The organism is Embleya sp. NPDC005971 (genome assembly GCF_040629175.1).
GTDB lineage: Bacteria > Actinomycetota > Actinomycetes > Streptomycetales > Streptomycetaceae > Embleya.
Map to the genome: position 1 here is coordinate 1 of NZ_JBEXUX010000018.1, position 57,155 is coordinate 57,155.

At 71.2% G+C, this 57,155-nt stretch carries 49 protein-coding genes, 1 tRNA gene, 1 pseudogene and 1 riboswitch; of the genes and pseudogenes, 26 read left to right on the forward strand and 25 right to left on the reverse strand.

Annotated elements, in window-relative coordinates:
- The first annotated feature begins 493 nt into the window (after positions 1-493).
- Positions 494-715, forward strand: a riboswitch (cyclic di-AMP (ydaO/yuaA leader).
- A gap of 4 nt (positions 716-719) precedes the next feature.
- Positions 720-2,048 carry a transglycosylase family protein gene (locus ABZ374_RS17795; RefSeq protein ID WP_360311933.1) on the forward strand — a complete coding sequence of 443 codons (1,329 nt, stop codon included), beginning with the start codon at positions 720-722 and terminating at the stop codon, positions 2,046-2,048.
- 112 nt (positions 2,049-2,160) lie between these two features.
- Here ABZ374_RS17795 and ABZ374_RS17800 read toward each other — a convergent pair whose 3' ends face one another.
- Complete coding sequence (locus ABZ374_RS17800; protein WP_360311935.1) at positions 2,161-4,194, reverse strand: PIG-L family deacetylase; 2,034 nt, start codon at positions 4,192-4,194, stop codon at positions 2,161-2,163.
- 138 nt (positions 4,195-4,332) lie between these two features.
- Positions 4,333-5,490, reverse strand: a complete 1,158-nt coding sequence (locus ABZ374_RS17805) for a bifunctional lytic transglycosylase/C40 family peptidase (protein WP_360311937.1) — start codon at positions 5,488-5,490, stop codon at positions 4,333-4,335.
- 225 nt (positions 5,491-5,715) lie between these two features.
- Between ABZ374_RS17805 and ABZ374_RS17810 the strand changes: the two genes are divergently transcribed.
- The 6 genes from ABZ374_RS17810 to ABZ374_RS17835 all read left to right on the forward strand — a co-directional run bounded on the left by ABZ374_RS17810 (position 5,716) and on the right by ABZ374_RS17835 (position 11,849).
- Entirely contained in the window at positions 5,716-6,042 is a 327-nt protein-coding gene (locus ABZ374_RS17810) for a hypothetical protein (RefSeq protein ID WP_360311939.1), read from the forward strand.
- 316 nt (positions 6,043-6,358) lie between these two features.
- Entirely contained in the window at positions 6,359-7,168 is an 810-nt protein-coding gene (locus ABZ374_RS17815; RefSeq protein ID WP_360311941.1) for a hypothetical protein, read from the forward strand.
- Positions 7,158-8,477, forward strand: a complete 1,320-nt coding sequence (locus ABZ374_RS17820) for a hypothetical protein (protein WP_360311943.1) — start codon at positions 7,158-7,160, stop codon at positions 8,475-8,477. The genes ABZ374_RS17815 and ABZ374_RS17820 overlap by 11 nt, the downstream gene beginning before the upstream one ends.
- Entirely contained in the window at positions 8,477-9,988 is a 1,512-nt protein-coding gene (locus ABZ374_RS17825; RefSeq protein ID WP_360311945.1) for an SCO6880 family protein, read from the forward strand. Before ABZ374_RS17820 ends, ABZ374_RS17825 begins: the two co-directional genes overlap by 1 nt.
- A gap of 43 nt (positions 9,989-10,031) precedes the next feature.
- Entirely contained in the window at positions 10,032-11,387 is a 1,356-nt protein-coding gene (locus ABZ374_RS17830) for an ATP-binding protein (RefSeq protein WP_360311947.1), read from the forward strand.
- Positions 11,388-11,849 (forward strand): hypothetical protein, encoded by a 462-nt coding sequence (locus tag ABZ374_RS17835; RefSeq protein ID WP_360311949.1) that lies wholly within the window; start codon positions 11,388-11,390, stop codon positions 11,847-11,849.
- Between the two features lie 404 nt (positions 11,850-12,253).
- On the opposite strand, the gene ABZ374_RS17840 is transcribed toward ABZ374_RS17835, so the two are convergent.
- The 4 genes from ABZ374_RS17840 to ABZ374_RS17855 form a co-directional block, all read right to left on the reverse strand.
- The gene (locus tag ABZ374_RS17840; RefSeq protein ID WP_360311951.1) at positions 12,254-12,520 is read right to left on the reverse strand and encodes a hypothetical protein; all 267 of its coding nucleotides are present in this window, start codon (positions 12,518-12,520) and stop codon (positions 12,254-12,256) included.
- Positions 12,521-12,639: 119 nt separating this feature from the next.
- The gene (locus ABZ374_RS17845; protein WP_360311953.1) at positions 12,640-13,560 is read right to left on the reverse strand and encodes a DMT family transporter; all 921 of its coding nucleotides are present in this window, start codon (positions 13,558-13,560) and stop codon (positions 12,640-12,642) included.
- Positions 13,561-13,793: 233 nt separating this feature from the next.
- The gene (locus ABZ374_RS17850) at positions 13,794-14,063 is read right to left on the reverse strand and encodes a hypothetical protein (RefSeq protein WP_360311955.1); all 270 of its coding nucleotides are present in this window, start codon (positions 14,061-14,063) and stop codon (positions 13,794-13,796) included.
- A gap of 73 nt (positions 14,064-14,136) precedes the next feature.
- Positions 14,137-14,691 (reverse strand): MarR family transcriptional regulator, encoded by a 555-nt coding sequence (locus ABZ374_RS17855; RefSeq protein WP_360311957.1) that lies wholly within the window; start codon positions 14,689-14,691, stop codon positions 14,137-14,139.
- Positions 14,692-15,062: 371 nt separating this feature from the next.
- Between ABZ374_RS17855 and ABZ374_RS17860 the strand changes: the two genes are divergently transcribed.
- Positions 15,063-16,331 carry an MFS transporter gene (locus tag ABZ374_RS17860; RefSeq protein WP_360311959.1) on the forward strand — a complete coding sequence of 423 codons (1,269 nt, stop codon included), beginning with the start codon at positions 15,063-15,065 and terminating at the stop codon, positions 16,329-16,331.
- A gap of 350 nt (positions 16,332-16,681) precedes the next feature.
- On the opposite strand, the gene ABZ374_RS17865 is transcribed toward ABZ374_RS17860, so the two are convergent.
- Together ABZ374_RS17865 and ABZ374_RS17870 are read right to left on the reverse strand one after the other, a co-directional pair.
- Positions 16,682-18,298 carry a SpoIIE family protein phosphatase gene (locus ABZ374_RS17865; protein ID WP_360311961.1) on the reverse strand — a complete coding sequence of 539 codons (1,617 nt, stop codon included), beginning with the start codon at positions 18,296-18,298 and terminating at the stop codon, positions 16,682-16,684.
- Positions 18,299-18,521: 223 nt separating this feature from the next.
- Entirely contained in the window at positions 18,522-19,853 is a 1,332-nt protein-coding gene (locus tag ABZ374_RS17870) for an NAD(P)/FAD-dependent oxidoreductase (protein WP_360311963.1), read from the reverse strand.
- Between the two features lie 219 nt (positions 19,854-20,072).
- On the opposite strand from ABZ374_RS17870, the gene ABZ374_RS17875 reads away from it, so the two are divergent.
- A complete protein-coding gene (locus tag ABZ374_RS17875) occupies positions 20,073-20,816 on the forward strand; it encodes a helix-turn-helix domain-containing protein (RefSeq protein WP_360311965.1) in 744 nt (247 codons plus the stop codon).
- A gap of 75 nt (positions 20,817-20,891) precedes the next feature.
- Here ABZ374_RS17875 and ABZ374_RS17880 read toward each other — a convergent pair whose 3' ends face one another.
- The 4 genes from ABZ374_RS17880 to ABZ374_RS17895 all read right to left on the reverse strand — a co-directional run bounded on the left by ABZ374_RS17880 (position 20,892) and on the right by ABZ374_RS17895 (position 26,020).
- A complete protein-coding gene (locus ABZ374_RS17880) occupies positions 20,892-21,344 on the reverse strand; it encodes a universal stress protein (RefSeq protein WP_360311967.1) in 453 nt (150 codons plus the stop codon).
- A gap of 95 nt (positions 21,345-21,439) precedes the next feature.
- Entirely contained in the window at positions 21,440-22,480 is a 1,041-nt protein-coding gene (locus ABZ374_RS17885; protein ID WP_360311969.1) for a phosphotransferase family protein, read from the reverse strand.
- 14 nt (positions 22,481-22,494) lie between these two features.
- Positions 22,495-23,640 carry an acyl-CoA dehydrogenase family protein gene (locus tag ABZ374_RS17890; RefSeq protein WP_360311971.1) on the reverse strand — a complete coding sequence of 382 codons (1,146 nt, stop codon included), beginning with the start codon at positions 23,638-23,640 and terminating at the stop codon, positions 22,495-22,497.
- Positions 23,641-24,088: 448 nt separating this feature from the next.
- Positions 24,089-26,020, reverse strand: coding sequence for an asparagine synthase-related protein (locus ABZ374_RS17895; RefSeq protein WP_360311973.1), 1,932 nt, complete (start codon positions 26,018-26,020; stop codon positions 24,089-24,091).
- Positions 26,021-26,657: 637 nt separating this feature from the next.
- Between ABZ374_RS17895 and ABZ374_RS17900 the strand changes: the two genes are divergently transcribed.
- Positions 26,658-28,004 (forward strand): MFS transporter, encoded by a 1,347-nt coding sequence (locus tag ABZ374_RS17900; protein ID WP_360312193.1) that lies wholly within the window; start codon positions 26,658-26,660, stop codon positions 28,002-28,004.
- A 110-nt stretch (positions 28,005-28,114) separates the two neighbouring features.
- Here the strand turns inward: ABZ374_RS17900 and ABZ374_RS17905 are convergent.
- Positions 28,115-28,188: transfer RNA gene (locus ABZ374_RS17905), tRNA-Met, on the reverse strand.
- A gap of 273 nt (positions 28,189-28,461) precedes the next feature.
- Here ABZ374_RS17905 and ABZ374_RS17910 point away from each other — a divergent pair.
- The 6 genes from ABZ374_RS17910 (at position 28,462) to ABZ374_RS17935 (ending at position 36,407) form a co-directional block, all read left to right on the forward strand.
- Entirely contained in the window at positions 28,462-29,877 is a 1,416-nt protein-coding gene (locus tag ABZ374_RS17910; RefSeq protein WP_360311975.1) for a cytochrome P450, read from the forward strand.
- Positions 29,878-29,953: 76 nt separating this feature from the next.
- Entirely contained in the window at positions 29,954-31,171 is a 1,218-nt protein-coding gene (gene lhgO / locus ABZ374_RS17915) for an L-2-hydroxyglutarate oxidase (RefSeq protein WP_360311977.1), read from the forward strand.
- A 47-nt stretch (positions 31,172-31,218) separates the two neighbouring features.
- The gene (locus ABZ374_RS17920) at positions 31,219-33,450 is read left to right on the forward strand and encodes an FGLLP motif-containing membrane protein (RefSeq protein ID WP_360311979.1); all 2,232 of its coding nucleotides are present in this window, start codon (positions 31,219-31,221) and stop codon (positions 33,448-33,450) included.
- Positions 33,451-33,462: 12 nt separating this feature from the next.
- Positions 33,463-34,191, forward strand: a complete 729-nt coding sequence (trmB, locus tag ABZ374_RS17925) for a tRNA (guanosine(46)-N7)-methyltransferase TrmB (RefSeq protein ID WP_360311981.1) — start codon at positions 33,463-33,465, stop codon at positions 34,189-34,191.
- 60 nt (positions 34,192-34,251) lie between these two features.
- Entirely contained in the window at positions 34,252-35,877 is a 1,626-nt protein-coding gene (locus ABZ374_RS17930) for a PrsW family intramembrane metalloprotease (RefSeq protein ID WP_360311983.1), read from the forward strand.
- Positions 35,878-35,918: 41 nt separating this feature from the next.
- Positions 35,919-36,407, forward strand: a complete 489-nt coding sequence (locus tag ABZ374_RS17935) for a YcxB family protein (protein WP_360311985.1) — start codon at positions 35,919-35,921, stop codon at positions 36,405-36,407.
- A gap of 252 nt (positions 36,408-36,659) precedes the next feature.
- On the opposite strand, the gene ABZ374_RS17940 is transcribed toward ABZ374_RS17935, so the two are convergent.
- Positions 36,660-38,276: an MFS transporter gene (locus ABZ374_RS17940; RefSeq protein WP_360311987.1), complete on the reverse strand. Its 1,617-nt coding sequence runs from the start codon at positions 38,274-38,276 to the stop codon at positions 36,660-36,662.
- A 166-nt stretch (positions 38,277-38,442) separates the two neighbouring features.
- Between ABZ374_RS17940 and ABZ374_RS17945 the strand changes: the two genes are divergently transcribed.
- Positions 38,443-38,646, forward strand: a complete 204-nt coding sequence (locus ABZ374_RS17945) for a hypothetical protein (RefSeq protein ID WP_360311989.1) — start codon at positions 38,443-38,445, stop codon at positions 38,644-38,646.
- 97 nt (positions 38,647-38,743) lie between these two features.
- Here ABZ374_RS17945 and ABZ374_RS17950 read toward each other — a convergent pair whose 3' ends face one another.
- The 3 genes from ABZ374_RS17950 to ABZ374_RS17960 form a co-directional block, all read right to left on the reverse strand.
- Entirely contained in the window at positions 38,744-39,034 is a 291-nt protein-coding gene (locus tag ABZ374_RS17950) for a hypothetical protein (protein WP_360311990.1), read from the reverse strand.
- Between the two features lie 67 nt (positions 39,035-39,101).
- Positions 39,102-39,641, reverse strand: a complete 540-nt coding sequence (locus ABZ374_RS17955; protein ID WP_360311992.1) for a nuclear transport factor 2 family protein — start codon at positions 39,639-39,641, stop codon at positions 39,102-39,104.
- Positions 39,642-39,655: 14 nt separating this feature from the next.
- The gene (locus ABZ374_RS17960; protein WP_360311994.1) at positions 39,656-40,399 is read right to left on the reverse strand and encodes a nuclear transport factor 2 family protein; all 744 of its coding nucleotides are present in this window, start codon (positions 40,397-40,399) and stop codon (positions 39,656-39,658) included.
- Between the two features lie 225 nt (positions 40,400-40,624).
- Here ABZ374_RS17960 and ABZ374_RS17965 point away from each other — a divergent pair, with 225 nt between their 5' ends.
- Complete coding sequence (locus tag ABZ374_RS17965; RefSeq protein WP_360311996.1) at positions 40,625-41,047, forward strand: hypothetical protein; 423 nt, start codon at positions 40,625-40,627, stop codon at positions 41,045-41,047.
- A 42-nt stretch (positions 41,048-41,089) separates the two neighbouring features.
- On the opposite strand, the gene ABZ374_RS17970 is transcribed toward ABZ374_RS17965, so the two are convergent.
- Positions 41,090-43,177, reverse strand: coding sequence for a protein kinase (locus tag ABZ374_RS17970; RefSeq protein WP_360311998.1), 2,088 nt, complete (start codon positions 43,175-43,177; stop codon positions 41,090-41,092).
- Positions 43,178-43,485: 308 nt separating this feature from the next.
- On the opposite strand from ABZ374_RS17970, the gene ABZ374_RS17975 reads away from it, so the two are divergent.
- Positions 43,486-43,677, forward strand: a complete 192-nt coding sequence (locus tag ABZ374_RS17975; protein ID WP_360312000.1) for a ferredoxin — start codon at positions 43,486-43,488, stop codon at positions 43,675-43,677.
- A gap of 25 nt (positions 43,678-43,702) precedes the next feature.
- Here ABZ374_RS17975 and ABZ374_RS17980 read toward each other — a convergent pair whose 3' ends face one another.
- Positions 43,703-44,713, reverse strand: a complete 1,011-nt coding sequence (locus ABZ374_RS17980) for an RDD family protein (protein WP_360312002.1) — start codon at positions 44,711-44,713, stop codon at positions 43,703-43,705.
- A gap of 78 nt (positions 44,714-44,791) precedes the next feature.
- Positions 44,792-45,889 carry a trypsin-like peptidase domain-containing protein gene (locus ABZ374_RS17985; RefSeq protein ID WP_360312004.1) on the reverse strand — a complete coding sequence of 366 codons (1,098 nt, stop codon included), beginning with the start codon at positions 45,887-45,889 and terminating at the stop codon, positions 44,792-44,794.
- A gap of 232 nt (positions 45,890-46,121) precedes the next feature.
- Here ABZ374_RS17985 and ABZ374_RS17990 point away from each other — a divergent pair, with 232 nt between their 5' ends.
- The 6 genes and pseudogenes from ABZ374_RS17990 (at position 46,122) to ABZ374_RS18015 (ending at position 50,178) form a co-directional block, all read left to right on the forward strand.
- A complete protein-coding gene (locus tag ABZ374_RS17990; RefSeq protein WP_360312006.1) occupies positions 46,122-46,562 on the forward strand; it encodes a nuclear transport factor 2 family protein in 441 nt (146 codons plus the stop codon).
- Between the two features lie 22 nt (positions 46,563-46,584).
- Positions 46,585-47,061: a GNAT family N-acetyltransferase gene (locus tag ABZ374_RS17995; protein WP_360312008.1), complete on the forward strand. Its 477-nt coding sequence runs from the start codon at positions 46,585-46,587 to the stop codon at positions 47,059-47,061.
- A gap of 164 nt (positions 47,062-47,225) precedes the next feature.
- Complete coding sequence (locus ABZ374_RS18000; RefSeq protein ID WP_360312010.1) at positions 47,226-47,420, forward strand: hypothetical protein; 195 nt, start codon at positions 47,226-47,228, stop codon at positions 47,418-47,420.
- Positions 47,404-47,916 (forward strand): DUF6879 family protein, encoded by a 513-nt coding sequence (locus ABZ374_RS18005; RefSeq protein ID WP_360312012.1) that lies wholly within the window; start codon positions 47,404-47,406, stop codon positions 47,914-47,916. Before ABZ374_RS18000 ends, ABZ374_RS18005 begins: the two co-directional genes overlap by 17 nt.
- Positions 47,913-48,671, forward strand: a pseudogene (locus ABZ374_RS18010) (helix-turn-helix transcriptional regulator); the annotation flags it as partial. The gene ABZ374_RS18005 and the pseudogene ABZ374_RS18010, both read left to right, overlap by 4 nt.
- 295 nt (positions 48,672-48,966) lie before the next feature.
- Positions 48,967-50,178 (forward strand): methyltransferase domain-containing protein, encoded by a 1,212-nt coding sequence (locus tag ABZ374_RS18015; protein WP_360312014.1) that lies wholly within the window; start codon positions 48,967-48,969, stop codon positions 50,176-50,178.
- Positions 50,179-50,286: 108 nt separating this feature from the next.
- On the opposite strand, the gene ABZ374_RS18020 is transcribed toward ABZ374_RS18015, so the two are convergent.
- The 3 genes from ABZ374_RS18020 to ABZ374_RS18030 form a co-directional block, all read right to left on the reverse strand.
- Positions 50,287-51,498 (reverse strand): MFS transporter, encoded by a 1,212-nt coding sequence (locus ABZ374_RS18020; RefSeq protein ID WP_360312016.1) that lies wholly within the window; start codon positions 51,496-51,498, stop codon positions 50,287-50,289.
- A 275-nt stretch (positions 51,499-51,773) separates the two neighbouring features.
- Complete coding sequence (locus tag ABZ374_RS18025) at positions 51,774-52,922, reverse strand: CapA family protein (RefSeq protein ID WP_360312018.1); 1,149 nt, start codon at positions 52,920-52,922, stop codon at positions 51,774-51,776.
- Positions 52,923-53,003: 81 nt separating this feature from the next.
- Positions 53,004-53,540, reverse strand: a complete 537-nt coding sequence (locus tag ABZ374_RS18030) for a hypothetical protein (protein WP_360312020.1) — start codon at positions 53,538-53,540, stop codon at positions 53,004-53,006.
- A 210-nt stretch (positions 53,541-53,750) separates the two neighbouring features.
- Here ABZ374_RS18030 and ABZ374_RS18035 point away from each other — a divergent pair, with 210 nt between their 5' ends.
- Positions 53,751-54,431, forward strand: a complete 681-nt coding sequence (locus ABZ374_RS18035; RefSeq protein WP_360312022.1) for a DedA family protein — start codon at positions 53,751-53,753, stop codon at positions 54,429-54,431.
- Positions 54,432-54,542: 111 nt separating this feature from the next.
- On the opposite strand, the gene ABZ374_RS18040 is transcribed toward ABZ374_RS18035, so the two are convergent.
- Together ABZ374_RS18040 and ABZ374_RS18045 are read right to left on the reverse strand one after the other, a co-directional pair.
- Positions 54,543-55,769, reverse strand: coding sequence for an LLM class flavin-dependent oxidoreductase (locus ABZ374_RS18040; protein ID WP_360312024.1), 1,227 nt, complete (start codon positions 55,767-55,769; stop codon positions 54,543-54,545).
- Positions 55,770-56,122: 353 nt separating this feature from the next.
- Positions 56,123-57,115, reverse strand: coding sequence for a PP2C family protein-serine/threonine phosphatase (locus tag ABZ374_RS18045; RefSeq protein WP_360312026.1), 993 nt, complete (start codon positions 57,113-57,115; stop codon positions 56,123-56,125).
- Between the last annotated feature and the right edge of the window lie 40 nt (positions 57,116-57,155).

Sequence of the window (57,155 nt, forward strand, 5' to 3'; positions counted from 1 at the left end):
TGCGCCCGGGTTGTTCGAGACGCCGTTGCTCGGGGGGTTGCCGGAGGCGGCGCGGCCGGGGCCGTCGGCCGCCGGCGCGACGCACCTCGGTCGCCGGTGAGGATCGCCCGGGACCGTGCGGTGGGCGGGAAGTGGCCCGGGACGAATCGGATATGCGGCATTTGACCTGTGGGGCGAATCACGCCCGCCGCGGGTGCGGGCGTTCGCAGCGGTGGGCAAAGGCGCGTTCGCGCGACGCTACCCGCGATGCCGATGTGACGAGCGGGGCGTAGGTGATCGATTCCGGGCGTTCGGTATGGACGGCGACCCGGGGCCACTGTCACGCATTTCCATCGGATCCGGCACGGAACGCCAACTACGGTCCTTTCCGTAAGGGATCATCTACATTGCGCTCAACCGCAAATCGGATATTCGACGTCTATCCGACACGGACTTGTGATCTACGTCCGGGCCTGCTTAGCGTTCGATCCGTCCGTATCCCACACGGACCCCGATCGCCGGTACGCCGAATCCTGTCGCCGGCCGTTCGGGAGGCTGACGAGCACCACACGACAGGAGCGGGGGAACCACAGGTGAACCGCCGCGAACGGCCCCGATCGAAACGATCGGACGCCGCGAACGGCTTGGGGTGAAGCCACGTCCTTCGGGATGTGGCCGGGCTATCGATCTCCGGCCCGAATCCGACAGCTCACCTCGTAGGCGTGGGAGAGGATCCAGCCATGCTGTCCGGAACCGGGCGTCATCGCCGTCGCAGCACCAGTAGGACCACGCGTCTGATCGCCGCGGCGGGTGTCGCCGGAGTCGGCGTCGCCATGCCGATCATCGGCGCGGGCACGGCCCAGGCCGCCTCCGTGAGCACCTGGGACAAGGTCGCCCAGTGCGAGAGCACGGGCAACTGGCAGATCAACACCGGCAACGGCTTCTACGGCGGCCTGCAGTTCACCCAGAGCACCTGGAACGAGTTCGGCGGCACGCAGTACGCCGCGCGGGCCGACCAGGCGACCAAGGGCCAGCAGATCGCGATCGCCGAGAAGGTGCTCAAGAGCCAGGGCCCCGGTGCCTGGCCGGTGTGCTCGGTCAAGGCGGGCCTGACCCGAGGCGGCGCGACCCCCGACGTGGACACCGGCTCCTCGGCCGGCAAGACCGCGCCGAAGTCGACGCCCAAGACCGAGACTCCCAAGGCCGAGACGCCGAAGAAGACGGTCGCCGCGCCCAAGATCGAGGTCAAGACCGAGGCGCCCAAGACCGAGACGCCGAAGACCGAGACGCCCAAGACCGAACCGGTCGCCAAGGCGGACTCCGCCGCCACGTCGTCCTACGTCGTGGTCGCCGGCGACACGCTCTCCAAGATCGCCGGCGCCGCGCATGTGCCCGGCGGTTGGCCGAAGTTGTACGAGGCCAACAAGAGCGTCGTGGGCGACAACCCCGACCTGATCTTCCCGGGCCAAAAGCTCGCGGTCGACGGCAAGGCCGCGCCGAAGATCGAGGTGCAGAAGCCGGAGACCCCGAAGACCGAGGCCCCGAAGGCGGAGACGCCGAAGACGGAGACCGCCAAGCCGGCCACGCCGAAGACCTCGGTCAAGACCGAGGCCGCCAAGACCGACTCCAAGCCCGCCTCGGCGAGCACCGAGAAGGCTTCCGGCTCGTACGTCTCCCCGGTCTCCGGCGCCACGCTCACCGCGAGCTTCGGCACCGGTGGCTCGCGTTGGTCCAGCGGCAGCCACACCGGCCAGGACTTCGCGGTCTCGACCGGCACCACGGTGCGCGCGGTCACCTCGGGCACCGTCGTGTCGGCCGGTTGGGGCGGCGCGTACGGCAACGAGGTCGTCATCCGGCACGCGGACGGCAAGTACACCCAGTACGCGCACCTTTCCTCGATCTCGGTCAAGGCCGGGATGAAGGTGCAGACCGGCCAGAAGATCGCGCTCTCCGGCGCGACCGGCAACGTGACCGGCCCGCACCTGCACTTCGAGGTCCGCACCACGCCGAACTACGGCTCCGCGGTCAACCCGATGACGTGGCTTCGCAGCCACGGCGTCAACGTCTGATCCACCGCTCTCCCGCGCCGAACGGCGGGCGTTCCCCTCGGGGAGCGCCCGCCGTTCGCGTGTCGGGGCGGGCGGCGTCCCGGTCGGCCCGGCCGGGTGCCGGGGGGCGCGGTCAGGACGGCCGGGCGGTGCGCAACGTGCCGTCCGGCCCGAGCCACAGGGCGACCGGCGCTCCGGCGCCATCCGACGCGAGGGTGGGACCGACCGCGACCGCCGGCTCGTCGAGCACGAGCGCCGCGCCGGCCGGCCCGACCAGGACCGGGCGGCCGCGGTCGTCCCGGGTGCCCAGGTCCGTGGTGCCGTCCGGCCGGGGCAGCGGGTACAGCGCCTCGTAGCCCGCGCCCGCGCCGCGCGAGGCACCCGGCGACCAGGTGCCGGGCCCGACTTCGAGCACACTCGCGATCTCCGCGGTGCCGGCCCGCCGGTAGGCGACGCCGATCCGACCGTCGGCGCCCACCGACGCCGCGGGCGGGCCCACCGGCCGCTCGGCCGCGATCGTGCCGGGCGGGCCCGACCGGTCGCCGATCACGTCCCAGTGGCGGATGCCCTCGCGGGCCGTGCCGAAGACGCTCACCCCACCGTCCGGGCGGGTCACCGCACTCAACCCCTCGACGATCTCGCCGCCGCCCAGGTCCCGCCAGGGGGACCACGCCTCGCTGCCGGCCGGCCGGAAACGGGTGCTGATCCCCTTGTCCCGATTGCGCACGAACACGTGCAGCCCACCCGTGCCGTCGGCCTGGACCACCGGTGCGCCCGAGCCGCGTTCGCCGTCGTCGGGGCTGCCCAGGGCCCGCCATGGGCCCAATGTGCCGCCGGGCGTCGCCTCGGTCGCGGTGACGATCTCGAACCGGTCCCGATCGGCACGCCGGGCGCCGCCGATCCGCAGCGCGAACACCGCGATCCGACCGTCCGCCGTGCGTACCGCGGCCGGCCCCGGGGCGAGTTCGCCGTCGCCGGGACCGGGCATCGACCGCGCCGGGGACCAGGTCGCGGCGCCGACGCCGTCCTGGGTCCAGCGGGTGACCCGGCCGCCGAGCACCGCCCACGCGGTCAGCCGGCCGTCCGCGCCGAGCACCGGCCGGGGACCGGCGTCCGGGAAGCGATACGTGGTGCTCTGCGGCCAGTTGCTGCGCGCGGCGGTGTCGCGCACCTTGAGATCGCCGCAGTCCACCCGTCCCGGGCAGTACCGCACCCGGTCGGTCCAGCCGTACACCCGGGTGATCCCGTCCTTGCGCTCGCGGGCCTCGGGCGCGAGATTGTGCGGCCAGCGCTCGTTGTAGTAGCCCCGGTAGGCGATCGCCGCCGCGTTCGCGGCCGGCCGCGTGTCGTTGTACCGGCGCAGCGCCTCCCAGGTGAACCGCGCGGCGGCGGTGTGGTCCTGGTGGTCCGAGACGCCGCCGTTGTCCGCGTGCGCCGGGTGTGCCCGGTCGTGCCGTTGTCGATCGGGGTCCGGGTCGAGCGTGCGCACCACGGTCGGCGTCTGGGCCCGCATCAGATCCGCGAGCGAGTCGATCAGACCGTCCCGGGTGTACGCGTACGGCCCGCCGGCCGGTTCGTCCCGGGCGGCCAGCGTGTCGAGTTCGCGTTCCGTGCCGTTCCACAACGTGCGCAGCCGCCCGTGCGCGCCGATGCCCTCCTCCTTGCGGGTGTTGAGGAACACCAGCTTGATGTTCGGGGCGTCCACCAGGTGGTCGAGTTCGGCGTGCGCGCCGTCGCGCAGCCGCACGCTGTGCCGCTCCCAGCGCGCCGCACGATCCCCCAGCGCCATGAACGCGTACGCGGCGCGCGAGCCGTTGTTGCGCGCGGCCGCGTACGCCGACGAATCCGGGCGTCCACCCGGCCCATTGCGTCCGTCCGCCTCGCCGGCGGTGAGAAAGACCGTCACGCTGTCCGTGCCGGCGCGCACCGCCCGATCGACGTCGGGGTTCATGAAGTAGAGGTCGTCGTCCTGATGCGCGACCACCTGCATCACCGCGCCGGTCGGGCCGGACCGCGGCGCCAGGGTCTCGATCCCGATCGGCGAGGTCGGCGCGTGATACGGGGGCGACCCGTAGGGCCCGGTCACCTTCACCACCGCGAGCGCGAAGCCGAGCGCCAGCACGCCGACCACCGCGGTGAACCTGCCGGTGCCGGGGATCATCGCCATCTCGGCCGGGGCCTTTCTGCTGTGCCGTCGCGGGCGGACCGCCTCATCATCGCCGGTCGGCGACCGCGACCCGCACCCGGCACATCCGGCGCACGGCCGGCGTGGCCGCGCGACCCGTGCGCCGGATCGCCCCCGCGCTCAGCGCGCCCGTGCGCCGCCCGACCCCGCGGTGCGCGGCTCGGCCGCGGCGGGCAGGCGGGCCGGCACCTTCCCGCCTGCGGCCCCGGACCCACCGGACCCACCGGGGTCGGCGGCCGGACTGCCCGCGCCCGAGTCGTTGTTCGTCGAACCGGGGCGGCGGTCCGGCAGCGACTTGGCGCCCTCGGGAGTGACCCGGGTGGCGCCGATGTAGTCCGGCTTGTCGATCGGGCCGAACTTGATCACCGTGCCGGTGTAGGGCGCGTGGATCATCTGGCCGTTGCCGACGTACATCCCGACGTGGTGGATGCTGCGCGGGTCGCCCAGGTCGGTGGCGAAGAACACCAGGTCGCCCGGGAGCAGTTGGTCGCGGGAGGGATGCCGGCCGGCGTTCCACTGGTCGTTGGCCACCCGGGGCAGCTTGATGCCCACGGTGTCGTAGGCGGCCTGGGTCAGCCCCGAGCAGTCGAACCGGCCGCCGTCGGCCGCGGTGCCCTCGCCGCCCCACAGGTAGGGCGTACCGAGCTTGGTCTGCGCCCAGTTGACCGCACCGGCCGCGAGCGCCATCGGCTGCAGCGGGGTCTGCACCACGCCGAAGCTCTGCTCCAGCGAGCGGATGGACTTCACGTAGTCCTGGGTCTGGGTGTACGGCGGGATGCCCTTGTACTGCATCACCCGGTACGCCCCCGCGTTGTACGCGGCGAGCATGTTGTTGGTCCGGTCCCCGGGCACCGAGGCGACATATTTGGCCAACGAGCAGTCGTAGCGCGCGGCGGCCGGGATCGCGTCGGCGGGATCCCACGGACTGGACTTGCCGTCCCCGTTGCCGTCGGTGGCCCATTCCGGCCACGTGGTGGGCATGAACTGGGCGATGCCCTGGGCCCCCACGTTGCTCACCGCGTTCGGGTCGAAGCCGCTCTCCTGGTAGAGCTGCGCGGCCAGCAGCGGCGGCGAGATCTCCGGGCACAGCCGGCCCCACTTGTCGATCGCCGCCGCGTACGCGGCGGGCACCGTGCCGGGCGCGAGCGTCATCGAGCCGCCGGCCCCGGTCTGGCTGCCGGACGCGGATTGCATCGCACCGACGCCTACAGTGAGAAGACCGACGAGACCGAAGGGGACCGCGAATGCGATGCCACCGGCCACCCAGGCTTTGCGCATCGCAGGCACCCCCGATTCTCCGCGGCCGGGACGGGCCGCGACGGACACTCCGAGCACATTGTGCGCGCCGAGATTGCTCAGCGCAATCACCCGTGATACACACAGTGAGCAGACACACTTGCCGAGGTGGTAGCCCGATCGGCTTCCCCACAGCACAATAAACGAACGACCCACTCCTCCGGTCGAATGCGACCGGAGGCAACCAAAAGCCCGACCTCGGGGGCGGTGAACAACGTGTTTCTTGGCGAAGGCAACGGCGGCAACGGCGACATCAATACGATCATCGGCGGCATAGCTCCGAACTGGGGCCCGTTCGCAAGGCTGGGCGGCGAAGCCCGGATCATGGTCGAGGTGATCATGGCCGTGGCCCTGCTGCTATGCCTGGCCATTGCGATCTGGGGCGCTGCGAAGCAACGCATAGGAGCCACCGCGATGCGCGACACGTTCAGCGCGGAGCAGGGCAAGGGCCTCATCATCGCCGGTCTGACCGGCGTCTTCATCATCGGATCGCTCGGGACGCTGTTCACGATTGTGTACGGAATGGCGATCTAGACCGATTCGCACCCTGCCGTCCTCAAGGTGGCGAATCCCGTGGTGTTTTGTCCCGGGCGCGGCGCACTTCGGTGCGCCGTGCGCCCCGAAAACGGAATGCCCCATTCCGCATTCGAGGCAAAGCAGCAATTCGGGTCCCTTTACCGGACAATCGAGCCTGTGTTCACACATCGGTACGGCGCCACCGGAATGAGTTCCCGTCTGGGAAGATCGTTCCGGCTGCAACCGAACCCGGCGGTACTCCGCCCCCGGGGACTGTGTTGTGCGCGCAGGTCGTCCGTATCTTCCGGCCTGCCGCGGTGAGGGGGGACAGGCCATGAACGACGAGGAACCCGCCACGCGTACCCGGCTGCCCAGACCCACCTCCTCACCGGAGAGTCCGCAGCCCAGGCGCAACCCCATACTGTCCGGGATCGGCGTCGTCGTGGTGATCGCCGTGGTCATCGTGTCCCTGCTGTTCGCCGCGAACCGCTCCGACCAGGACGGCGGCTCGACCGCCAAGGACACCGGGCAGACCTCCCCGGCCGACTCGTCGAACCCCGGCGGACCGCCGCTGTCCGCCGCGCAGTTGCCCGACCGCACCGAGTCCGGCGTGCCGGTCGGTTACCCGCAGACCGCGGAGGGCGCCCAGTCGGCGGCGGCCAACTTCGTCGTCGCGTACGGCTCGGACCGGATGTTCCGGGCCCAGCCCCGGGCCGCGATCATCGCCGCGATCACCGACCCGGCGATCCGCGACGGTCTGCTCGCGCGCGTCGACCAGGTGTTCCGCGCGCAGACCGCGACATTCGGCCTTCAGCCCGACGGAAACCCGCCCAAGGGCCTGACCTTCGTTTGTCGGGCCGTGCCGATGGGCACCAAGTCCGTTGTCTTCACCCCTGCTTCGGCGACGGTGGAGGTCTGGAGCGTGGGCGTGGTGGGCCTCGCCGGGCCCGACTCCACCAAGCCGGTGGCCGAGGCGTGGAACACCACCACGATGAAGATGTCGTGGGTGTCCGGCGACTGGAAGCTGGTCGAGTTCAGCCAGAAGGAGGGCCCGACTCCGGTCTCCGGATTGCAGGATCCGTCCAGCGCCAACGACATCGCCAAGGCCGACGGGGAGTTCGGGGAATTGCGCCATGCACGCTGACCGGGGACGCCGCAGCCTTCGCAACCGATTCCCGACCCTGGGCGGGACGCTGACCGCAACCGCGGCCGTCGTCGTGCTCGGCGCCACGCGCGCCTGGGCCGAGCCCACACCCGGCGCCACACCGGGCGCCACACCCGGGGCGACGCCCGGCGCGACCGCACCCGCCAACAAGCCGGAGTGCGAACTGCTCACCGGCCCGGCCAAGGACATCTGCAACAACGGCGGTCCCGGCGCCCCGGGCGGCGGCACGCTGGGCACGGTCACCGACCCGCTCGGCTCGATCGCCAAGGGCTGCGCCGACGCCGCGACCTGGATCATCGACAAGCTGGCCGGCGCGGTCAACGACACCACCCAGGTGGACTTCACCAACCCCGGATTCCTGCGCCAGTACGCCGTGGTGTTCGCCGCGTCCACCTTCCTGACCCTGATCCTGTGGATCCTGGCCGTCGCCAAGCGCGCCGTGCGCGGGGTCCCGATCGGCACCGCGATCAGCGAGGCGATCGGCTATCTGTGGCTCGCGGTGATCGCGTCCGCGTTCACCCCGTTGATCCTCTACTTGGCAGTCTCGATGACCGATGCGATCACCGCGGCCATCGCGACCGGCACCCAACAGGACACCAACAAGTTCCTCGGCGGCTTCTCCAAGGCGCTCGATCCCGCGAGCGATCTCGGCGGCGGGCCGGTGATGCTGATCTTCGTGTCGCTGCTCTCGATGGCCGCCGCGGCCGTCCTGTGGGTCGAACTCCTGGTCCGCGCGGCGATGTTGTACGTCGGCGCGATCCTGGGCACCGCGGTGTACTCGGGGCTGGTGGACAAGGCGATGTGGCACCACGTGCGCCGCTGGGCCGGGATCATGATCGCGGTGCTGCTCGCCAAGCCCGTGGTCGTGATCGTGCTCGGGCTGGCCACGGCGGTCACCTCCGGCGGCAAGGACGACGCGTTCTCCTCGGTGCTCTCCGGCCTGGCGATCCTGTTCCTGTCCATCTTCGCCAGCGTGCTCATCTACCGATTCGTGCCCAGCATCGGCGACGACATGGCCGCGCTGCACAGCAGTCGCAAGGCGATGCAGTCGGCCGGTCCCGCCTCGATGGTCAACGGTCCGGCCACGTACATGAAGCAGGGCATCCAGGCACACGCCTCACGGGGATCGACCGGTTCCGGATCTGCCCCGGTGACCGCGAACGCCGTATCGTCGGGCATTGCGGCCCATGGCACCAGGGGCGGAGGATCGGGCGGCGCCCCGACACCGGCACCACCGCCTCCGGCCAATCCCGCGGCAACGCCTCACGCGAGGAACGGTAAAGAGTAATGACTACGCAACCGGTCGCCCGACGCCGCACCTTCTTGATCGGCAAGGCCAAACCCTCGGCGGTGATCGGCAAGAACCGCGAGCCCGGCGAGATCTTCCTGATCATCGCCGCCGGTGGACTCGCGCTGCTCTGGGGCCTGTTGGTACCGATCCTGCCACTGCGCATCGCCGGTCTGGTCGGCTTCCCGGTGCTCGCGTTCGCCGCCGTGTACATGCCGTACAAGAAGCGCACGTTCTACCGCTGGTGGGAGATCAACCGCACCTACAAGCGCACCCTCAAGCGCGGCGCCACGTATCGGTCGGCCGTCACCGAGGCGGGCACCAAGCTGACCGGGCAGGGCGTCGCGGTCGGCGCACCACCCGGGGTCGGTCGGGTGGCCTGGGCGAGCGTGCCGTTCGGTCCGGACGATCTGACCGTGCTGATGCACCTGGAACGGCGTACGGTCACCGCCGCGATCGAGATCGAGGGCCCCGGCGTGGGGCTGCGCGACTCGGAGGACCAGGAGGCGCTGGTCGAGCGGTTCGGCACGCTGCTCAAGCACGTGGCCAACGGCGACGGCTTCGTCACCCGGCTCCAGGTGCTGGCCCGCACGCTGCCGGCCGACCCGGACGCGCACGCCAAGGACGTGGCCCGACGCGGCGACCACCAGGCGCCGATGTGGGTGCAGGACTCGTACGAGCAGCTCCAGTCGATGGTGTCCACGTCGTCCGAGCAGCACCGCGCCTACCTGATCGCGTGCATGCACTACACCCGCGAACTGGCCGCCGAGGCCAATGTGATGGGCAAGGGCGACAAGGGCATCGGCGTGGTGATGGCGCGTGAACTCACCGATGTGTGTGCCCGGTTGACCGAGGCGGACATCCGGGTCCGGCAGCCGCTGAACGAGGCGCGGCTGGCCTCGCTGATCCACTCGATGTACGACCCCGAGCACCAGATCGACGCGTTCGAGGGCATGCAGGCGCGTTACGCGTGGCCCGCCGAGTTGGACGCGACGCACCCGAACTACCTGGAGGCCAAGACCCGCGAGTCGGACTCGGCCGAACCGTGGTGCCACGCCACCGCGTGGATCAAGGAGTGGCCGCTGACCCCGGTCGGCGTCAACTTCCTGGCCCCGCTCCTGGTGCACACCCCGGACGTGATCCGCACCGTCGCGGTCACCATGGACCTGGAGCCCACCGATATCGCGATCGAGCGCATGCTCACCGAGAAGACCAACGACGACGCGGACGCGGCCCGCGCGGCCAAGATGAACCGGGTGGTCGACCCGCGCGACATGGCCCACACCGGCCGGGTCGACCAGCGCGGCGAGGACCTGGCGGGCGGCGCGGCCGGGGTGAACATCGTCGGCTACATCACGGTGTCCTCGCGCAATCCCGACCAACTCTCCCGGGACAAGCGCACCATCCGCGCGTCGGCGGGCAAGTGTTTCCTCAAACTGGAGTGGTGCGACCGCGAGCAGCACCGCGCGTTCGTCAACACGCTGCCGTTCGCGACGGGGATTCGAAAGTGAGCGTCGGCGGTGTCGCCGCGGACGGGACTGATGGGGTGATCACGTGTCGGGTGTGATGTCCGCGTTGACCCAAGGATTCTCCGGCATCATCTTCGGCCGGGGCGAGACCCAGCGGTTGCCGGTGCGCACGTCCACCGGCCAGGCCCAGGCGGTCTACCTGCCCACGGCCGCACCCGGGCTGGGCGACTCGGGCGTGATCATCGGCCGCGAGGTCTACTCCGGCAAGGGCTACATCTACGACCCGTTCCAACTCTACGGTCAGCAACTGCCCGCGCCGCACTGGCTGGTCCTGGGCGAGTCCGGGAACGGCAAGTCGGCGCTGGAGAAGACGTACGTACTGCGCCAATTGCGCTTTCGCGACCGCCAGGTGGTGGTCCTGGACGCACAGGGCGAGGACGGCGTCGGCGAGTGGAACCTGATCGCCGAGGCGCTGGGGGTCAAGCCGGTCCGGCTGGACCCCAACGACTTCTCCGGGGAGGCGGTGCGGCTCAACCCGCTCGACCCGGCGATCGCGGTCACCGGGCAACTGGCGCTGCTGCGCACCATCATCGAGGTGGCGATGGGCCACACGTTGCAGGAGCGGGCCGGATACGCGCTCAAGGCCGCGCACACGCACGTGATGCGCACCGTGCACGGGCGGCAGCCGATCCTTCCGGACATCGTCGAGGCACTGCGCAATCCGACCCCGGAGTCGTGTGAACTGCTCAGCCTGGACGTCAAGGACGTGCGGGTCTGGGGCCTGGACGTCGCGCTGGTCCTGGACCGCCTCACCGACGGCGACCTCAAGGGCATGTTCGAGGGGCCGACCACGGACGGCATCGACCTGGACTCGCCGCTGATCATCTTCGACCTGTCGCACATCGACCGGAACTCGATCGCGATGCCGATCCTGATGGCGATCGTCGGCGTGTGGCTGGAGCACACCTGGATCCGGCCGGACCGGGTCAAGCGCATCTTCCTGGTCGAAGAGGCGTGGCACATCATCAACAGCCCGTTCGTGGCCCAGTTGTTCCAGCGCCTGCTCAAGTTCGGCCGGCGACTGGGTCTGTCCTTCGTCGCGGTGGTGCACCACCTCTCCGACGTGGTGGACGGTGCGGCGGCCAAGGAGGCGTCCGCGATCCTGAAGATGGCCTCGACCAGAACCGTGTACATGCAGAAGGCGGACGAGGCGCGCGCGACCGGGAAGGTGCTCGGTCTGCCCAGGTGGGCGGTGGAGATCATCCCGACCCTGACCCCGGGCATCGCGGTCTGGGACGTCAACGGCAACGTGCAGGTGGTCAAGCATCTGATCACCGACACCGAACGGCCGATGGTCTACACCGACCGCGCGATGACCGAGGACGCGGTGGAGGAACGAGTGCGTGCCGAGGCGGCGTTGGCCGACGATCCGGCGGCCTAGATGGGGTCCTACGGACACCCGCCGCACCCGCGTGAGCCGACGCCGGGTCGGGCGCCCGCGCAGGGCGTCCCGGACGGCCTGCTGATCGCGGGCCTGCTGCTGTTGGTCGCCGGCACCGCGGTGATCTGGCTGTCCACGGGGCTGGCCGCGCTGGCGAGCGGCAAGGACTGGCCGGACGAGGTCGGTTACAAGAACTCGGCGCTGGCGATGCGCTCGCTGCTGGGCGATCCCGACGATCTGCCGCACGCGTGGCCGGACACCCCGCCGGGGCAGTTGCCCTCCCCCACCGCGTTCTGGTGGTCGTTCGGCGTCGTGGTGCTGCTCGTGCTGGTCGCGGTGGGTTGGGTGTTCTGGTGGTGGTTGCGCCGGGCGAGCGCGAAGGCCGCGGCGCGGGCGGCCGGCGCGGAATCGGCGAATTCAGTTGCCCCGAAACGGAATCAGCGGCTCCCGGACGGGGAATGATGCGCATGCGTGTCTCTGCCGAGGGCGCCCCTTGATCGTGGCCGGGCCTGGTCGCCGCGTGGCCGTACGGTGACCCGGCGATCGGCCCGACCCACCATGTTCGTGGCCGCATGGCCCTGTGGGGGGTTTGGCTTGCGGGGGCGTTCGGTTCCGTGGGGTGGCCTCGAACGCCGGCCGGGCTGAAGGTGCTTGCGGAGGTCTCGGATGCCGGGCGGACCGAAGGCGGGTAGGCGTTCGGTTGCTTACGGTGGCCTCGGGTGCCGGACGGGCCGGCGTTTGGTGGCGTGAGGTGGCCTCGGGCGCCGGACGGGCCGAAGGCGGGGCTGCGTTCGTCGGTGGCCTCGGGTGCCGGGTGGGGTCGAGGCGGGGCGGCGTTGGGTTGCTTGGGGGTGGGCGGGGTGGGGTCAGTCCGTCCAGGTCATGCATTCTTCGCAGCGGTAGGCGCGGGGGCCGGACTTGTATTCGACCTTGTCGGATTTGCGGTAGTACTTGCAGGCACGGTTCTTGCAGACGATCGGGTGGCCGTCGACCGCCTCGGTCGGTAAGGGGACCGTGTCGTAAGTGCACGGCGTGGGTGGGAGCTTCTTGTAGTAACCCCCGGTGGCGGGCAACGCGGTCGGGTCGAACGGTGCGTACGCGGCCCCGTCGGAGATCCCCTCGGACACGCTCATGCGCAACTCCTTCGTCTCCCGGCCGTGTGCCGCATGTCGCCGCACGTTAGCCGAGAATCGGGGACGGGACGGGTGATTCGGGACGGTTTCCGCCCGAAGGGTCGACGGGGCCGCAGGATTCAGCCGCGCGTGGTCGGGCCGACCGCGCGGTGTTGCACGGCGATCGCGGCGAGCACCAGGGCGCCGCCGAACAGCCGCTCCGGGCCCAGTCGTTCGCCCTGGAGGAAGGCGGCGAGCACGGTCGCGGTCAGCGGTTCGAGCAGCACCGCGACGATGCCGCCGCCCACGTGCGTCCGGCCGAGCGCGGTGAAGTAGGCGACGTACGCCCCCGCGGTGGGCACCACGCCGAGGAAGAGCACCGCGCCCAGGGTGTCGGCGCGCATCGGCACGGCCATCCCGACCACCAGCCCCGCCGGCAGCAACAGGCCGCCGCCGAACAGGAATCCGAGCCCGGTGGCGGTGACCCGGTCGAGCCCGGGCAGGTCCGGCCGGGTGTCCAGCGTCAACACCGCGAACCCGCCGGCGGCCACCAGCGCGAATCCGATGCCGACGAGTGCGCCGCGGTCGCCGCCGACGGGTGAGCCGAGCAGCAGGGCCAGGCCCAGGGCGGCCGCGGTCAGGCTCGCGATCGCGATCCGTCCGGGTCGGCGGCGCTCCAGCACGGCGGAGCCGATGGTGACCATGATGTGCACCGCGACCATGGTGGTGAGCGTGGCCAGGCTCACCGACGTGGCGAACACGGCCGCGAAGTAGGCGGCCTGGAACACCGTGAACAGCGCGCCGAGGCCCGCGATCCGGCCGAGTTCGGCCCGGCTCGGGCGACGTACCCGAAGCCGCCCCGAGGCGAGTGCGTAGGCGGTGATGAACACACCGCCGAGAAGCAGCCGATAGGCCGCGACGGCCACCGGATGCAGCCCGGCTCGGGTGGCCAACAGCGAACCGGCGATGCCGCCGGTCCCCCACAGGACTCCGGCGAGGACGAACAGATCGAGCCCGGATCGGGTATCCCGGGCAGCGTGCAGGAAGGTACGAACAGACATGGGAATGCTCCGACTTCGACGCCTACAGGGCAACGTCGGAGCGGGGCGGCACCGGTTCGGGCCAGGCCGAGCAGGGGCCGCGACCCGGGACTACCGGATCGGACCCGGGGACGCCCCGCTCAGTGGCGGGGCGGCGGGCAGATGGACCAGGCGTGGTGCATGGGCTACACCCTAGGGCGTGTCTTCGATCCCGGCGGGGGATCGAGGACACGTCCCGGGCCCGGCCGGAGCGGTCAGACCCATTCCAGCAGGCGGGCCGCGTGTGCCCGCACGGGGCACGGTGCGGGCACGCCGCAGTCGCACCCGCCGGAGGCGACCGGTCGGTGACGGATCAGCGTGCGGGTGACCACCATGCGGTACTCGAGCAGCGGATCCTCGGCCGGGCGCGGGGACCTCGGTCGCGGCGCGCGCAGGACGCGCGGAGCCGGCCTGGACAGGCCCGCGGGCAGCGGTCGGTCCAGCCGCTCGATGTCGGTCCGTTGCCTCGGAATGCGCAGTCGCATGTATCCGGTCTCTTTTCTTCAGGTGTCCCGCCGTGGCGTGCACCCGAACGTGGCAGCGCTCGGGCCCGCCGGATCACTCCGTGTCCAGGCGCCCGCCCGCGTCCGGCTGGGATTCCTCGACCCGTGCCAGCATGCCGCGCAGACCGGCCGCGAGCGCGTGCCGCTCGGCCGGACCCAGGTCCTGGAGCAGGGCGGCCTCGAAGACCGCGGCCTCGCGGACCACCCGCAGCCAGACATCGCGACCGGTGCCGGTCAACTCGACGATCACCCGCACCCGGTTCTGCTCGTCCCGGGTCCGGGTGACCAGGTCCTCGGCGACCATGCGGTCCAGCCGGTGCGTCATCGCGGCGGGCGTCAGGCCCAGTCGGCGGGCCAGGTCACCGGGGCTGAGCCGGTAGGGGCGCCCGACCAGCACCAGGGCCTTGAGCACCTCCCACTCGGCGTTGGTGATGCCCAGAGCGGTGAGTTGGCGGCTGTACGCGACGCTCATCCGGCGGTTGAGTTTGGACAGCGCCGCGACGATCGTCTCGACCTGCGGATCCACCTCGGGGAATTCGCGCTGGAAGACGGCGAGGTATTCCTCGATGTCGCCTTCGTCCGCCGTTGGCGGCTCGGCCCCCTCTGTCATGCCGGGCAGTATCCCATCTCCGACCCGCTCGATCGTCGCCTTGCGCGCCGACGCCGGATAAGCATTGGACGGCAACGCTATAGATCCGTATAGTTTAGCTCTGAAGTCTTCAGGCTTGAGGACTCGGACTCATCGGATCAGGCACGGCAGCGACGCCGGCGTGGGCCCGGGCATGCGCCCGGCCGCCCCCGGCCCGCCCGCCTCGACGCGGATACAGGCGACCCCCTCGCCGGACTCGGGCATGCCCCGAGGCCGCCCCGGGGCGGGGCGGCCGCTTTCGCGCGCCCTCGGATGCCCGAGCCGGGCCTGTCGACCGATCCCCCGCGAGTCGGAGCAGCCGGCCCGCGCGACCGGTAGTCGGGAGGTGTGTGATGGCGACCCAAGGCGCTTTGCGTCGGATCCAACTCGGGAACGCGCTCAGTGCGTTCGGCAGCGGATTCACGGTGCCGTTCCTGTTCGTGTACGTGACGCGGGTGCGACACCTGTCGGCCGGTCAGGCCGGCCTGATGTTCAGCGTGCTCGCGATCGCCGCGCTGTGTGCCCTCCCGATGATCGGTCCGGCGATCGACCGGCGCGGCCCTCGCCCGGTGGTCGCGATCGGTTCGGTGGTGGCCGCACTCGGCGCGCTGACCCTGGGCCTGGCCCGCGGCGAGGCGCTGGTCATGCTGGGCGCGGCGCTGCTCGGCGCCGGTGTGGCCGCGATCCAGCCCGCGCTGGCGACGATGATCGTGCGGTGTACGACGTCGCTCACCCGCGCTCGCGCGTTCGCGCTCCAGTTCACCTTCAACAACCTGGGCCTGGGCATCGGCGGGTTGATCGGCGGCATGATCGTCGACCCGTCGCGGCCGGCCAGCTTCACCCTGCTGTTCGCCGTCGAGACCGTGATGTTCCTGGTGCTCGGCGCGGTGTGCGGCACGGTCCGACTGCCTGCGCTGCCGGCCGCGCCGGCCGGGACGGTGCGCGGCATGGGCTTTCGGCATCTGCTGAAGAACCGTGCGATGGTCCGGCTGTGTGTGGTCAGCGCGGTCATTTTCTTCACCTGCTACGGCCAGTTCGAGTCGGGCCTGGCCGCGTTCGCGACCGAGGTCAGCCGGATCTCGCCGAGCATGCTGGGTGTCGCCCTCGCGGCCAACACCGCGGTGATCGTGCTGGGTCAGCTCACCGTCCTGCGGATCACCCAGCGCCGCCGGCGCAGCACGGTGATCGCGGCGACCGGCCTGGTCTGGCTGCTCGCCTGGATCGTGACGGCGATCTCCGGCCTGGTACACGACGACAAGGTCGCGGCGGCGGTCACCATCATCGCCACGTTCGCGCTCCTCGGCGTGGGCGAGTCGTTGCTCGCACCGACCCTGGGCCCAATGGTCGCGGACCTGGCCCCCGCACACCTGCTCGGCCAGTACAACGCGGCCCAGTCCCTGGTGAAGCAACTCGCCATGGCCGCGGGCCCGGCCTTCGCCGGCGTCATGGTCGGCGCCGGCCTCTACGGCCCCTACCTGGCCGCCCTGATGGCCTGCTCCCTCCTGATCACCCTCCTGGCCCTACGCATGCGCCACACCCTCAACCCCACCCAAAACGGCCTCCTCATAGCCGAATCCACCCCCCACCCCATCCCCAAGCCCCTCACCCCAGCCGGCGCATAAACCCAACCCGGCCCGGCCGGCACCCCCCTCAGCCCGGCCGGGCACTCGGGCCCCTCAGCCCGGCCGGCACCTGATCCCCCTCAGCCCGGCCGGCGCTTGAGGCCACCCAGCCCCGCCGGCGTTTGAGGCGAATCAGCCCGGCCGGCACATGAGGCCAAACCAGCCCCGCCGGCGCTTGAGGCGAAACAGCCCGGCCGGCGTTTGAGGCGAATCAGCCCGGCTGGCGCTTGAGGCCACCCAGCCCCGCCGGCGTTTGAGGCGAACCAGCCCGGCCGGCGTTTGAGGCCACCCAGCCCCGCCGGCGCTTGAGGCGAACCAGCCAGGCCGGCGCATGAGGCCAAAACCCCCGGTCAACCCAACGGGAACTCGCACCAGACCGTCTTGCCTTCATCCGTGAGCCGACTCCCCCACGACTTCGCGATCGTCGCCACGATCGCCACCCCCCGCCCACTCTCGTCGTCCGCCGCAGCCCGCCGCCGCCGAGGCACGTGATCGTCCGCGTCGGAAACCTCGACGATCAACCGCCGATCGGTGCGCCGAAGGCGCAACCGCATCGGCGCCGCCCCATGCGTGAGCGCGTTCGCCACGAACTCGCTCACCGCGAGCACGCCCATCTCGCGCAGTTCCTCGCCGACCTGCCAACTCGCCAGCACCCCCGACGTGAACGCCCGCCCGCGCGCGGCCACCTCGCTGCCGCCCAGCAGGTCCAGCGACGCGGTCCGGAACAGCCGCGCCTGGGCCCCCTCGCGGCGCGGCAGTTGCAGCACCAGCATCGCCATGTCGTCGTCGTGTTCCTCGGGCAACTGCATGTGCGCGATCAGGTGGTCGCGAACCGCCTCGGGTTCGCCCACCGACGACAACAACGCGGCGCCCAGCGTGTCGATGCCCTCGTCCAGGTCCTCGCCGCGGCGCTCGACCAGGCCGTCCGTGTACAGCACCACGGTCGAGCCCGGATCGAGGGTGATCCGCCCGGAGGTGTGCGGCCAGCTCGCACCGGTGCCCAGCGGCGGCCCGTTCGCGTCGTCCAGCTTGTGGATCACGTCCTCGCCGTCGCGAACCAACGGCGGCAGATGGCCCGCCGTCGAGTAGGTCAGCACGCCCTCGCCCGGGTCGTAGACCGCATAGGCGCAGGTGGCGATCTGGGTCGCGTCGATCTCCATCGCGGTCTCGTCGAGCAGTTGCAGGATCTCGTGCGGTGGCAGGTCCAGCCGCGCGTACGCCCGCACCGCCGTACGCAGTTGGCCCATCACCGCGGCGGCGCGCACCCCCCGGCCCATCACGTCGCCGATCACCAGCGCGGTGCGGCCCGCGCCCAGGGTGATCACGTCGTACCAGTCGCCGCCGACCGCCGCGTCGGTGCCGCCGGGCAGATACTTGGCGGCCACGATCAGGTCGTCGGGGTTCTCCAAGCGCTGTGGCAGCAGGCTGCGTTGCAGGGTGACCGCGGCCTGCCGGTGCCGCCGCTCGCTCTCCCGCAGTCGGTCGGTGGCCTGGACCTGGTCGGTGACGTCGACCGCGAAGACCAGCACGCCCCGGGTGTCGCCGCCGCGGCCGGCCGCCTCGGGACGGACCGGCGTGCAGACGAACGTGTAGTAGCCGTGCCTGCGCTCGCTCTCCGGCATGCCCGGGTACGTCTCGCCGCGATGGTCGACCCGCCGGGCCCGCACGGTCCGCCCGCGCCCGGTCCGATAGACCTGATCCATCAGCGTCAGCAGCCCGTGCTCGGCGAGTTCGGGCAGCGCGTCCCGGGCCGGCACACCCGCTCTGCGCGCGCCGAAGACCGCCCGGTAGGCGTCGTTGACGTAACACAGCTCGTGGTTCGACCCTCGGGTGACCGCGATCAACGCGGGCGCGTGGGCCAGCACGTCGCGCAACGGGAAGGTGTCGTTCGATTCCTGGCTGCGTGCCGCCGGCACCGAGCGGCGCCGGTCACCGGCCAGCCGGGCGCCCCACCGAGTGATGTTCAACCGCTCGCTTCCTAGAGAGTTCGTTCACGCAAAGCGCATGGAGGTTTACCGCAGGTGACATCACCAGTGTGGGCGAAAGTCGGCCGTGAGGGAATCACACCCCGAGGCCGGGCCCCCGTTCGGGGTACCACAGGAGTGCGCTGTGGCAATGTACGGGACCCGGTCGCGAGTCGCTCGACCCTCGGGCGACGCTTCAGCCTACGAGCCCGCCGGTCGATCGTCCCTACCTGGTGGGCTTGCGGTCGCCTCGGGTGGCGTACTCGAACTCGGCACGCGGGTGTTCGATCGAACCCAGCGAGACGATCTCGCGCCGGAACATCAGGGCCAGTGTCCATTCCGCCATGATGCGCATCTTGCGGTTCAGCGTGGGCACGCGGCTGAGGTGATACGTGCGGTGCATGAACCAGGCCGGCAGACCCTTGGTCTTGATCCCGTAGACCTGCGCGACGCCCTTGTGCAGGCCGAGCGAGGCCACCGAGCCCACGTGCTTGTGCCGATACTGCTGCTGCGGTTGCCGGCGCAGCGTCGCGATGATGTTGTCCGCGAGCACCCGCGCCTGGCGCACCGCGTGTTGCGCGCTGGGACCGGTGAACTCCTCGCCCGGCTTGGTCAGATCGGGCACCGCCGCGCAGTCGCCCGCCGTCCATACCCCCGGGACCCCCTCCACCTCGAGCGTCGCGCGCGCCTTGAGCCGACCCTTGTCGTCCAGCGGCAGATCGGTGGCGATCAACATCGGGCTGGGCTTGACGCCCGCCGTCCACACCAGCGTGCTCGCGTCGACCTCGGTGCCGTCCGAGAGCACCACGTGCCGGTCGCGGGCCGACTCCAGCCGAGTGTTCAGGCGTACGTCGATGCCCCGTCGACGCAGCTCGGCGACCGTGTACCGGCCCATGTCCTCGCCCACCTCGGGCAGGATCCGCGGCGATGCCTCGACCAGGATCCAGCGCATGTCCGCCGGGGTGATGTTGTGGTAGTACCGGCACGCGTAGCGGGCCATGTCCTCCAGCTCGGCGAGTGCCTCCACTCCCGCGTAGCCGCCGCCGACGAAGACGAAGGTCAACGCGTGGTCGCGGATCGAGGGGTCCCGGGTCGAGGAGGCGGTGTCCATCTGTTCGAGCACGTGGTTGCGCAGCGCGATGGCCTCCTCGACGGTCTTGAAGCCGATGCCCCACTCGGCGAGCCCCGGGATCGGCAGGGTTCGCGCGACCGAGCCGGGCGCGACCACGAGCAGGTCGTAGGAGGCGTCGTAGGTCTCGCCGCCGAGCAGTTCGATGGTCGCGGTCTTCTTCGCGTGGTTCACGTGTTCCACGGTGCCGGTGACGATGCGGCACTTGGGCAGCACCGAGCGCAGCGGGACGACCACGTGGCGCGGCGAGATGGCGCCGGCCGCGGCCTCCGGGAGGAACGGCTGGTACGTCATGTACGACTGCGGTTCGACGACGGTCACCGTCGCCTCTCCCGCCTTGAGTTTCCGTTGCAGGCGAAGGGCCGTGTACAGGCCGACGTAGCCACCGCCGACGATCAGGATGCGCTCGGGCCGAGTCGAGGTCGTCATGCGTTCCACTCTGCCCCTTTCCGAGGGCCACAGACAGGTGTTCGTCGGGTTTGTGTGCCCCGTACGGGTGGTGACGAGAGGTCAGCGGTCAGCGATATCTTCACAACCGTGCTGTCGGATTCCGCTTCTGGGGTGGGGTCGGTTCGGGTAGTCTCGACGCCCTGGGCAAAGCGGGGTCTGGTGGGGGAATCGACACACTTGCCTTCCGGGGGAGACGCTATGAGCGGCGCTTCGCGTACGCGTACCACGAAGACGCAGGACACCGGCGGCGACGGCGTCGGAGGTCGACACACAACGACGATTCCACCGGCTCGCAAGCCGCAACGAAGCAGGCCGGCCGAGCCGTCGCCGCAGTTGCGCACCGACGCCCGACGCAATCTGGAGCAGGTGCTCCGGGCGGCCCGCGAGGTGTTCGGCGAGCTGGGCTACGACGCTCCGATGGAGGAGATAGCCCGCCGTGCCGGCGTGGGGGTGGGCACCATCTACCGCCGCTTCACCGGCAAGGAGGCACTGGTCCAACGCATCATGATCGCCGAGACCAACCGACTGACCGCCGAGGCGGTCAACGCGTTGGACGAGGAACCGGACGCGTGGTCCGCGCTCGCCAGATACTTACGCCGCGCGGTCGGCTCGGGTGCCGGCCGACTGTTCCCCGCGCTGAGCGGGCGGGTCCCGGTGACCGAGGAGATGAGTTCCTCGCGCGCCGAACTCAACGACGCGGTGGGCATGTTGGTCGATCAGGCCAAGTCCTGCGGGCTGCTCCGAGCGGACGTCTCGGACGCCGACATATCGCTGATGATGTCGTGTCTGCTGCCCCCGTCGGGGCTTCCACACCCACAACGACTGACCATCGCCGGTCGCTATCTGGAAATCCTGCTCGACGGCCTGCACGCGGGACACTCGTCCCCGCTGCCCGGGAAGCCGTTCACGCAGGACGAGTTGGACACCCTTTTTCTCAGTTGAGGCAGTCTCGGTCGAGGCAGTCCCGAGTGAGGCAGTATCGGTCGAGCAGGTCTCGGTCGAGATCCGACAAACCGATCAACTACGCACCACGAGCACCGGACAGGCCGCGTGGTGCACCACCGCCGTGCTGACCGAGCCGAGCAGCAGGCGGGAGAAACCGCCCGAGCCACGCGAACCCACCACGACCATCTCGTGCCGCTCGGACATCCCGAGCAACACCTCGGTCGCCGTGCCCGAGTACACCTGGACCACGGCCTGTCCGCCGAACGGCCGTTCGCGTTCGCCGTTCACCTCGGCCACCGTGGTCTCGGTCCGGATCCGCAATTCGGCGAGCACCCGTTCGAGGTCCTCCTGGTAGTGCGGGCCGGGCGCGAGCACCACATAACCGGGGGTCGCGGGCTGCGCGGTCACCACGTAGAGCGGCAACCCGCGCAGCTCGGCCTCGGTCATCGCCCAGTCCAACGCCCGCCGGGCCGGCTCCGACCCGTCCACGCCGACCACGACGCCCTTCGGCTCAGCGTCGGCCATGGGCCCTCCTCGTCACCGAATCCGGATGTGGAGGGCCCCATACCACCCGAATGTCGCGCGCTCACCTCCGCGCGCGAACGCCACCCGGACGGCGGTCAGGCGTGCGCGAGGATCTCCTGCGCGCGAGTGGCCAACGCGCGCAGCCCGTCGACGGTGAACGGCCCGGCCGCGTCCTGCTCGCCCATCGCGCCGGCGGAGTATCGATCGAGCACGCCGGCCAGGATGCAGGCGAGCCGCCAGCACGCGAACGCCTGATACCAGCGGATGTGCGACAGGTCCCGACCGGTGGCCGCCGCGTAGCGCGCGGCGAACGCGGCCCGGTCGATGAAGCCCTCGCTCGCGGTGCCGTCGGCGGGCAGCAGTGTGCCGTCCTCGCCCGCCTCGACCCAGTACATCAGCGTGGTGCCCACGTCGGCGAGCGGGTCGCCGAGCGTGCACAGTTCCCAGTCCAGCACCGCGCGCACGGTGCCGTCCGGGCCCAGGATGACGTTGTCCAGGCGGAAGTCGCCGTGCACGATCGTGGCGCCCTGCTGGGCGGGGACGGATGCCGCGAGCGCGTCGTGCACGTCGTCGATCGCCTCGATCCCGGGCACCCGGGTGGCCTCCCACTGGCGGTGCCAGCGGCGCAACTGGCGCCCGATGTAGTCCTCGCGCCGGCCGAGTTCGCCCAGCCCCACCGCGTCCACGTCCACGGCGTGGATCGCCGCGAGCACGTCCGCGAGTTGCTCCCCGGCCCGCCGCCGGGCCTGCGGTGTGAGCAGGGTGGCGGCGTCCTCGACGGAGCGGATCACCTGCCCGTCGACGAAGTCCATCACGAAGAACGGCGCGCCGTTGACCGTCTCGTCGCTGCACAGACCGACCACCGCCGGCACCGGCACGTCGGTCCGCCCGGAGCCCAGCGCGGCCAGGATCCGGTGCTCACGCCCCATGTCGTGCGCGGTCGCGAGCACGTGCCCCAGCGGGGGCCGGCGCAGCACCCAGCGGCGCGCGTCGGCGTCCGAGACCACGTAGGTGAGATTCGACCGCCCGCCGAGCACGAGGTCGAAGCCCAGCGGCGGGCGCACCGCGGCCCGTTCGGCCAGCCACGCCGTGATCGCTTCGGGCCGCAGCGCCTCGGCCATCGGACCATCCGTCATGTTCGTGCTCCGCTTCAGATGCCGAGGGAACGGCCGATGATTTCCTTCATGATCTCGTTCGTCCCCCCGTAGATCGATTGCACCCGGGTGTCGACGAACGCCTTGGCCACCGGGTATTCGAGCATGTAGCCGTATCCGCCGTGCAGTTGCAGACAGCGGTCGACCACCCGCTTTTGCAGGTCGGTGGTCCACCACTTGGCCTTCGAGGCGGCGACCGCGTCCAGCTCGCCGGCGACGTGCTTCATGATGCAGTCGTCGACGTAGGTCCGCGCGATGTCCAACTCGGTGTCCATCTCCGCCAGTTCGAACCTGGTGTTCTGGAACGAGCCGATCGGGCGGCCGAACGCCGTCCGCGTCTTGACGTATTCGAGCGTGTGCGCGAAGACCGTCTCGGCACCGGCGACCGCCGCGCTCGCGATGCCCAGGCGTTCCTGCGGCAGGTTGTTCATCAGGTGGTAGAAGCCGCGATTCTCCTCACCGAGCAGGTTGTTCAGCGGCACCCGGACGTCGGAGAAGAACAGTTCGGCGGTGTCCTGCGCCTTCATCCCGATCTTGTCCAGGTTGCGCCCCCGCTCGAAGCCCGGCATGCCCCGCTCGACCACGATCAGGCTGATGCCCTTGCTGCCCTTGGCCTCGGGGTCGGTCTTGGCGACCACGATCACCAGGTCGGCGTTGATGCCGTTGGTGATGAAGGTCTTCGCGCCGTTGAGCAGGTAGTGGTCGCCCTCCCGGATCGCGGTGGTCCGCACGCCCTGGAGGTCGCTGCCCGCGCCGGGTTCGGTCATCGCGATCGCGGTGATGATCTCGCCGGAGCAGAAGCCGGGCAACCAACGCTGCTTCTGCTCGTCGGTGGCCAGGTCGTTGAGGTACGGCGCGACCACCTCGTTGTGCAGCCCGAAGCCCACCCCCGACGCGGCCACCCGGATCAGTTCCTCGGACAACGTCGCGAGGTAGCGGAAATCGCCCACCCCGCCGCCGCCGTAGCGCTCGTCCACGTCGGTGCCCAACAGCCCCTGCTTGCCGGCCTTGAGCCAGACCGAGCGGTCGACGATGCCGTCCTTCTCCCACTGGTCGTGGAACGGGACCACCTCACGCTGGAAGAACTCGCGCGCGGATTCGCGAAAGGCGAGGTGCTCGGGTTCGAGGTGCCGGTCCCTCATGTGTGTACTCCCCCTGCGGTGTCACGCCGGATCATGCCGGATCGGACATTCCTACCGGTCGGTAGGTGTCACGCTCGCATGCTAGGTGCGCACCGAAAGCGGAGCAAGGGCACGACGACGGAACGGCCGGCACGGAGGCACGGAGCGGGCGGCCCCGCAGGAGCGACTCGGGGAGCGGGCCCGGGCGCACAGGGGTGACGAGCGGCCCGGCGCACCGGCGACGCGGCGGCGGGGCGGCATACGGGTCGGGGCGCACGGGCGACCGGGCTCATCCGGCCCGGCGGCCCGGCCGCCCGCAAAGTCTTGTGCGCCCACGGCCGGCCGGTCGGCCGGGCGTGGGCGCACGTATGAGGGGGATCGACCGGCGCGCCGGGCAGGCCCCGTGGCCGCGGGGCTTGCCCGGATCGGCTTGTCGGTCCGGGTCCGGGTGCAGGTACGGGTGCGGCGCCTACGCGACAGCCGCGATGCGTACGCCCGGGGCAGAACTCGGCGTCGCGTCCCAGCGCATCACTCGGCCCTCCCAGACGCCGCGCAGCCACAGTTCGGCCGAGACGATGTCGGCCAGCGCGCCCAGCGGCAGGTCGGGGCGGGGGGTGGCCGGCTCGCCCTTGTCCAGGTTCGCGCCGCCGATCGCGTGGTCGAGGGTGCGGCGCACCTCGACCGGGTCCAGCACGCCCAGTTCGGCCAACAGCGGGTCGGCGAACAGGTCGCGCAGCACCCGGGCGTTCAAGCGCAGCCCGCGTCGCTCGGCCTCGGTGTAGTCGGCCCGGTGCACCGTGCCCAGGGTGTGCCGCGGGATCAGCCCCTGGACGGCCGCGGTGAGCAGCGCCCTGGGCCCGTCGTCCCGATCGCGGGCCCAGGCCGGCAGGGCCAGCCCGGCGCGCACCACGGCGGTGTCCAGATAGGGCGCCTGGACCCGTACTCCGATGCGCTCGGCGAGTTGCTGGCAGGCGCGTTGGCGTTCCGCCGCCCGGCGGACCGCGACCCATGCGGCGCGGTCCCCCGGACGGCCATGGACCGCCGGGTCCGCGGCGACAACGGATCCGGCGGAGACCACCGACTCGCCCGCGAGGCGGCGCAGCGACACGGCGAGACGGCGGCGCATGTCCGGCGTCGTCCAGACCGCCGTGGGGGCCGCGGTGCACCACGCGATCGCGGCGGCCGGACCCGCGTCCACCCGACCGGAACCCGCGAAGACCTCCGCGAGCTGGTCGAGTGCCTGGGGGAAGGTGGTACGGGCGACCCGGTTCGCGGTGCCCGCCAGGTCGTGGCCGCGCAGGCCCAGGTTGCGCGCCCAGGTGCGGGCGTGCCGGGCGGTGGTCATCCGGCGACGGTCCATGGCCAGGTCGGCGAGGTAGGCGAGCGGGGTGCCCAGCACCGCGTCACCGCCGTAGCCGGTGATGTGCATGTCGATGCCGGCGTCGCGAATGGCGTTGAACGTGCGGGTGGTTCGGGCCATCCCGATCAGTGAGAAGCCCGGTTCGTCGGGCATCACCGCACCGGTGAGCACGTCCTCCAGGCCGGTGTACGGCAGGTGGTCGACGTCCCCCGGGACGATCAGGTGGCGCAGGCGCGCCGAGCGGGCCACGATGTCGGCCGCGGACTCCGGGTCGCCGGGGGCGCAGGGTTCGGCCCAGGTGACCGCGATCAGGTCGCGTGATTTGGCCATCGCCACCGAACGGGCGCCCAGCAGTGCGAGCACCGCCGAGTCCCGGCCGCCGGACAGATCCGCGCCGGGGCGCTTGGATCCGGCCACGCGGCGGCCGACCGCGTCGGACAGCGCCCGACCCAGCGCGTCGGCCGCGCCGGGGAAGTCGAGCGGGGAGCGGTGCTGTTCGTAGAGCCGCACCCGGGCGGTCCCGTGCCCCACGTCCAGCGCGTGTCCGGGTTCGAGCCGGCTCACGCCCGCGAACATCGAGCGGCCGGCGACCAGTTCGGGCACGTCGGGGCAGGCCAGGCGGGCCGCGAACGCCTCGGTGTCCAGGCCGGCCCGGGTCAGGTCGGCGAGCGGGAGCGCGTGCGAGGCGTAGACCACGCCGTCGGCCGGCTCGGCGTGGAACACCTGGCGCACACCCGCGAGATCGCCGAGCACCACGGTCCGCACGCCGGTACGCAGCACCACGTGGTAGCTGCCGGCCCACCCGGTCAGGTGTCGCAACGCGCCGCCGCGGGCGATGGCGAGCCCGACCTCCAGCTCGGCGTCGGTGGCGCCGCACACGCCCAGCACCGCCATCCGCATCCCGCCCCGGCTGACCACCCGGACCTCGTCCGCAGGCCAATTCCCCACCAGCCACAGCGGATCGGAGCCGTCCCACAACGTCCTGGCCCCGGTCGGCCGGGTAACGCTCCGACTCTCGGACGTCCCTGCGAACCAGCGCATCTCGACCCCCTCCGGGTTATGGCCCCGCGCAAACCACCATGGATACCGGCCGTACGTGATCCGACACTTCCATGGAACCAAGGTTAGGCAAGCCTGAGTAGAGCGCATCCGACGGCGCACGGGGACACGCACCCGGCGCATGGTGCCTTTTGACCGTGCCTGGGTACTGACGCGACGTCAAGTACGTTCTGTCAATGATTGCGGCCCGTCCTTGGTGATCGCTTGGCCAAGGGTTGTCCCGCAGGCGACGCGCCCGGGAACAACCCGTAAATTCGCGTCGCTTCACTCCCGGGATTGGCGAATATCTCCCTTACCCGAGCCGGCCGGTCCGGTTACGCTGAGGCGGACGGAGGGTTGCCTTTGGGGGCAAACTATGCGCGGCAGTCCCAAGCAGGATCAGTCGGGGCGTTCGAGTCCCGATGACGGAGACCGGGAGGTCCCGGATCCGGGGGTGGTGAGCGGAGGCGTCGGCGCCGGGTCCGACGGCTCCTTCGGCGATTCCCCGGCCGGCGCCGAGCAGGCGCGCCCCGAACGCCTCGACACCCTCCACACCACCACCGAACTCCCGCACCAGGAGTCCGCCGACCCCCGCCCCCGGCCCCCGCGCGAGCGCGGACCCAACGGCCGGCTCGGCGAGTTGCTGGGTGTCGCCGGGGTCAGCAATGCCGGGCTCGCCCGCCGGGTCAACGACCTGGGCGCCCGGCGCGGTCTCTCCCTCCGCTACGACAAGACCTCCGTGGCCCGCTGGGTGGGCAAGGGGATGACTCCGCAGGGCCCCGTGCCGCACCTGATCGCGGCCGTGCTCGCGGAGCGCCTCGGTCGCCCGGTGCCGCTGGAGGAGATCGGCCTGGACGACAGCCGGCCGGTGGATCCCGATCTCGGTCTGGCCTTCCCACGCGATGTCGGGGAGGCAGTTCGCACCGCCACCGACCTGTGGAGGCACGACCACGTGAATCGACGCGAGTTGCTCGCCGGGACGTTCGCCGTCACCGCCTACGGCACCCCGATGGCCCGCTGGCTGATCACCCCCGCGGACGCCCGCGCCGAGCATCGCGGCACCGGGTCGCACGTGGGACACAGCGATGTGACCAAGCTGCGCGAGGCGGCCGAGGAGGCCCGACGCTGGGACAGCAAGTACGGCGGCGGCGACTGGCGGGCGTCGATGGTGCCGGAGTGTCTGCGCTGCGACGCGACCCCGCTGCTGCGCGGCAGCTACCACGACGACGTGGGGCGCAGGCTGTTCGGCGCCACCGCCGAACTCTCCCGGCTGGCCGGGTGGATGGCCTTCGACACCGGCCAACACGAGGTCGCCCAGCGCTACTACATCCAGGCCCTGCGGCTGGCCCGCGCGGCGGCGGACGTACCGCTCGGCGGCTACGTGCTCGCCTCGATGAGCCTGCAGGCCACCTATCGCGGCAACCCCGACATCGCGGTCGACCTGGCCCAGGCCGCCATCGAGCGCAACAAGGGCATCGCGACCTCCCGGGTGACCGGCTTCCTGCACCTGGTCGAGGCCCGCGCCCAGGCCCGCGCGGGCGACGCGCCGGGGTGCGGGCGCGCGCTCAACGCGGCCGAGGCCCACCTGGAGCGGGCCCGGACGGGCGATCCCGATCCGGAGTGGATCGACTTCTTCACGTGGGACCGGCTGTGCGCGGACGGCGCCGAGTGTTACCGCGACCTGGGCGTGCCCGAGCGCACCCGCTACTTCACCGTGCAGGCGCTCGCGGGCCTGCGCGGCGAGGCGTACCAGCGCTCGCACGGGCTGCGGCTGGCCGTGGGGGCGCAGGCCGAGTTGCGCGCGGGCGAGATCGAGGCGGCCTGCGCGACCGGCCGGCAGGCGCTGGAGATCGCCGACCGGGTGCACTCGTCGCGCAACGCGGCCTACCTCAACGACCTGATGATCGGCCTCAAGCCGTACGCCGACGTGCGCGCGGTCAAGGACTTCACCGAACGCGCCAGGCTGGTCGGCGGAATCACCGTCTGAGCCGCACACCCGCACACCCCGCGGGCGCGAGTGCCGCCCTTTTCGGCTCGACGCACGATCCCGGGAAACGCCACAGGCCCGACATTTTCATGTCGGGCCTGTGATCCAAGTAGCGGGGACAGGATTTGAACCTGCGACCTCTGGGTTATGAGCCCAGCGAGCTACCGAGCTGCTCCACCCCGCGTCGGTGAACACAACTGTACGCCATCGCGAGCACACCCACGACCAATTACCGCGAAGGCCGGCCCGACCGGCTGCGGGCACCGAACCCCGCGGCCGCGGGTCGAAGATCGATTCCCGTATGGCAAAAGGCCGTTCGTGTCCGATTCGAACAGGTGGCAGCCGGCCACGAGCACGATATGGTTCCGGGCCGTAGTAGGGGCGGGTCGCCCACCGGGGGCGGGCCGATATGCGCCGGCGGCAGCCGTGGCAGCGGCAGAGCGGGATGTGTCCTGAGATGACCGAGAGATCCGGCTGCCCGTTCGTGGCCCTGTCCGGCCCACGCTTCGAGTCCGACCCGGCCGGGTTGTACCGCGAGCTGCGCGAACGGCACGGCCCGGTGGCGCCGGTCGTCCTGGACGGCGGCGTGCGTGCGTGGCTGGTCCTGGGCTATGCCGAACTGCTGGCCGTACTCCGTGATCCGGACCGGTTCTCGCACGACTCGCGGTTGTGGCTCGACCGGATCAAAGGCCGGGTCCCGGCCGACTGGCCGTTGTCGCCGATGGTCGAGTACCGCCCGTCCATCCTGTGCGCCGACGGCCCCGAGCATCGGCGGCGCAGCGCGGCCGTCGCGCACAGCCTGGGTCGCGTCGATCGGCGGGCCCTGCGCGGCGAGATCGAGCACATGGCCGACTCGCTGATCGACACGTTCGTGGCCCGAGGCGAGGCCGACCTGCTCACCGAGTACGCACAGCGGCTGCCGCTGTTGGCGATGGGCCGGATCGTCGGCATGCCCGCGCCGGACGGGCCGCACCTGGTCCGGACGATCAACGGGATGTTCGACGGCGGTCCGGACGCGCTCGCGCATCAGGCCGTCCTGCACCGGATGATGACCGACCTGGTCGCGACCAAGCGCATCACCCCGGGCGCGGACGTCACGTCCTGGATGCTCGCGCACCCCTCCGGGCTGACCGACGCCGAGGTGATCGAGGATCTGCTCGTGATCACCCCGACCGAGCCCACCGCCAACTGGATCGGCAACTCGCTGCGCATCCTGCTGACCGATCACACCCTGCACGCGTCCCTCACCGGCGGCCGGCGCACCACCGACGAGGCACTCGACGAGGTGTTGTGGCAGGACCCGCCGATGCAGAACGCGGCCGGCCGCTGGGCCACCCGGGACACCCTGCTCGGCGGCACGCCGATCCGCGGCGGCGACTTCCTGCTGCTGGGCATCGCGGCCGCCAACGCCGACCCCGCGGTGCGCACGCCCGATACCGAACTGACCGGCAACCGGGCGCACTTGGCCTGGGGTGGCGGCCCGCACGCGTGTCCCGCCCAGGACCACGCACGGCTGATCGCCAAGACCGCCGTGGACACGCTTCTCGACCGGCTGCCCGATCTGCATCTGGCCGTCCCCCAGGAGGCGCTCACCTGGCGCGCCTCCCCGTGGATCCGCGCCCTCGCCGCCCTGCCGGTCGCCTTCACCCCCGACAAGCCGATCCACGGCGGCGCCCCGTGGCCGAGCCCGGCCGCCCTGGCGGCCCCACCCGCCGAGCCGACACCCGATCCGACACCCGAGCCGGCCCCGGTGCCCGAGCCGGCCGCGCCGCTGCCCGAGCCCGTACCGACCCCTGCGGACCCGACCCCGGAGCCCGCCCCGGCCCCGTCCACCGCGTGGTGGTCCCCGGCACGGTGGCGCCGCGGCCGGTGACGGCGCACACCATCGGGCCGCCCGACTCCCCCGCCCGTGCCCGCGCCGCTAGGGTCGGCAGGGTGGAGGTGGGCTCATGACGTTGACCTACGACGTGGTGGTGGTCGGTGGTGGCATCGTCGGCCTGGCCACCGCGTACGCGCTCACCGAGCGCGACCCCGGACGCACCGTGGCCGTGGTCGAGAAGGAGACCTCCTGGGCCGCGCACCAGACCGGCCGCAACTCGGGGGTGATCCACTCCGGGCTGTACTACCGGCCGGGCAGCCTCAAGGCCCGCTTCGCCGTCGAGGGCGCCCGCCGGATGACGGACTTCTGCGCCCGCCACGACATCGCGCACGACGTCCCCGGGAAGCTCGTGGTCGCCACCAGCGTGCACGAACTCCCGCGTCTGCGCACCCTGTTCGAGCGGGGGCTGGCGAACGGCGTGCCGGTCACCGAGCTGACCACCGAGCAGGTTCGCGAGCGCGAGCCGCACGTGTTGTCCGTCGGCGGACTGCACGTCGCCTCCACCGGCATCGTCGACTACACCGACGTGTGCCGGACCCTGGTCGACCTGTTGCACGAGCGCGGCGTCGCGTTGCGCACCGGGGCGGGGGTGGTCGACCTCGCCGTGCACGCGGACGAGGTGGTCGTACAGACCCGGCTCGGCGAGTTGCGCGGGCGGGTGCTGGTCAACTGCGCGGGGTTGTACAGCGACCGGATCGCCGAGCTGGCGGGCGACCCGCCGCCGGTGCGGATCGTGCCCTTCCGCGGTGAGTACCACGAGCTGGTGCCCTCGCGACGCGGGCTGGTGCACGGGCTGGTCTACCCGGTGCCGGATCCGGCCTTCCCGTTCCTGGGCGTACATCTGACCCGGGGCATCCACGGCGACGTGCACGTGGGCCCGAACGCGGTCCTGGCGCTGCGTCGCGAGGGCTACTCGTGGTCGCGGATCGCGCCGCGCGAGTTGGCCGCGACCCTGGCCTATCCGGGCATGTGGCACATCGCGCGTCGGCACTGGCGGTACGGCGCGGGCGAGTTGTTGCGCTCGGTGGCCAAGCCCGCGATGGTGCGCGAGGTGCAGCGGCTGCTTCCCGAGGTCACCGCGAACGACCTGGTCCGGGCGCCGGCGGGAGTGCGCGCGCAGGCGGTCCGCCCCAACGGCGAACTGGTCGACGACTTCCTGATCACCGGCGGCCCACGCACGATCCACGTCCTGAACGCGCCCTCGCCCGCCGCCACCGCGTCCCTGCCGATCGGCGACGAGATCGCCACTCGGGTCGCCGAACGACTGGGGGCCCTGGCCGGCCGCTGAGCCGGCACGCGATCATGGGCGCGGGCCGGCCGATCGGGGGACTGCACGTGGCCGTGAATACCGCCGTACCGCGATCCGCCGTACCGCGCGTCCTGCTCGTGGGCGCCGTACTCGTGGTGTGCGCGCTGCTCGGCGCGGTCGCGCCCGCACGCGCCGACACCCCGGGCGCCCGGCTGGTGGTCTCGCCGAGCGGGCCGCTGCGTGCCGGCGACGTGGTCACGCTCCGGGGCACCGGTCACACCGGCTGTCCCACCGGCCGGGTCGACGTGATCGGGTACGACGCGCGGCTGCGCACGAACGTGATGGGCGCCGACCGATTGATCGCGGCGGACGTACCGATCGATCCCGCGCGAGAGCAGGGCTTCACCGTGCGCTTCACCCTGGATCCGCCCGTCTACGTCGGCGTCCAGGGTTTCCGCACGGTGTGCACGAACCGGGGCAGGGAGCCGATCCCGAAGGCGATGGCCGAAACCACGTTCGACTACACGTCGACCGAGCAGGGCAACCCGGACGGCTTCCCGGCCCCCGGGCCGCAGCCGGCGAACCTGGCGAGTCGACGGCTGGTGCTCGAACCGGCCGCGGCGGCCCCCGACTCCATGGTCACCGTCTGGACCGACCTGCGCTGCGGGCCGGCCACCGCGACGCACAACGGCGCGCTCCTGTGGGACGGCCGCTTCGTCACCTCGTTCTACGCCCCGGCCGAGCCGAACGGACCGAAGGCGCTGGTCCGGTATCAGCCGCTGCGCGTACACGTCCCCCAGACACCCAGTCGCGGCACACACCGGCTCACCGTGTCCTGCCTGTCCGACGACGCCGAGTTCGGCGTGGTCGACGCCGACGTCGTGCTCGACGCCGAACTCACGCTCCCGCCGGCCACGTTCGCCCTGTCCACCGCACAGGCCGGCGGCGGTGACCGGATCCGCGCGACCGGATCCGGCTTCACCGGCTGCGCCGGTCGGACCGGCGGCGGACCGGCCGACCTGGCGATCCGCCGCGGCGACCGCGAGGTGGCCCGGGTGCCGGTCGGCCCGGACGGCCGGATCGACGCCGAGCTGACCATGCCCGCCGGGCTGCCCGAGGGGCGGGCCGAACTGAGCGCGGCGTGTGTCGACGAGCGCCTGGACGGCAGCGTGCGGCTCGCGTTCACCGTGTTGCCCACCCGACACCCGGCATCCGCCCCGGCGAGCCGACCCGCCGACCGCGCCGACTCCGCGCTCGACCTGCCCTCCCCCGGCGACCTGCTCGACCACCCCGCGCCACTGGCCGGCGCCGGCGTCGGGGCCGTGCTCGCCCTCCCGCTGGTGGGCTTCGCCGCCGAACTGTTCAACAAGACCGTGGAGGAGAACCGCCTGCGCATCCGTCGCCGGTTGCGCCCGGGCGCGGCCCGCCCGCGCTCGCTGCCCCGCGCGCCGCGGCTCCAGGTGCTCGCCTTCGTGCTGCTGTCCGCGCTGGGCACGGTCGCGGTCGAACCGAACGTGGCCCTGGACGCGGGCACGTCCGCGCTCGCGCTGTCCCTGCTGATCGCGGTCCCGCTCACCGTGCTCGCCTACGCGGGGGTATCCGAGGCGTACCGCCGGCACGTCTCGCGGATCCGCGCCTTCCCGCACCTGGTTCCCGGCGCCCTCGTGGTCGCGCTGCTGCTGGGCACCGGGTCCCGGCTCGCGCACCTGGTGCCGGGCTACATCTACGGACTGTTCCTCGCCTTCACCCACGCCGGCCTGCGCCGGATGTCCGCGCACGAGGAGGGGCGGGCCACCGCGCTGGGCGCGTGGGCGCTGGCCGGGTTGGGCGCGAGCGCCTGGGTGTGGCGGATCCCGGTCGAACACGTGCTGGCCGGCGACGACACGCCGGCCTTCGGCTGGGTGCTGGCCGAGAACGTCCTCACCCAGACCTATGTCGCCGCGGTGATCGGCCTGGTCTTCGGCCTGTTGCCGATCCGCTTCCTGGACGGTCACCTGCTGTGGCGGTGGAGCAGGTGGGGTTGGGCGGCCGTGTACACGGTCGCGGTGTTCCTGTTCCTGCTCACGCTGCTCGACCCGACCGGGGTGACCACCGGCGCCACCCGGGGGATGTTGCTGCGCGCGGCGTGGTTGTTCGGCGCGTTCCTGGTCGCGTCGGTGCTGTTCTGGGCGGTGTTCCGACTGCGTCCGGGTACGGCGCCGGCCCCGCCCGGAGCACCGCCGGTACCGGTCGGATCGACGCCGCCCGCGGCGCCGGGCCCGCCGCCGCCGAGGCCGGGGGTTCCCCCGACGATCGGCCGCCCCCGGGATTCGCCGTAAAATCCTTGTCTTATGTCCCCTCTTCCCGGCGCCTCGACCGCCACCGGCGTCCCGATCACCGATCGCCCGATCACCCATCTCGCGACCGTGCGCAGCTTCACCCCGCGCCGGGGCCGGGTCACCCTGGCCCAACGCGACGCGCTGGATCGGCTGTGGGAGCGGTGGGGCTTCGACGTCGCGGACCGGCGGCTCGACCTCGGCGAGTTGTTCGGGGACGACCGCCCGGTGGTGCTGGAGATCGGCTTCGGCATGGGCGAGGCGACGGCGGCGATGGCCGAGGCCGATCCGGGCACCAACGTGCTCGCCATCGACGTGCACACCCCGGGTCAGGGCAGCCTGCTGCACGACGCCGAGCGCCGCGGGCTGACGAACATACGGGTGGCCAACGGCGACGCGATCGAATTGCTTCGGGACATGTTGCCGCCGGCCTGCCTCGCGGGCATCCGGGTCTTCTTCTCCGACCCGTGGCCCAAGACCCGACACCACAAGCGCCGGCTGATTCAGCCCGCCTTCGCCGCGCTGGCCGCGTCCCGCCTGGCGCCGGGCGGAATCCTGCACTGCGCGACCGACTGGGCGCACTACGCGGAATGGATGCTCGAAGTGCTCCGCGCCGAGCCCGAACTGGTCAACACCGCGGACGGCTACGCGCCCCGCCCGAGTTGGCGGCCGGTCACCCGCTTCGAACAGCAGGGACTGGACAAGGGCCACGAGGTGGCGGATCTGCTCTTCCGGCGCCGCTGAGCCGGGCAGCCGACCCGAGGAAGGGGCACCGCGCCACCGCGCGGCGTTATCGTCACCCCAATGGACGCATCGCAAGGACCCGACTCGCCGGCCGGTCCCGTCCCTCCGGACCGGGCCGCGTACGAGTTCGCCCTGTACCGGCCCGGGCCGGTCGAGAAGTCGCGGCTGCGCACCCTCGCGGCGAACCAGACCGCGCGAATAACCGTACTGGGCACCGCGCTGCTCGCCTGCGCGGTCACCGTCGCGGTCATGCTCGGCGACACCATCGGCGTCCAGGGGCTGCTCGTCGGGGCGTTGATGGCGCTGGTGCCCGCGCCGCTGGTGGTGAGCGCGATCGTGTGGCTGGGCCGGGTCCGGCCGTTGCCGTGGAAGAGCCTGCTCTTCGCGTTCGCGTGGGGTTCTTGTGCCGGTGCGCTGGTGGCGCTGCTCGCGAACAGTTGGTCCTTCGACAAGCTGATGGACCTCAAGGGTGAAGAGGACGCCGAGCTGCTCGGGCTGACCATCGTGGCGCCCGTGGTGGAGGAGTGCGTCAAGGGACTCGCGGTCCTGCTCCTGTTCCTGACCATCCGGCGCCGGCTCCGCGGCGTCCTGGACGGCCTGATTCCGGCGGCGATCAGCGCCGCGGGCTTCGCGTTCACCGAGAACGTCCTGTACTTCGGCCGGGAGTTCGCCGCGAGCGAGGACAGCGGCGACGGTCTGGGCACCACGTGGGGCACCTTCATCGCGCGCGGCATCATGTCGCCGTTCGCCCATCCGCTGTTCACCTCGATGATCGGGCTGGGCTTCGGCCTCTCGCTGGCGGCCCGCTCCCGACCGGCGCGGATCCTGCTTCCGCTCGGCGGCTACGTGTGCGCGGTCGGCCTGCACGCGGCCTGGAACGGCTCGGCCACCCAGGGACTGGCCTTCCTCGGGGTGTACTTCCTGGTCATGATGCCGATCCTGGGCGGGCTGGTCTGGTACGTGGTGATCGTGCGGCGCGACCAGTTGCGCGCGGTCGAGGACGAGTTGCCGGGCTATGTCGCGGCGGGTTGGTTCCGCCCGCACGAGCCGCTGCTGCTGTCCTCGATGGCCGACCGCTCGCGGGCGCTGCGCACCGCGAAGGCCATGCTCGGCCCGACCGGGGCGGCGCGACTGCGCGCGTATCAGGCGGACGCCACGCTGCTCGCCGAGCTGCGCCGGCGCGCCGGCCGCTCGCGCAAGGGACCGGCCCCGGAGTACCCGGAACAGGAGCGCGAGCTGCTGGATCGGGTGTGGGCGGCGAAGCCGATCCTGGGACGGGTGATCGACCACACGATGCCGTCGCCGAGGTGGCGCTACATCAAGCCGCCGCCCGGGTGGGCGCCGGGCATGCCGCCGTTCGGCCCGCCGGGCGCGGCGCCGTACGGGGCCGCGCCGTACGGGGCGCCGACCGGCTGGGGGCCACCGCCGGGCACCGGCCCGTTCGCCCCGCCGCCCGGGTGGCTGCCGCCGGCTCGACATCCGGCCGCGCACCCCGCGTGGGGGCCCGTGCCGGTGTACGGCGCGCCCGTGCCGTGGCAGCCGCCCGGGCACACGGCCGGCGGCCCGTGGAGCGAGCCGCCCGCGCAGGCCGGGCCCCTGGGCCCACCCGCGTGGTACGCCCGCCCCGGCGACACCCCGCAACCACCGCCGCCCGAGGCGGCGCCCACGGAACCCCGCGAGTCGTAGCCGTAGCCGGCCCGGCCCGACCCGCGTGCGACCATGGCCGGGTGCATATCTCGACCACCTACGTCCCGACCGAGGCCGATATCGCGGAGGGCGTGCTCGCCTTTCGACGCGGCCTCTTCCGGGGTCTGTTCGGGGCCGGGGCGGTGCTCTCGGTGCTGGGCGTCGTCCTGGTGACGAAGGCACTGCTGACCGGTACGACCGTGTTGTGGCCGCTCGCGTTCGTCGGTTTCGGCCTGGCCATGCTCGCGCTGCGGTTCTGGGCGCCGATCCAGGCCGCCCGGCAGAACAGGCACATGCACGGCGTGCCGTGCGAGGTCACGCTGACCGACGAGGAGTTCGTGACCACGCTCGGCGGCAGCCGCAGCGCGACCCCGTGGGACACCTTCCGCAAAGTGCGCCGGGTGGATACCCAGTGGATCTTCGAGTTCGGCCCCACCCAGGCGATGACCATTCCCGACCGGGTCTTTTCGGACACCGAAAACCTCGAACTGGAGACGTTTATCCACAGCCGGAGCCGGGCAGCGCGCTGATCTTCCACAAGGAAGATCCACATCCTGTGGAAAACCTGTGGGCAACTGCTTTCGGCGTGGCTCACTGCTCGAAATGGTGAGAATCAATGCCGATTCGACCTGATCGGGCGCGTTTACCCCTTTGACCACACGCCATATGCCGTGGCCGTTCGGTATTTCCCGTATTCACCACAAAGGCGACCCCACACGGGGTCGCCTTCGGGTGTTGGGTGTCGCCCGCCTCCACCACGGGCGGTGTGGATGGACGGGTGATCAGTGGGTGGGCACCGGCCCACCCACGACCGACGCGACCGACGCGGCCGTCCCGGCCGGCGCGTGCGACTCCGACTCCACCTTCGCCTGCGCCTGCGTCTCGGCGGCGACCGGCACCCCGCGCAGCAGCGCGGTGGCCACGATCGCGGCCAGCGCGAGCAGGACCGCGCCGCCCAGGGTGGCGTACTGCATGCCGTGCGTGAAGGCGTCCCGCGCGGTGTCCAGGAGTTGGTCGCCGGCCCGACCCGAGATGCGCCCGGCGGTCGCGCTCGCCGCCGCCAGCGTGTCGTTCGCGGCGTCCGCCGCGTCGGCCGGCACCCCGTCGAGGGTCGTGTTCCGCATGTCCCGCCCGTACACCGCGTCCGCGATGCTGCCCAGGATCGCGATGCCCAGCGCCCCGCCCAGTTCGCTGCCGGTCTCCGAAGTGGCCCCCGCCGCCCCGGCCCGCTCCGGCGGCGCGGCGGTCAGGATCATCTCGGCGGTCAGCGTGGTGGCGATCAGCACCCCGGCGGCGACCAGACCCGCGCCGACCAGCACCAGCACCAGCGGCGAGTCCGGTCGGGCCGAACTCATCACCAGGAAGCCGGCCACCGCGAGCAGCAGCCCCGCGCCGATCAGGAAGCCGGGCCGCACCCGCTTGGCCAGGATGCCGGACACGGTGAGCGCGACCATGATCCCGGGCATCACCGTCAGCGACCACAGCGCCGCCTCCAACGGCCGCATGCCGAGCACGAGTTGCATGTACTGCGTGTTGAACAGCGCGGAGCCCAGCATCGCGATGCTCGCGATCACGTTGACCGCGATCGAGGCGCTGTAGGCCCGATCGCGGAACAGTTCGAGGTCGAGCAGCGGGTCGGCGATGGTGCGCTGGCGGCGGACGAAGAGGTAACCCACGACCAGGCCGACCACGATGACGACCAGGTAGCGCGGCGCGAAGCCCTCGGCCGCGATCTCCTTGATCCCGTAGATCACGCCGAGCACCGCGACCAGCGAGAGCCCGGCGCTGATCAGGTCCAGCCGACCGGCGGCGGCGTCCTTGAACTCCGGGAGCAGAGACGGACCGACCGCGAGCAGCAGCACCATCGCGGGCACGTTGAGCAGGAACGCCGAACCCCACCAGAAGTGGTCCAGCAGCAGACCGCCGGCCACCGGGCCCAGCGTGGCGCCCGCAGTCAGCGCGGCGGTCCACACTGCGATCGCGGTCCGCCGCTGGGCCGGGTCGTGGAACATGTTGCGGATCAGCGCCAGGGTCGAGGGCATCAGCGTGGCACCGGCCACCCCGAGCAGCGCCCGGGCGGCGATCAGCGTCTCGGCGCTGTTCGCGAAGGCCGCGGCCACCGAGCCGGCCCCGAAGGCCGCCGCGCCGATCAGCAACAACCGGCGCCGACCGATCCGGTCGCCGAGCGCGCCCATCGTGATCAGCAGGCCCGCGAGCAGGAAACCGTAGATGTCCATCATCCAGAGCTGCTGCGGGGCGCTGGGCTCCAGATCCTCGCTGATGAACGGAAGCGCGAAGTACAGCACGCCCATGTCCATCGACACGAGCAGGAGCGGGAGGAGCAGGACCGTCAGTGCGATCCATTCCTTGCGGCCGGCCTTGGCTGTGGTGGAGGTCATGACAGGAACTGTACGAGCGTATAAGACACATGTCTAGGACGGATGTATAAAAAGTTTGGCGCGGGGTTCCCGGGTTCCCACTCGTGGTGCAACGGGTAGTCGGGAGCGGTGCCGCAGGGCCGAACGCCCGGCATCGATCCCACCCCCCCGAGCCAAGGACGGCGAGATGAGTGACGAGCGCATTCCCGTGAACGAGATCCCCGATGGCGACCGGCCGCGGATGGACCTGCGCAGTGGCGCCGAAACGCCCGTCGACCCCGAGGACCTGGTACTCGCGGAGGGCAAGGATCTGACCGAGAAGAACATCGAGGAGGCCCGCCGCCGACTGGCCGAACTGGGCCCGGCCGCGGTCGAGCGCATCGTCCCCTGACCTCGGAGACCCGGCGGGGCGCGGCACCGATCCCGGTGCCGCGCCCCGGCTGTGCCCGGTCCGACAAAGCCCGGTCGGGCCGCCCGCCGGGCCGGCGTCAGCGGTCGGTGCGCCGCCGGGGACGCATCTCGACCGGTCGGACCCGGTAGACACCGCGGTCCCGGTCCTGTTGTTCCTCGGCCACCTGGAGCGCGATCAGGATCTCCAGCGCGCTCCAGGCCATGCCGAGCATGCCCAGGCCGACGAAGAGCATCGCCCACACCCAGAACCAGGTGTGCGCCCAGACGCCGAGCAGGGCGACCATCGCCGCGACGATGGTCAGCGCCAGGAGCACACCGGTGCGCGCCGCCGCGTTTCTCGCGCCATCCGGAAGCCTGTCGCGCGCCATGGCCGACCTTCCCGCCGCCGAGTAGGCAGTCTGCCGCCGAGTAACCGGTTGCTCCTCGCCTGCCCCGTCATGCGTGGACGGAACCCGATCCGCCCGACTCGTCCGAGGAACGATGGAACTCCCGCCACGTCTCCCAGATGGCCGGCACCGTGCCCGAGCCGAACGAGCGTTCCGGCCAGTTCGCCGGCGGCAGCCCCGCGGGGTTCGCGCCGACATTCGCGCCGTACCACAGGTCGTGCCGACGGCGGGCGAAGTACCACACGCCGTCCCGCCGTTCGTACACGTCGCGGTACAGGATCGCCTGGTGCAACCAGCGCGGTCCCTCCTGGATCTCGGCCTTGCAGTACACGTGTCCGGTCGCGTGGTCCGCGTCCAGCAGGTCGATCACGTGCGTGCCGACATTGAGGATGGTCACCCCCAACGGAGCCAGTTGGGCCGCGAACGAGGCACGCAACGCGGCGCGTCCGTACTCCTCCCGGCTCACCCGCACGTCGGGCACGAACAGCCCGCACAACGCGTCCAGGTCCCGGCTGTCCAGGGCCAGCGCGTAGCGCGCGGCGAGTTGACGGATCTGTTCATGGGCCAGCAGCCGTTGTACGTCGTCCATGAACCGACACCCTGTCAGGCTCCGGTGCGAACGATCTCCTGCGGGTTGTACACGACCTCCACATACGACCAGCGGCGTCCGCCCGCGTAGTGCAACACCACGTTGACGTCCAGCCCGCCAAAGGGTCCCTCGGCGCGCAGCACCGTCGAGACCCGGTTGCCGTCGATGATGCGCAGCCGGACCCGGTAGCGGCTGAACGGCGAACGCCGAACGCCGTCCCGGATGTACGCGCTCAACGCGTGCCGGCCCTCGACGAAGCCGACCACGTGGTCGCGCACCCGCACCTCGTCGGTGAACACCGCCGCCAGCGGCGCCCATTCGCCGCCCGCCGAGGCCGAGGCCAGACGCGCCGCGAAGTCGCCGAAGGCCCGCCGGATCTCCTCGCGCGGAATCGGCACCGACAGTGGTTCCGGCGCCCAGCCCACGATGCCGCGCAGTTCCGCGCCGTCGTGCCCGGCCGCCGGGCCGCCCGCCCCCCGCCAGCGCGCGATCATCGCGTCCACGCCGTCGCCGTTGCGGAATTCGCCCACCGTCTCGAAGCGATCACCGGCGCCCAGGCGCCGCACGATCTCGGTGCCGGGCACGGTGTATCGCACGGTGCCCCCGGTGGGGTCCGGCAGGTTGAGCCAGACGTAGCGACAGGTCAGATCGCCGTCGATCATCGTCCATTCGGTGAATCGGCGCACCCAGGCGCCCACATCGCCGTCGACCGGTTCGTTCCGCGCGAGTGCCGCCGCCTCGTCCCGGGTGCCGCCCATCGTGCCTCCCCGCATCGGTCCCGGCGGGGTCGGACGCCCGGAGAATTCCGGGCGCTGCCTGCCGCCTCCGGTGCGCGTGATCCTGCCCGCGCCCCGTCGGGAAGTCCAGCCCCCACCCGATCGGAGGAACGGAACCGTCGCCGGCTGGTATACGTATTACCGATCGCAACAAGCCGGCCGGGCTCGATGCGAGCACGATACGAAGTGGAAGCGGAGGGGACGCGAGTGATCCGGTACAGGGTCCGGGTGGACTTCTACCAGGACGTCCCACCGGACCGTCCCCCGACGGGGTACGTGGGCTCGTTGCTCTCGGGCGACTTCGCCGGACCGGCCCTGCCGCGCGGCGGCGACTCGATCTCGGCGATCCCGCTTGGCGGTGCGCACATAGGGCCGTGGACCGGCGGTCCGTACATGATGGTCCACCGGGTGGAGCACCACCCGGTTCCGGTGGACGGCGAGGGCCACATAGTCCAGTGGTGGGAGCAGTATCCCCAGCCCTCGGTACACGTGGTCGTCAACGCCGAGTGGCCGGACACCGAGGAGTCCGAGCACGAGTTGATGAACCTGTACGAGGAGCAGAGCTGGAGTTCGTTCCCGGCCGGACCGGAGAACCCGTTCCTGCCGGTCACCGCGGCGGCCGACTTCTAGCCTCGACCTCCGCGGCGTCTTGGTTGCGTTGGGCGTGGCGGGTTACGCAGCAGGTTTCTTGTAGCCCGTCAGGCTCACCGACGCCAGGATCTTGTTCAGGTCCGTGTCGTACTCGCGGGACAGCCCCGCCGTGGAGAACGAGATCATCGACTGCGGCAGCCACCACACCTGGGGCTGGAACGAGTCGCCGCCCTTGCAGGTCACGGTGAACGACGCGTACTCGAACGTCAGGCTGTTCTTGCCCGGTTCGACGAACTTCTTCCCATCGCTGCGGCTGGTCGGCGGCGCCGTGTCGGCGGTCTTGGGGATGCAGGTCGGCTTCGCCCCCAGGGTCCAGCCCGCCTGATCCTTGAAGTCGACCTTGCGCTCGCCGGACTTGCCGACCCAGATCCGCAGGCCGGCGCGCTCGCACGTGGTGCGCTGCGCGGCCGGCGTCGCGCTCGGCAGTACACACACCTCGGTGTCGCTGACCTGCTTGAGCTCCCACGTGGCCGGCACGGCGAACTTCATCCCCTTGATGTCCTGGGTGAAGCCGCCCGCCTTGCCGGTGAGTTTGGGGGCCTCGGCGGTCGGACTCTTCTTCGTCTCCGGCTTCTTGGGGTCCTCGTCCTTGCCGCGCAGCGCGAACACCGCGCCGGCCCCGATCGCCAGGACCGCGATGACGCTGCCGCCCAGGACGAACAGGCGCCGCCGGCCGGAGCCGCCCTGCCGGGCCGCGGCCCGACCGGTGGGCGGCGTGCCGTGGGCGCCGTGGGCGGTGGGCGCCTGATGGACATTCGCCGGGTGGCCCTGCCCGGCGGTGCCGTATTGCCCGGAAGGGGCTCCGTACTGGCCCGAGGGCGCACCGTGCTGACCGGACGGCGGGCCGTACTGGCCGGAGGGCGGACCGTACTGGCCGGAAGCGGCGCCGTGTTGGCCCGAGGGGGCGCCGTACTGGCCGGAGGGCGCCCCGTATTGCCCGGAGGGCTGCGGCGGGACGCCGTGCGCGCCCGAGGTCGGGGTGTCCCGGTAGAGCGGCGGTTGCGTCGGGGACGCGCCGTACGGGTCGTGCGAGGGCCGGCCGGGCCCGGCCGGCGGCGGTGGCACCGCGGGCGCGCCGAACGCGGCGGTGCCACCCGAGCGCGCGGGACCGCGCGGCGGCTCGTACACCCGCGGCTGCACGGGCGGCGGCGTCTGCGGCGGCGGGCTCTGCTGAACCTGCCAGGGGCCGCCGGTCGCGGGCGTGGTCCACAACTGCCCGATCAACGACGTGGCATCGGCCACCGGGTCGAGCGAGGGCGCCGCGGCGTTGCCGAGCGCGCCGCGCCACACGTGGGTGACCGAGGCCAGCAACTCACGGGCGTGCGGGCGGTAGTGCGGTTCCTTGTCGGAAGCCCGCTTGACGATCAGGCGCAGTACGTCCGGCACGCCGGACAGGTCGGCCTCCTCCTGGAGCACGCGCAGCGCGACCACTTCGGGTGCGCCGGTGCCGAACGGAATGACTCCGGTGGCGGCGTAGGTGATCAGCATGGCCCAGGCGTACACGTCGGCGGCGGGCGTGCTGTCGTGGCCCTTGAAGCGCTCCGGGCTCATCCACGCGGGCGAGCCGATCATCATGCCGGTGCGGGTCAGCCCGCTGTCCTCCATGGACCGGGCGATGCCCAGGTCGAGCACCCGCGGCCCGGCGGGCGAACAGATGATGTTCTGCGGCTTGAGGTCGCGGTGGATCACGTCCGCGTCGTGCAACGCGACCAGTGCCTCGGCGAGTCCGGCCGCCAGGCCCAGCAACTCGTCGCCGTGCATCGGGCCGCCCTGGTTGACCCGCACGTCCAGGGTCGGCCCCGGCACGTACTCGGTCGCGAACCACGGTGTCTCGGCGTCGACATCGGCGTCCAGCACCGGCGTCGTACAGGTGCCCTTGATCGCGCGCAGCAGGTTGACCTCGCGGGTGAACCGGGCCCGGAATTCGGGATCGTCCGCGTACTGCGCGTGCACCACCTTGACCGCGACCCGGCGTTCGTAGTCGTCCAGGCCCGCGTACACCGCGCCCATTCCGCCCGCGCCGAGTCTGCCGGTGATCCGGAACGGTCCGATGTGCTGCGGATCACCCGGACGCAACGAACGTATCTCGGCGCCGCCATCGGCCGTCATGGACGTGCCTCCCGTGTTGGTTCGCCGGCCCGCCGCTGCGGCCGTACCGGGATGGAATCCTCTCATCCGGTCTTGTGACCTCCCCAGGGCACCGGCTGGTTCCCCGTTCGGGCGAAAAGGCTCGCCTTACCCGAGGGGGTGCGTGATAGGCCAGCGGTTGCGCCGGGTGTGGCAACGCCTCGGCGTGGGACGACGGTTCGCGGATCGGCCGGTACGACCTTCGGGACGCACCGGCCCGGACCGCCGTCGTCCGGCAGCGTTTCGAGGTAATGCCGCATCGCTCCGCTTCCACGACCGAAGGGCCGAACGTGAAGATCGTCGTCGACTTCGACAAGTGCAAGAGCAACGCACTCTGCATGGCCGAGGCACCCGAGGTGTTCGAGGTCCGGGATGACAACTTCCTCTACATCCTGAACGAAAACCCCGGGCGGGAGTTGCGGTCGCAGGTGGAGGAGGCGGCCCGGGTCTGTCCGACCCGAGCCATCTCGATCCAGGAGTGACGCGGTGCCGGGTCGGGGCGGGGCGTCAGCCCTCCCCGGGCCGGTTCACGTCCTCGGGCCGGGCCCCGGCGGTTCGACTCGACTGCCACCGGTCGCGGGCGCCGCGGGCGCCCTGGGCCATCATCCCGGACGCGCCGCGCGCCCCTTGGACCATCGCCGCGGACGCGTTGCGGGTGGCCGACCAACCCCGGGCGAGCAGCCGGACGTTCACCACGACGGTGCCGGCGGTCCGGTCGTGCCAGGTGCGTCGACGCGGCCCGAGCACGGCCAGCGGGTCCAGGAAGCCGATCAGGGTCAGCAGCGCGAACAGGCCCGCCGTGCCCCATTGGCGCAGCGCGACCTCGTACCAGGTGAGCAACAGCGCGGCCCACGGCACCACCACGGCCACCAGGGTGCGCCGGGCCGCCCGCCATCCGCCGACCGGCACCCGGCCGCCGACCGCCTGCGCCGACGTGCCGACCGGTACCACCTTCGCGCCGACCATGATCTTGCCCAACGTGCGGCCGAACCGCGCGTGCATGAACCAGTCGTAGAGGGCGGGCACCAGAAGGTGCGCGAGGATCAGCAGGAGCAGCAGCGTCTTGGTGGTGCCCCACAGGCCGTCCACCGCCTCCAGCGGCGCGCGTTGGGCCTCGCCGGCTCGACCGAACACGACGTCCAGGAACGCGGTACGGACCACCTTGGTGGGCAGATCCGCGGCCTTGGTCTGGAGGTAGTGGTAGGCCAGGAACCACAGCGGCAGCACGAGTGCGGTGGTGAGCAGGTAGTCCGCGGTGCGGGCGATCAGGCGCATGGTGCGGGACGCGAGCGGGAGTCGGTCGGCGTCGGCCGGCATCGAGGTCGGGAACGGCGGCGGCGTGCCGGGCGGCGGGTGGCCCGGGGCGAACGGCTGCACTGTGAGCGGCTGTCCCTGACCCGGGATCAGGGACGGTGCGGCCGCGGGCGGTTGGTGCCAGGACAGGTGTGGATCACCGTCGACGGATGGTTGTTCCCCGTACGGCGACCCTGGCCCGCGTGGGGGCTGGGGGATCGTCATGAGCGGGACGTTATCGCGTAGATCGTCCCTTCCGTCGGGTCGGCGGACGAATTCGGGACCTGTTTTTCGGTGATGCGATCAGCTCTTGAGCTCGCCCAGGGTCACCTCCACGGTGGTTTTGTCGCCGTCGCCGGCGCGGATCAGGCTCACCTTGACCTTGTCGCCGGGCTGCTTGCCGCCCAGCGCCTCGGACAGGGCCGCGACGTCCGGGACTTCCTGGTCGTCGATCGCGGTGATCACGTCGCCCGGGGCGATGCCCGCGGCCTTGGCGGCGCCGCCGTCCTGGACGGAGACCACGCCGACGCCGGCGGGCCGGCCGTTCGGCCCGGCCACGGTGCGCACCGTCACGCCGAGCGCGGCCTTGCCCGAGTTGTCCACCTTGCCGTTCTTGATGATCTGGTCGGTGATCGACTTGACCGTGTTGGCGGGGATGGCGAAGCCGATGCCGGGGGCCGCCCCGTTGTTCTCCGGGTCGGTCGCGGCCAGAGTGGGGATGCCGATCACCCGGCTGTCCAGGTCGACGAGCGCGCCGCCGCTGTTGCCCGGGTTGATCGCGGCCGAGGTCTGGATCGCGCTGGAGATGGTCGCGCCCGGCGAGTCGGCGGCCTGCGGCTCGCTGACGGTGCGGCCGATCGCCGAGACGATGCCCTCGGTGACGCTGGAATCCAGACCCAGCGGATTGCCCATGGCCATGGTGATCTGGCCGACCTGGAGCTTGCTGGAATCGCCGAACCGGGCGGGCTTGAGGTCGTTGGGCGGGTTGTCCAGGCGGATCACCGCGAGGTCGTCCGGGGCGAAGGCGGCGACGAGCTTGGCGGTGACCGGCTTGCTCGCGTTCGGGAGGGTGACCTCGAAGCTGGTGGCCTGACCGACGACGTGCGCGTTCGTGACGATGTTGCCCTTGTCGTCGTAGACGACCCCGGAGCCCAGACCGGTCGTCGTGGTGATCTGCACGACCGAGGGCAACACGTTGCGCACCACCTGCTGGTACTGCGCCTGGAGGTCGTTCGCGGGTCCGTTGCTCGGCGCGGTCGAGCCGGACGCGGCGGTGCCACTGCTCGCACTCGAACCCTTCTTCGAATCGTCGTCGTCGCTGCACGCGCTCAGCCCGCCGCCCAGCACGATCGCGATGGCCGTCAGCGCGCCCGTGGCCCGTCGCCGCGTCGTCCTGCCCACGATGTCTCCCTCGGGTACGGCGGCTGCCGCCTTGCCGCCGGCGACGGCTCGGTTGCCGATAGCGGGGCGGGTCCCCCGGCCATTCTTCGTACTAACCCCGGGATCGGACTTTTCACCGTCCCGCCGAGGTCATGCCCCTTTCGCCATGTGCTTGTTCGTGTCAAGTTGGCCCCTCACGTCGTCCCCGCGAGCACGGAACGACGCCGCAGCGCCGGAGAGGGTGGGCACGCACATGCTGACGCTTCAGGAGATCTCGGACCGGATGGAGATCCAGGACCTGATGGTCCGGTACTCGCACGCCGTGGACACCGGCGACTGGGACGCGCTGGACACGGTCTTCACCGCCGACGCGCACATCGACTACTCGGCGATGGGCGGCTCCAAGGGCGGCCTGAAGGAGACCAAGGAGTTCCTGGCCTCGGTGATGCCGGGCTTCGGCGCCTACCAACACCTGATATCGAACTCGTCGATCACGGTCGACGGGGACACCGCCACGGGCCGCACCATGTGTCACAACCCGATGGTCTTCAAGGGCGAGGACGACCAGACGCCGGGCCCGGTGATGTTCTGCGGCCTGTGGTACCTCGACACCTTCACGCGGGTGGCCGGCGAGTGGCGGATCGCCTCCCGCAGCGAGGAGAAGTCCTACATGTACGTCGCGCCGACGGCGTAGCGGGCCGGGGTAGCTTCGGAGCATGATCCGCGAAGCCACCGCAGCAGACACCCCCGCCATCCACACCCTGGTCCGCGAACTCGCCGACTACGAGAAGCTGCTGCACGAGGTCAAGGCCACCGAGGCCCAGTTGCACACGGCCCTGTTCGGCCCGAACCCGGCCGCCTTCGCCCTGATCGCCGAGGACGACACCACCGGCGAGGCGGTCGGCTTCGCCCTGTGGTTCCTCAGCTTCTCCACGTGGGAGGGCGTACACGGCATCTACCTCGAAGACCTGTACGTCCGCCCCGGGGCCAGAGGCGCCGGTCACGGCAAAGCCCTCCTCCGCCACCTCGCCACGATCTGCGAAACCCGCGACTACGCCCGCCTCCAATGGGCGGTCCTCGACTGGAACACCCCCAGCATCGCCTTCTACGACTCCCTCGGCGCCACCCCCGAACGCGAATGGATCGGCTACCGCCTCACCGGCCCCGCCTTGACCCGCTTGGCCCAAAGCTGAGCCACCCCTCTCGCGAAAGAGCCCGTGCCACGACGCCGGGACCTGCCGTCTCCGCGCGCTACCCACGTGCCGCCGTTTATGCAACAACGCGGGTAGCCCTTGCCTCGCTCGGCGCCGCCTCCTAGCGTCGCCACAAGTAGTGGAGCGATCACGGAAGGCACACCATGAAGCTCTCGCGCGTTGCGGGCGGGGATCCCGATTGCCGCTCGAACGACTGCCCGACTGTCTTCACCACCGAGCGGGACGGCACGATCGCCATCCAAGGCTTCCTCGTCGATCACAAGACGCCCGAGGGCGAAGCGATCGTCTCGGTCCCGGAAAACATTCTTCGGGAGGCCGCGCGTGCACTTGGCTGGTGAGCATTGGACCTCCTTCTTCGACTCGTTCGAACGCGAGGCATTCAGACTGGAGACGCTGTCCGCGTACACCTTGGTCGGCGAAGAGCACGAGTACGCCGAATTCATGGCCACCGGCCGACTGGTTCTCCCCGACGACGACCCGTGGCTGACGCAACTAGCTCGCTACCGGGACAGCGGACGCAGGGTCGGACGAGTCCATGTCGTCACACCACCCCTGTCCGATTACCTGCGATACGAGTTTGCCGCATATCGATACAACGTTGCGGCCGGTGAAGACGTCCGGATTCTTGACACGACCCGTGCGCAGAACGTTCCGCCGATGCCTTCGGATTTCTGGATGTTGGACGATTCGAAAGTCGTCGAGATGCGATACGACGAACACGGGGCGCAGGTGGCTCGCGTCCTTCTCGAATCTCCGGATCTCGCCTGGTACCGCCGAAGCAAGGAGTCGGCGATCGCCCTTTCCATCCCCCTCGCGGAATATCTCGCGGATTGAGATTCGACCCGCAACAGGCGGGCCGGGACCGACTGCAACTGGCATCCGCCCTGCGCGCCCTTCGAAGTGCGACCGGGCTCTCCGGCGAGCGCTTGGCGCTGCGATGTGGGATGTCGCAGAGCAAGATCTCGCGGATCGAAACCGGACGCACTCTGCCCTCCATCCTCGACGTACGGCACATCCTGGAAGCCCTCGGCGTGGACGCCGAGACCGCCGACGAGATCCGCTGCCTGGCAGAGGTGGCGAACACCGAGTACGAAGATGTCCGCGCCACGGTCCGCCGCGGCCTGCACTATCGCCAGCGCGAACTCGCCGCACTCGATGCCGGCGCCGATCACATCCGGCACTTCCTCCCCGCGATGCTCTCCGGCCTGCTCCAGACACCGGAATACATGCGGCAGGCCATGTCGCCCGTCGTCGATCCCGCAACCGGTGATCCGGCCCGTGCGATCGCCGCCAAGCTCGAACGCCAGTCGGTCCTTTACGGCCGGGGGAAACGCTTCGACTTTCTCCTGACGGAGTCGGCGGCTCGTTGGCCGCTGTGCTCCGCATCGACAATGGCGCTCCAGTTGGATCACCTGATCGCCCTGTCACATCTCCCCCAGGTCCATCTGCACATCCTGCCGCTCCGCCGACAAGTGGCCGACGTGCCGTTCAATACGTTCGTCATTTATGGCGACCACCTCGTGACGGTGGAACTGTTCAGCGGCCGACTCGTCTTTCGGGATCCGAAGGAAATCACCTACCACCGACGATTGTTCGAATACTTTGTCGAGCACGCGCTGTCCGGCGAGGAAGCTCGCACCGAGATCAGGGGGTGGTCCGAGATATTTCGGGCGCAATCCATGCAGGAACGCGACCGAAAATGGACACCGCAGAATGCAATCGGGTATTCCTGGAGACAACTTCGAACCTATCGAGGAGGTTTTCCATGGGACAGCACCGAGACCCCGCGACCGACGACGGGCACAAGCCCGAAAAGCCCGTTCCGCCGCCGACTCCGCCGGACGAGCCGGCGAATCCCGGCACGCCGAAGGGGCGGTGAGACGGATGTCGGTCGAGGCGAGGGCCCTGTGGCGGGCCCGGGTCGATTTGCTGTGGCGGGTCGAGGTGGCCGTCGGGGTGCTGCCCCAGGTGTGGCGGGAGGCGTTCCTGGGGGTGCCGAGGCACGTTTTCCTCCCGGACGTGGTGTGGCTGCGCCGCCCCGACGGCGACCGGCACGAGCGCTGCGAGCGGGTGTCGGAGCCGGAGCGCTGGTGGACGGCCGCGTACGCGGACACTCCGGTGGTGGTGCAGGTGTGCAACGGCGACGCGCCCCGGCCCGGCGGGCCCGAGTGGCCGTCGTCCGCGGCCTCGCAACCCTCGATCGTGGCGGCCACGCTGGTTGCGCTGGACGTGGCCGACGGACACCGCGTGCTGGAGATCGGTACCGGGACGGGATGGAACGCCGGACTGCTCGCCCACCGGGTGGGCGACGACCGCCTCGTGACGATCGAAGTGCACGCCGATCTCGCCCGAATCGCCCGCAGCCGGTTGGCGGCCCTGGACCGGCACCCCACCGTCGTGTGGGGAGACGGCGCCGAGGGCTGGGCGACCGGCGCGCCCTACGACCGCATCGTGTGCACCGCCGCCGTGACCCACCTCCCGCCCGCCTGGATTCGGCAGTGCCGGCCAGGAGCCGTCATCGTCACCCCCTGGGCAAGCGCGTGGACCGCCAACGGCACCCTGGTGGCCGAAGTCGACGATCGAGGCCGCGCGCACGGCCGCTTCCGTACCGGCGGCGCCTTCATGCACCTGCGCGGACACCGCTCCCGCAGCACCGACATCGGCCGAGTCGTCTCCCCGGAGCACGCCGCCACACCGAGCACCACCACGCTGTCCCCCTGGGCCGTGGCCGGCGGCGACCCCGTCGCCGAGTTCGCGATCGGCCTGAGCGCGCCCGGCGTCTGGCACCACTGGGACGGCGACGTCGACGGCGTACACACCCGCCTGTGGCTGGGCGACGAGGCCGGCACGTCGTGGGCGAGCATCGACCACGACGGACACCGACGCACCGACTTCGCCGTCCGCCAACACGGCCCACGCCACCTGTGGAACGAGATCGAGGCGGCGTGGTCCCGCTGGTGCGCCGCGGGCCGCCCCGGCATCGAAGCCTTCGGCTGGACGGTGTCCGCAGATGGCGAACAGCACGCGCGAGTACCCGAATCCACCGCCCCGCGCCCGACCGGTCGCGGTGGCGAAGCGGCCTCCTGGTCCCTGTGAACGGGCCGGTACCGCCTCGCCTTTCGCTTCCGAAGCAAGATCGCGGCGAGCACGCGGCAGACGGAGACAACCGCCCGATCCCCCACGAAGGCGCACGGTCCCCGGGGGTCACGAAGCCGGCGAGGCCACCTCGTTTCGCGGCTCTTCGAGTGCCGGGCGGGCGATCGGCCGCACCGTGGCGGCGGCGGCCATCAGCGCCGGCAACCCGGCCACCGCGAAGACCAACGGCAGCGGGGCCCGGTCGATCAACAGGCCGCCGGCCGCCGTGCCACCCGAGGCGCCCGCGTTGAGGGCGGTGTTGACCCAGGCGCCGACCCTGGTCCGGGTGTTCGCCGCGGCGCAGGCGTCGGCCAGCAGGTAGGCCGTGGTGATCGCCGGCGCCACGAACAGGCCGGTGACCGCGACGGTCGCGGCCAGGACGTAGAGGTTCGGGGACAGGCCGGCCGCGCCCAGGGACAGGCCGAGCCCGAGCGCGAGCAGCGGCAGGCGGCGGTCGATCGCGATCCGCCAGGGCACCGCGCCGTACGCCAGGCCGCCGACCGCGCTGCCGATCGAGAGCGCGGCCAGGATCCAGGCCACCGCCGCCGCGTGCCCCCGCGCGTCGGCGAACGCGACCGCGAGCAGGTCGATCGCACCCAGACACAGCCCGACCCCGGCGGCGACGACCACCGCACGCCACAACCCGGTTCGGACCGGCGCGGGATGATCCCCGGCTCCCTCCCCGTCGACTCGTCCGGCCCGCGCCGTCGACCGGCCCACCGCCGGCGACGTCACCAGCGCGAGCGTCCCGACCGTGATCAGCCCGGCGCTGACCGCCACCCCCGCCGCCGCGGGCGCCAGCCCCACCAACACGCCCACCAGCAACGGCCCGAACGCGAACAGGATCTCCTCGGCCACCCCGTCCAGGCTGTAGGCCCGCTGCAACAACCGCGGATCGGGCGCCAGTTCGCTCCACAACACCCGCATCACCGGTCCGACCGGCGGGGTACAGGCCCCGGCCGCCGCGACCGTGACCCCCAACCACACCCCGGAGACCCCCGGCCGCCAGGTCAGCACCGCGATCACCACCAGCAGCGTCGCGTACACCGCGACCAGCGGCGGCAACACCCGCCGCGGCCCGTACCGGTCGACCAACGCGGCCCGCATCGGCGACAGGAACACACTGGTCGCCCCGAACGACGCCATGATCGTGCCCGCCACCGCGTACGACCCGGTGCCGGCCTTGACCGCCAACAACAACGACAACGCGATCATCCCGTAGGACAGTCGCCCCACCAGCGCGGCCCCGAACGCCCGTCGGGCACCGGGGATCCGCAACACGGCGGCATAGGAGGGAGCCGGCGCACGACGCGCGTCGGCAGGAACGCAAGAGGGCTTGGCAGCCACGATGTCGGGAGTTCCTCCGCGAAGTCGGCACGACGAGAGCCGCGCCGAAGGGCCTGCGTGGACGCCGAAGGCGACCGACCCCGTCAGGGCCCGGTCGCGGCGGTCCTACGCACACAGGAGGAACATGCCCGCCAACCTACCAAGCGCGCCCCGGCCCCGGCCGGCCCGTTTTCGGCCTGCCGCACCGACATCGGCGCCCCCTCGCGGACCTACTTCTTCGGGGCCGCGGTCAATCCGGTGCACGGCCGCAAGGTGTCCCGGCGGTCCAGGATGCGCTTGGCCTCGGCGCCGGTCACCGGCATCGGCACGCCGCGCTTGTCGATCGAGGCCGGGGTGAACTTCTCGTCGACGACCTTGCCGTCCTTGATGGTCAGCGTCGCCACGCCGGTGTCGTTCGAGTTCGGGTACGGAGACGTGCCGTACCAGAGGAAGTTGCCGTAGCCGTAGCCCACATAGGTGTCGCCCAGCCAACCGGCGCCCTGCATCACGTGCGCGTGGGTGCCCAGGATCGCCGCCGCGCCCGCGTCCGCGAGCTTGCGGGTCACGCTCTTCTGGTCCGCGCTCGGGCACTTGTCGCCCTCGATGCCCCAGTGCATGTAGACGATCACCACGTCGGCCTGCTTCTTCGCCTCCCGCACGGCCTGCACCAGCCGGTCGGTCTGCAACGCGGTGGCTATCCCGGGCTTGTTCGGCCCGGCCTGATAGAGCTGGTTGGTGATGTCCTGCACCTGACTCGCGGCCAGGAACGCGACCTTGACGCCCTTGGCCTCCCGAATCACCGGGCGGTACGCCTGCGCCGCGTCCTTGCCGATGCCCACCACGCCGATCGGCGGGTCCTGGATCGCGGCGATCGAGTCCTCCAGGCCGACCTTGCCGTAGTCCACGGCGTGGTTGTTGGCCATGCTGACCGTGTCTATCCCGACCGCCTTCAGCTCGGTCAGCGCCTTCGCCGGGGCCCGGAAGTGGTACGTCTTGTTCTCCGGCGTGCCGCGCTCGGTGATCGCACTCTCCAGATTGACCATCGCCAGATCGGCGGCCGAGAGCGTCTTGCCGATCGGGCCCAGCGCACCCTCGGCGCCCGCGTTCAGGCGGGGCACGGTGCGTTCGAAGAAGTGCACGTCACCCGCGAACGCGACGGAGATCGCGGTGCCCGGTACGGCCGGAGCCGACGGCGCCGCGGACCCGGTGCCCGGCGCCCCCGAGGAGCCGCCCGTACCGACCACCGGATTCGCGTCCGCGGCGTTCTCGGTCTTGCCCGGCGAGTCGTCGGAGTCGGACAGCAGCCCGCAGGAGGCGAGACCGGCGATCAGCAGCGGAGCGAGGCCGAGCGCGACGGACCGGCGGCGGGGTATATGCACGCGGACAAGGTAGCCCAGCGACGTACGCGCCCGTACGTACGACCGAGCGTGACGTGAATTACCTCACCCGCGTGCAACGAATCAGCCGTTCAGGGCCTCATAGACCCGGTCGCACAGCTCGGGATGCATGTCGAAGTAGCCCTCTTCGTCCACCTCGAAGGCCCCGGTCCGGAAGCTCTCGGTGACCGTGCGCAACATCAGCGGGATCGACGCGTACACCATCGGCTCGTCCGCGCCCTGCACGTAGCTCGCCACCTGCACGTCCTCGCCGTCCCAGACCGCCGCGTAGAAGTCGGCGGCCGGCGACACGAGCAGCGGCAGCCACTGCACCCCTTCCGGTTGGTCCATCTCGACCTCGTCCCGGAACTCCAGCGCCTCGGCCAGGCTGACCAGGACGTAGCCCGGTATGAACGATGCCTCGTCCACCAGTTGGTCCGGCTCCTCGCGGGTGCCGTCCGCCCAGCCGAACCAGGAGACCAGCTCGGCGGGCACCTCGGCACCCACCCGGGTCCGCACCGCCTCGGCCGGCAGGCCCGGTTCCAGCAGGCGCACGACGGGGCGATCGAGGCCGACCAGCTCCGCCCGCACGGCGTCCAGACCTTCGTGAACGGCGTCCATGCCACGTCCCTCGCGTTGTTCGTTGTGCGTCGAATGATCCGTCTCGAATGAGAGGTCGAGTCGAAGGGATCAAGCGTGACAGACGCCGAACCGATCGGCGCACGGTGCCTGGTTTGTGCGCGCGGTGGGTAGCCGCCGAACGGGCGACCACACGCGAGGACCGTCGCGGTCGCCCACGAACCGGTTCCGAACACCTGCGAGGGAGCGATCGTGGACGCGTGGTTCGATCCGATCATGTCCTTCACGGGTTCCCCGTGGGCCTACCCGATCGTCTTCCTCACCGCGCTGCTGGACGCGATGTTGCCGATCCTGCCGAGTGAGAGCGCGCTGATCGCGTGCGGCGTGTTCGCCACCGTCACCGGCTTCTCGCCCAATCTTTTCCTGCTGATCCTGGCCGGCGCGCTCGGCGCGTTCCTCGGCGACAACATCACCTACGCGATCGGCCACCGGGCCGAACCGTTCGCGAATCGGCACATGCTCAAGGGCGAGCGCGGCCGACGGGCCCGGGACCGGGCGGAACGCTGGTTGACCGAACGCGGCGGCGTGATGATCGTGGTCGGCCGGTACATCCCCGGCGGCCGCACCGCGGTCTCGCTGGTGGCGGGCATGGTCGGGTATCCGCCCGCCCGGTTTCGGGCGTTCACCGCGTTCGCGGGCCTGACCTGGGCGATCTACGGCGTGCTGCTGGGTTTCTGGGGCGGGACGGCGTTCAAGGACAGCCCGATCAAGGGCGTCGGCGCGGGCCTGGCCACCGCCGCACTGATCACCGTGCTGGTCGAGGTCGTCCGGCGGATCCTCGCCGCCCGCAATCGACACAGGCGGCGCGGCGCCGAGCGGGGCGAGAGTCCGGACGGCCGATCGCACGAGGAGATCGAACCACGCGCCGGATGAGGGCTCGCGGCGGATTCGCCGGCCCTTTCCGAAACGAGGATTCGATCCGAAAAAGCGCGAGGCCACCGGGATTTCCCCGATGGCCTCGGACCTGTTCGATGTGCGCTCGGATTACGCCGAGGGGTACGGGAGCGGCAGCACCGCGCTCGTCGGGAGCACCTCGACCTTGAGGTCGGGGTCCGGGCCCGCGCCCTGGAAACGACCGAACTTCGGCACCGCGGTACGGCGGTACTTGGTGGTCGAGTGCTCCGGGTCCTTGTCGAACTCCGGGATGACCTGGTTGCCGAAGAGCTCGATCATCTCGAGGTTCTCTTCGTGCGTCATGCCGTCGTTGATACCGAAGACGAGCTGGTCACAGCCCACCTCCTGGTACGCCTTGACCTGCTCGCACACCTCGTCGGGGGTGCCGACGAGCATGAAGCCGCCCTCGATGAGCTGGTCGAGCAGCTCGTCGCCGCCCATCGAGAGGTCGAAGGTGGGCGACGGCCAGGTGATCGCGTCCGCCGACTTCGGCATGGTGTCGTGGTACAGGTTCACCAGGGTGACCAGGTAGCCGCGGCCCTTGCTGAGCGCGATCTCGCGAGCGCGCTTGCGGTCGGACAGACAGATGACGGCGTTCGTCATCATCACGTTGTTGTTCTGGTAGTCGCCGATGATCTCGACCGGGTTCTCGGCGGCTTCCTTGTAGGCCTCGATGCGGCCCTTGAGGTTGTAGACCGGTTCGAAGTTGAACGCGATCGCGCCGATGCCCATCGAGCCGGCCTTGCCGAAGGTGGCCGGGTTGCCGCAGGCGACCCAGATCGGCGGGTGCGACTCGCCGTACGGCTTCGGGTGGATGTCGTGCGGGGTCGGCACCGTGAAGTGGTCGCCCTCGAACGTGTAGTCCGTCTGCGCCCACATCCGGGGGATCTCGCGAACGACCTCGTCCCACTCGGTCTTCGTCGAGTTCTTGTCCATGATGTTGAACGAGGCCATCTCGTGGCTGCCCGCGCCGCGGCCGGTGCCCCACTCGAAGCGGCCCTCGGTGATGTGGTCCATCATCGCGGCGCGCTCGGCGTAGCGGACCGGGTGCTCCTTGCGCGGCGACAGGCTGTTGATGCCGGTCGCCAGGTGGATGCGCTCGGTCTTGCCCGCGACGTAGCCGATGACGACCTCGGGAGCCGACATGTGGCTGTACTCGACCAGACCGTGGTGCTCGCCGAACCAGGCGTACTTCCAGTTGTGCTTGTCGGCCTTGATGGCCAATTCCATCTCGCGCATGAGCACGAGGTGCTCGCTCGCGCGATCGTGAGCGGCCGGACCGGGGGTGTACCCGTTCAGGAAGATGCCGAACTCCACGTGGAGCCTCCCAAAATCGCCTGGTTCAACCAGCGCTGCATACGCCTGTATGAGGTCTGCGTACGGGACAGTATGCGAGCGTCGGCCGGAACTTTGTTTACACGTGGCTAACGTCACGTCAGATGCCAGGCGCCGCCCGGGACATCGAGCTGACGCATAGTCAGATCCTCTCGCGCCCAAGACGGAAGATCCAGGGGAACGGCCTTTTGTGGCCCGCGACACCCCTGATCCCACCCGACGGAAGCGGCCCGGAAACGCGTGGGAAAACACCGGTCGGCCCGAAATCGAAGGGTGATCGACAATCACCGACGCCGATTACCCGAGATCTTGCGACACGGGAAAATGCGGCACGGTCAGCCCGCCTTCGTCCGCGCCAGCAACAACGTCACGTCGTCCCGATGACCGGTCAGGTCGGCGAGTCCGAACAACCGCTCCGCGGTCGCCTCCAGATCCAGGCCCCGGCTGCGCTCGAAGCGGTGCGCGAGCCGTTCCATGCCCCGGTCCAGCGCCAACTGCGGGCCCTCGACCAGGCCGTCGGTGACCAGGACCAGGGTCTCCCCGGGCGCCACGGCCAGCGTCGTGCACGGATAGCCCTGATCGGCCAGCATGCCCAGCGGCAGGCCGCCCTCGACGTCTTCGATCCGCGGCGTCCCGGCCGGATCGGCGAGCAGCAGCGGCGGATGCGCGGCCCGCGCGACCCGCAGGCTGCCGGTCGCCGGGTCCAGGTAGGCCAGCGTGCAGGTGGCGTGGGCGGGACCGGGGAACCGGTCCAGGAAGTCGTTGACCAGCGCGAGTGTGCGGCCGGGATCGGGAGTGACCACGGCGTACGCGTGCAGCAGGGTACGAATCCTGGCCATGATCGGCGCCGTGCCCGCGCCGTGGCCCTGGACGTCGCCGACCACCAGCGCGACCCGGCCGTCGTCCAGCGTGAAGACGTCGTACCAGTCGCCGCCCACGCCGAACTCGTCCTGCGCGGGTCGGTGCCGGACGGCCAGTTCGAGGCCGGCGACCGGCTCCGGGTGGGACGGCGTGACGCCCGCGCGAAACGCCTCGGCGAAGTCGCGGTACGGCGGCGGCGGAACCGGCTCGGCACCCAATGCGCGGGTGACCCGGCCGGCCACGTCCGGCGGCAGGCCGCCCGCCGCCGAGGCCGCCGCGGCGTCGGCGTACCAGTCGGTGCGGATCGCCATCAGCGTGTGCGCATCCTCCTGCCACGCGTCCGTGCTGACCGTCAGGCTGCCGTCCTCGCCCTGATACACCCGCCAGGCCGTCGCCGGGTCGTACCGGTGATCACGCGTCCCCGAAGAAACCACCAGCCGCCCGGGCCCCGCACCCACCGCACCCATCCACGACTCCGCCACACCAGGCCCAACGCCCAAACCCCCA

Coding starts and splice junctions, on each gene's coding strand:
- ABZ374_RS17795 (WP_360311933.1), top strand. CDS start 720: ATGCTGTCCGGAACCGGGCGTCATCGCCGTCGCAGCACCAGTAGGACC.
- ABZ374_RS17800 (WP_360311935.1), bottom strand. CDS start 4,194: ATGGCGATGATCCCCGGCACCGGCAGGTTCACCGCGGTGGTCGGCGTG.
- ABZ374_RS17805 (WP_360311937.1), bottom strand. CDS start 5,490: ATGCGCAAAGCCTGGGTGGCCGGTGGCATCGCATTCGCGGTCCCCTTC.
- ABZ374_RS17815 (WP_360311941.1), top strand. CDS start 6,359: ATGAACGACGAGGAACCCGCCACGCGTACCCGGCTGCCCAGACCCACC.
- ABZ374_RS17820 (WP_360311943.1), top strand. CDS start 7,158: ATGCACGCTGACCGGGGACGCCGCAGCCTTCGCAACCGATTCCCGACC.
- ABZ374_RS17825 (WP_360311945.1), top strand. CDS start 8,477: ATGACTACGCAACCGGTCGCCCGACGCCGCACCTTCTTGATCGGCAAG.
- ABZ374_RS17835 (WP_360311949.1), top strand. CDS start 11,388: ATGGGGTCCTACGGACACCCGCCGCACCCGCGTGAGCCGACGCCGGGT.
- ABZ374_RS17840 (WP_360311951.1), bottom strand. CDS start 12,520: ATGAGCGTGTCCGAGGGGATCTCCGACGGGGCCGCGTACGCACCGTTC.
- ABZ374_RS17845 (WP_360311953.1), bottom strand. CDS start 13,560: ATGTCTGTTCGTACCTTCCTGCACGCTGCCCGGGATACCCGATCCGGG.
- ABZ374_RS17850 (WP_360311955.1), bottom strand. CDS start 14,063: ATGCGACTGCGCATTCCGAGGCAACGGACCGACATCGAGCGGCTGGAC.
- ABZ374_RS17855 (WP_360311957.1), bottom strand. CDS start 14,691: ATGACAGAGGGGGCCGAGCCGCCAACGGCGGACGAAGGCGACATCGAG.
- ABZ374_RS17860 (WP_360311959.1), top strand. CDS start 15,063: ATGGCGACCCAAGGCGCTTTGCGTCGGATCCAACTCGGGAACGCGCTC.
- ABZ374_RS17870 (WP_360311963.1), bottom strand. CDS start 19,853: ATGACGACCTCGACTCGGCCCGAGCGCATCCTGATCGTCGGCGGTGGC.
- ABZ374_RS17875 (WP_360311965.1), top strand. CDS start 20,073: ATGAGCGGCGCTTCGCGTACGCGTACCACGAAGACGCAGGACACCGGC.
- ABZ374_RS17880 (WP_360311967.1), bottom strand. CDS start 21,344: ATGGCCGACGCTGAGCCGAAGGGCGTCGTGGTCGGCGTGGACGGGTCG.
- ABZ374_RS17885 (WP_360311969.1), bottom strand. CDS start 22,480: ATGACGGATGGTCCGATGGCCGAGGCGCTGCGGCCCGAAGCGATCACG.
- ABZ374_RS17890 (WP_360311971.1), bottom strand. CDS start 23,640: ATGAGGGACCGGCACCTCGAACCCGAGCACCTCGCCTTTCGCGAATCC.
- ABZ374_RS17895 (WP_360311973.1), bottom strand. CDS start 26,020: ATGCGCTGGTTCGCAGGGACGTCCGAGAGTCGGAGCGTTACCCGGCCG.
- ABZ374_RS17910 (WP_360311975.1), top strand. CDS start 28,462: ATGACCGAGAGATCCGGCTGCCCGTTCGTGGCCCTGTCCGGCCCACGC.
- lhgO (WP_360311977.1), top strand. CDS start 29,954: ATGACGTTGACCTACGACGTGGTGGTGGTCGGTGGTGGCATCGTCGGC.
- trmB (WP_360311981.1), top strand. CDS start 33,463: ATGTCCCCTCTTCCCGGCGCCTCGACCGCCACCGGCGTCCCGATCACC.
- ABZ374_RS17930 (WP_360311983.1), top strand. CDS start 34,252: ATGGACGCATCGCAAGGACCCGACTCGCCGGCCGGTCCCGTCCCTCCG.
- ABZ374_RS17940 (WP_360311987.1), bottom strand. CDS start 38,276: ATGACCTCCACCACAGCCAAGGCCGGCCGCAAGGAATGGATCGCACTG.
- ABZ374_RS17945 (WP_360311989.1), top strand. CDS start 38,443: ATGAGTGACGAGCGCATTCCCGTGAACGAGATCCCCGATGGCGACCGG.
- ABZ374_RS17950 (WP_360311990.1), bottom strand. CDS start 39,034: ATGGCGCGCGACAGGCTTCCGGATGGCGCGAGAAACGCGGCGGCGCGC.
- ABZ374_RS17955 (WP_360311992.1), bottom strand. CDS start 39,641: ATGGACGACGTACAACGGCTGCTGGCCCATGAACAGATCCGTCAACTC.
- ABZ374_RS17960 (WP_360311994.1), bottom strand. CDS start 40,399: ATGGGCGGCACCCGGGACGAGGCGGCGGCACTCGCGCGGAACGAACCG.
- ABZ374_RS17970 (WP_360311998.1), bottom strand. CDS start 43,177: ATGACGGCCGATGGCGGCGCCGAGATACGTTCGTTGCGTCCGGGTGAT.
- ABZ374_RS17980 (WP_360312002.1), bottom strand. CDS start 44,713: ATGACGATCCCCCAGCCCCCACGCGGGCCAGGGTCGCCGTACGGGGAA.
- ABZ374_RS17990 (WP_360312006.1), top strand. CDS start 46,122: ATGCTGACGCTTCAGGAGATCTCGGACCGGATGGAGATCCAGGACCTG.
- ABZ374_RS17995 (WP_360312008.1), top strand. CDS start 46,585: ATGATCCGCGAAGCCACCGCAGCAGACACCCCCGCCATCCACACCCTG.
- ABZ374_RS18000 (WP_360312010.1), top strand. CDS start 47,226: ATGAAGCTCTCGCGCGTTGCGGGCGGGGATCCCGATTGCCGCTCGAAC.
- ABZ374_RS18015 (WP_360312014.1), top strand. CDS start 48,967: ATGTCGGTCGAGGCGAGGGCCCTGTGGCGGGCCCGGGTCGATTTGCTG.
- ABZ374_RS18030 (WP_360312020.1), bottom strand. CDS start 53,540: ATGGACGCCGTTCACGAAGGTCTGGACGCCGTGCGGGCGGAGCTGGTC.
- ABZ374_RS18045 (WP_360312026.1), bottom strand. CDS start 57,115: ATGGGTGCGGTGGGTGCGGGGCCCGGGCGGCTGGTGGTTTCTTCGGGG.